The organism is Thermococcus sp. (assembly GCF_027023865.1).
In the GTDB taxonomy this organism is placed as follows: domain Archaea; phylum Methanobacteriota_B; class Thermococci; order Thermococcales; family Thermococcaceae; genus Thermococcus.
Map to the genome: position 1 here is coordinate 46,486 of NZ_JALVUC010000019.1, position 55,330 is coordinate 101,815.

Sequence of the window (55,330 nt, forward strand, 5' to 3'; positions counted from 1 at the left end):
ACTTAAGTAGGGATAGTGTATCATCCGTGTAATATGGAGTGGTGGAACCATTCATCCTTAAAAGGGGAGAAGTTTGGGGGAGAGTCTCAGGGCCGATAAATAGGGAATTCTGGAGTTTGTCATTTACGTAAGCACGGAATGATTTTCACGGGAAGAACGGCCGATGTTAAGAGCCCCATTGATGGTTGGAGATAGCGAGTTACCCTTGCCGACGGCGATCTCGCGAGAAAGGTCGTTTCAAGCGCCCACGACGAGGGCAGATGCGTCAAGGCATTTCTCAGATCCACCGATCTGATGGGAGACATCTTTGATGAATTCCCAAAAGGCTTATAGATTTGGTAGTCGCAGACAGAAGGATAAGAGCGGTAACCTTTAGGGGCAGTACTAAGGTTGGGAGCACATCCTTGCAGTCGGGGGAATAAAGATCCATCACATGGCACTCGGTGGAAAGGATCCCACAGTAGTCCTCGACGACACTCCTTGAGAAAACCGTTGAGAAGCTCTCAAGGATAGAGCCTAAGAACTTACTCGAGGACGAAAGTGCCATCATGGGGATATCACGTCTGGCTCGTCCTCTTTGATGGGAGAACCCTTCCGAAGCTCAGGGCTTTTCAGGAGGACATCTCCGGCCTGCTGGCACTGCTCGTTAAACTACTACAGAAGGGGTGTGGGGGTACATCTGACTTTCGTTAAATATTTTTATTTAACAAAAACACAATTGTTTAATCATAAGGCTTAAATATTTTCTAGGGGGCAGTTACCCCGGTGATGTCGTTGCTGTGGAAGATGGAGAAGCCTGCAAACGAAGCCGACCGCATACCGACGTATGCGCCAGGTACATACGAGAGAGAAGCTCAAGAGGGAACTCAAGAGGATAAGGGAAAATGTGGAAGAGATACCACTCATTATAGGGGGCAAGAAGGTAAAAACGAGCGAAACAGTTGAAGTAAGGTGCCCCCACGACCACGACATCGTGCTTGCAAGAGCCCATCTTGCTGGGGAAGATGAACTGAAAGAGGCTATAGAGGCCGCTCTCTCCGCGTGGGAGGAGTGGTCGGAGCTCGAATGGTACCACAGGGTTGAGATATTCAGAAAGGCCGCCGATCTCCTGGCTGGGAAGCACAGGATTAGGAATGTAGCAGCAATCATGATGAACCTCTCCAAGAACTCCTATGAAGCCGAGATAGACCTCGCAGAGCTCGTAGATTTCTGGCGCTTCAACGCTCACTATCTCAGGTGGCTCTACGAGCAGCAGCCGGACCAGGCTCCTGGGGAGATGAATAGGATTGATTGGAGGCCGCTCGAGGGGTTCGTCGTGGCGATAACTCCCTTCAACTTCTACTCTATAGGAGGCAACTTGCCGACGGCCCCCGCCATGGCAGGGAACGTTGTACTCTGGAAGCCTTCCCGTTCGGTTATCTTCGCCAACTTCGAGATAATGAAAATTCTCATTGAGGCCGGACTTCCGGAGGGTATTGTGAACTTTGTCCCCTTCCCGAGTGAGCTTTCTGACATCGTGTTCTCCCACCCAGACTTTGCAGGTTTGCACTTCACAGGGAGCTACGAAACCTTGCTGAAGCTCTGGAGGAAAATAGCGGACAACCTCCCAGTGTACAGGAACTTCCCGAGGATAGTCGGCGAGATCGGCGGTAAGGACTTTGTCTTCGCCCACAGCTCGGCTAATGCCGAGGCTCTCGTCGCAAACCTCATCCGTGGCGCCTTCGAGGCGCAGGGCCAGAAGTGCTCGGCTGTGTCGAGGGCATACATCCCGGAGAGCCTCTGGGGGCAGATAAAGGAAGGGCTCCTCAGGGAGCTCCCGCGGCTGAAGACCGGCCCAGTTGACGACCTTGAGAGTTTCATGGGGGCTGTGGTTGACGGGAGCGCCTTCAAGAAGGCTGTCTCCTACATCGAGTATGCTCGGTCGCATCCCGAAGAATACGAGATTATATACGGAGGGAAATATGATTCCTCAAGGGGCTGGTTCATAGAGCCAACCGTCGTGCTGACGAAGAACCCAACGGGGAAGCTGATGACGGAGGAAATATTCGCCCCTGTGCTCACGGTTTATGTCTATCCGGACAGGGAGTTCAAGGAAACCTTAAGACTCTGCGCCAAGACCTCCCCCTACGGCCTGACAGGCTCGGTGTTCGCGAGGGATAGGAGTGCCATAGCCCTCGCGGAGAGGATTCTCCGCTACTCCGCTGGGAACTTCTACATCAACGATAAGCCTACCGGTGCCGTGGTGGGAAGACAACCCTTTGGAGGAGGAAGGTGCTCCGGAACGAACGACAAGGCAGGCTTCTGGCTCAACGTCCTCCGCTGGACCAACCCGAGGACGATAAAAGAAACAACCGTCCCGGCAGAGGACTGGAAGAGACCCTTCCAGCCCTGATCCCTTTCGCAAACAAATCGGTTACCTGGTAAACAAAGCTGTTTGCTTAAACGGGATAGTTTACGCAAAGTGTTTTAAACATTTTCCCCATTTTTGTCCGGTGGTTTAATATGAGAAGAAAGGCCTTGCTCTTGCTCGGGCTTTTTGTGCTGGCCGTTCTCGCTGAAGGTTGCATAGGTGAGGGAAAGGAAGGACAGGGATATACTGTAAAGGTCGTAAAGAATGGACAGGTCTTAAAGGAGTACACCCTCAGTGATCTCAAGAAGTTTAAGATGGTTGAGTTCACGGTTGATGGTAAAGTGCAAGAGGGGCCGGCGCTTGAAGATCTGCTGAAAGGGTTCTCCTATCAAAAGGTCACACTCATAGGAGTGAACGGCGAGATGGAATTAACAAAGAACCAAGTAAAAGAGGTAATCCTAGATTTCACGCATCGTGGAACGGTGAAAATGGCAAGCAAAAGCATTCCAAAGTCCGAATGGATAAAGGATATCTATGAAATTAAACTGGGGTGATCATGTGATCTACATTGGGATAGATGACACAGACAACTTAAATTCAAGGGGAACAGGACACAGAGCAAGAAAACTGGCGGGGCTATTAAAAAGATATGGCTATGATGTCTACGGAGTTACGAGACATCAATTCTTGGTAAGCCCGCTGATCCCATACACCTCCCATAACAGCGGGGCCTGCGTTCACGTTAAAGCCGAAAAGAAGGAGATTGGGTATATAACGACCCTCGCACGCGAGTTTATGGTTGAGAACTTCGTAGAGGACTCTGATCCAGGGCTCTGCGTGGCTCATGATAGTGAAATTACGAGTGAAGTCGTCAATTTCGGTTTTAGGGCTAAAGTGGAGGTATTAAGCAAGGAAGAAGCGTATAGCTTAGCCAAGTCATTCAAAATCCATCTAGAAGAGCTCGGTGGTAGTGGTCTGGGTATTATAGGTGCCCTATCCTCTGTGGGTCTCGCGTACTTGGGAAATGATGGAAGGTTCATAGAGCTCGGAAGAACAAGAGACCTGAAGGGCATCGTTTCAGTTAAGGATATTTTAGACTCAGGTGTGTACAGGGTAGTCTCCACTGAAGGTCAGGTTCTCAAGGAGTGCGAGTACGTAGAAACCACGGGGTGGGTCAGGCCTGTAATGGTAGCTGGAAAGCCCTACTTAATCGTGGAAAGAAAGAATGGACGGTGGGAGGTTGTTGGAAAAACTTTCTCTCTTTGAACAAATTTTCTTGGCGTTTATGGCCACTTTTATCATAGTTTCAAAGGAACTTTTTGATCTTCCCATCCACGTTCCTGGACATTCTGGAATCTACTGGATGTTTTTCTTGGTTGTAGGCAAATCGCTGGTCGAAAAGCCCTCTGCCGGAACTTTTATGGGGCTCATCTCAGGCTTCCTGTCTGTTCTCTTCAGCCTCGGTAGGTTTGGCCCATTTAACTTTCTTAAGTATCTTCTGCCGGGTGTAACCTTGGATGTTCTTTTCTTTCTAAAATTAAGGAGAGGATGGGAAGGTGCACTTGCCGGAGCAGTCTCAAACCTATCAAAGTTAGGGGTTAACCTGATAATCGGTTCTACCCTCGGAATCCCGCTAAACTTTCTGATGATCGGTATCACCCCAAGTATTTTAACATACATGATATTCGGCGCTTTAGGAGGTACCCTAGGGGTTGAGGTTGCAAATAAGGTTAGGAAGTACTACCAAAGGATGAGCTGAGGGTACATCCAACTCAAAAACGAACTGTAGATCTTCGTTTGGTAATGAAAGAGCAACCACACCAGACATATCTGGAGTGGAAGTCTCCTATCCCTATTTAATGATGCATCCGTTTTCCGGAATGGGGACAAGTACCTAAAACTTCGGAGATACTATATACTTAAGATGCGTTCACCCGAAAATAAAAGAGCTTGGAGGTGACGGGCATGTTATTAACCCACATCAAAACGAAAGCTCTCAGGTTCGTAGAGGGCCTCAACCTAGTAGATTTCAGCTTTGCCCTGCCTTACACGTGGGTTCTGGTCGAAGGCTCCGAGGGAAAAGCCCTCGGCGTCGCGATGACCCTACCCGAGGAGATTCAGCGCTACACGAACTCGATAAACAAACCCTCGCTCAGGGCCTTCATCGAGAGGGCCGACAGCCTGAACGTCATCGAGCGGACACTCGGATTAGCGGCAATCAACGCGGTGTCGCAGTACCACATAGACCTGAGCACTGCCGAATGGGCCGATGTTCTTGACCTGTTGCCCGAGAACGCCGGGAAAATAGCGCTCATAGGCAACATGCCACCACTGGCAAAGGCACTGCACGAGAAAGGCGCTGAAACCTTTGTCTTTGAGAGGAACGCCAAGCTCTGGAACAGGGACACCTACAGCGATGCACTGGAGTACCACCTCCTACCGGAGATGGACGCGGTGATAGCAAGTGCGAGCTGTCTCGTGAACGGAACGATAGACATGCTCCTCGACAGAGCGAGAAAGGCCAGACTCTTCGTCCTCACGGGGCCAACGGGTCAGCTTCTCCCGGAGTTCCTGAGGGGGACGAAGGTTACTCACCTGGCCGCGATGAAGGTAATTGACACCGAAAAGGCCCTGCTCGGCCTCAAGCTCGGCTCCTTCAGGGGCTTCGAGGAAGGAAACAGGAAGTACGTGGCAAAAGTGAGATAAATACTTTCATTTTCCGAAAACTTTTTTGTTTACGTAAATGTTTAAATTCGAATCCCCAACCTAGCTTTGGGTGGTCTAATAATGAAAAGCACGAAAGCCCTTTTCCTTATGGCAGTCCTCATTGGAGCCGTCATCGGCGCCGGCTGCCTCGGCTCAACCAACGCCTCAACGCCAACGAAGGGAAAATCCTTTGAGGGTCAGACACTCACCGTCTGCTCTGGAGCAGGTATGATAAAGCCAATGAACAAACTGATAAAGATGTTTGAAAACGAGACCGGGGCAAAGGTTGCAGTGCAGTACGGCGGAAGCAGTGACATCTTTGGAGTCCTTCAAACTACCTGCGGCTGTGACGTCTTCATCCCCGGAGCCTGGTACTACATGGAGCAGGCCATGAAAAATGGCTATATCCTCAACGGCACGGTGGCCAACCTCACATACCACATCCCAGTGATAGCGGTTCCAGCGGGCAACCCGAAGGGAATTCATTCCCTCAAGGACCTCACTAAGCCGGGCGTTAGAGTTGTCCTAGGTGATCCAAAGGCCTGTGCCATCGGTAAGGTGACCAAGAAGATACTTGAAAAGAACGGTCTCTGGGATAAGGTGAAGCCGAACGTCGTTACCTTCGCCCCCACTGTAAACCAGCTTTTGATTTACATCACGACAGGGCAAGCGGACGCGGCGATAATCTGGGAGGATATGGTGACTTGGGCGCAGTCGAAGGGCAAAATCGAAGTTGTCCAGATACCACCAAATGAAAACCTCATAAAGACCATTCCGACCGCCGTGACAACCTGCGCCAAGAAGGACGGACATTTAAAGGTCGCGGAGGCCTTCAACGCATTCATAGCCAACCACACCGAAGTATGGGAGAAGTGGGGGTTTAAGCCATGGAAGGGCTGAGATTCAGAAACCTCTCGGTCCTCCTTGCTTTAATCTTCACCCTTTTCCTTTTCACGGCGATAGCGACACTCTTCTTCGTGCCAAGGCCTTCTGAAATACTCAAGGCGCTTAAATCGGAGGAGATGATCTACTCCCTCAAGCTGTCGCTTATAACGGCCTCGCTCTCCACCCTCCTCGTAATTCTCATTGGAATTCCAATAGGTTATGCCCTCTCGCGTTTCAGATTTCCTGGTAAGAGCGCCGTGAAATCAATTCTTGACCTGCCGATGGCCTTCCCAGAGCTCGTTCTTGGTTTAGCTCTGCTCCTTCTATTTGGCAATACAGCCTTTGGTAAGCTCCTGAGTGACTTTGGGATCAAAGTTGTCTTCACAAAACTTGGGATAGTTGTGGCGCAGTTCTTCACGGCCTTTCCCTATGCGGTTAGGGTTATCCACACCACATTTGAAGGGATAAGCCCCCGCTACGAGCTGGTGGCGAGAAGCTTGGGCTACACAGAGTTTGAGACCTTCAGGAAGGTGACGCTCCCCATGGCAAAGGGGGGCCTCCTCGCCTCGACGATAATTACCTTTGCACGCTCCATGGGTGCCTTTGGTGCCGTCCTAATCCTTGCCGGGGGGAGCTACATGAACACGGAAATACTACCTGTAACGCTCTATCTGAACATTTCCTACGGCAACATCGGGATGGCAATAACGAGCGGCATAGTGCTTGTCGTTGTCTCGTTCCTAGCCATATTGCTCTTTGAGAGACTGGAGGATGAAGAGTATGGCGCTGTTAGAGGTTGAGAACCTTAGCATAGACCTAGGTGAGTTTCACCTGAGGGACATAAATCTGATCGTGGAGAAGGGTGACTACCTGACAGTTATCGGGCCGACCGGTGCGGGAAAGTCCATCCTCCTTGAGGCAATAGCCGGCTTTTATCCCCTTAAATCCGGTAGGATAACCTTAAACAGCAGGGACGTGACGAACCTGCCCCCGGAAAAACGCGGCATCTCAATAGTCTACCAAGACTTCGTCCTCTTTCCACATCTGAGCGTTTTTGACAACATCGCCTTCGGCCTCAGGAAGATGAAGAGGGACGAGAATAAGGTAAGGGGGGAGGTTGAGCACATAGCGAGAGAACTCCACATAGATCACCTTCTCCACAGAAAACCGGGAACGCTGAGCGGCGGGGAACAGCAGAGGGTTGCGATAGCAAGGGCACTCGTTGTTAGGCCGAAGGTCCTCCTCATGGACGAGCCGTTCTCAGCCCTGGACGAGAAGACGAGGGAAAGGCTCAGGAAGCTTGTGAAGAGCGTCATAGCCGAGTATGACACAACGGTGATCCACGTCACCCACGACTTCGAGGACGTTTTCGCTTTGGCGACTAGGGTAGTTGTCATGAAGGATGGAAGGCTCGTTCAAGTGGGAACACCGGATGAGGTTTTTTCAAGACCAAAGGTTGATTTTGTGGCAGGCTTCGTCGGAACGAACGTTCTGAAGGGAGAAGTCATCGGAAAGGATGGCTCCCTAACGCTCATTAGCGTCGGAGGGGTTGTTTTGAAGACTGCAGATGAAGCCAAAGGGAAGGCTGTCCTCTCTCTTAGGCCTGAGAGTGTACTTCTAGCAAGGGATACTGGTCTCTGCTCGGCCCAGAACGTCATCAGGGTCAGGGTTGGGAGAATCGAACGGAGGGGTCATGTGCTCTGGGTTCATCTCGATGGAAAGATAAAGCTCAAAGCCGTTATAACCCCCAACGCGGCAGAAATCTTGGGGGTCAAAGAGGGTGAGGAACTCTATGCTATGTTTAAAGCATCGGCTCTGAAGGTGATAGCATGAACCCTGAGAGACTCCTTGAACTCTACTTTGACGAGGACTGCCCATACTTCGATGAAACGACTGAACTACTGAAGATAAGGGGAGCCGGCAATATGAAAATAATCTCAAGAGAGTCTGGCATTGCAGCCTGCACGGAGGAGCTTTCAGATTTTTTATTGAAGGAAGAACTCAAGGTGAGGTTCCTGCCGAGCGGTTCACACTTTAAAGCTGGAGACACTATTTTGGCCGCCGAGGGGGAGTTGAGAACACTTTTTAGGGCCTGGAGGGTTTCCCAAACCCTCCTCTCTATAACCTGTGCCATAGCAACGGAGACGGGGAGGCTTGTTAAACTCGCGAGGAAAGCCAACCCTAACGCTGTCATCGCAACGACCAGAAAACCCCACCCTGGAATGCGCTACTTTGAGCTAAAGGCTGTAAGAGCCGGCGGCGGTGAGGTTCACAGGAACTCCCTCAGCGACTCAATTTTGATAACACAGAACCATCTTCGAGTTGCTGGGGAGCTTAAAAATCTAAGAGCGCTCAAAAAAATTGAACTTGAGCCGAGGAATATCGAAGAAGCCGTAGAATACGCCAAAAAAGCGAACCTCCTTCTCCTTGACCATTTCCCCCTCAGCGAACTTAGAGAACTCGTCCCGAGGCTCAGAGAGCTTAATCCCTCACTTGAGATAGCGGTCGCCGGGAACATAACGGCCGAAAACATAGGGGAATACGCGAAGACTGCGGACGTAATCATCACCAGCGCGCCTTACTATGCAAGACCACTGGATTTAACGACGAGGATAGAAAGAAAAAGTTAAACGAAAACCCCCCACCAGCCTCGCGATTATTCCGGCCCAGAGCATTCCATAGGCGAAGGCGGTGATTTCAATTATTGCTGCCCTCCTCAACCCGAACTCTTTGGCCAGCATCGAAAAGGCTATGATGCACGGAATCTGGAAGGTTGATGCCAGGCCAAAGGTGAAGAGCTGGAAGTTGCTCATAACCGCGGAGAAGTCGGTGGTTCCGAGGGCGTTTGCCAGCATCGCCGGAACCAAGTCCTTCTGGAGGAAGCCGTATATCAGTGGAATTATCGTTTTCGCTGGGATATGGAGCCAGTCAACGGTCAGGAAGCTGAAGGGTTTCACTACTGGGTCCACAAGATTGTAGTAGGCAACCAGGCCGTAGAGCATCCCACCGACGATGAGCAGGGGAATGACTATGTAAACGAAGTCCTCCATCCTGACCCAGGCCTTGACGAGCATGTTCCTCATCATGGGCTTCCTGTAGGGCGGCAGTTCTTCTATAAGGAAGTGCTCCTCCCTGGGAATTACCACGTTGAGGAGCCTTGCCGTGACGACAAAAACGAAGAACGCCGCTATGTAAATCCCTATGGCGTAAACCGCCCCAGCGTAGTGCCCAACGATACCGAAGATTATACCACTCCTTGAGGAACAGGGAACGGTCATGTAGAGTATTGCCACCTTAAGCCTGTCCCTAAAGTTAGGCAACACGCGGGTGGCCCTTATTGCCGGAACACTACAGCCGAACCCGAGCATTATTGGTATCACCGACTTTCCGGGGAGGCCGAGCTTCCCCATGAGCTTATCGAGGACCACCACGAACCTCGATAGAATTCCACTGTCTTCGAGCAGAGCGAGGATGATGTAAAATATCCCAATGTAAGGAACGGCAACGCTGATCCCCGCCGCCAAACCGATTAGGGCATTCTCCACAAGCAACTGGACGAAGTAGCTCTGACCTTGAAGCCACGGCTGGATGCTACTAAGGAAGAAATTGAAGTAGTTCTCAAGAAAGTTCTGAAACCAGCCACCTATGTAGAGCAAAGATGCAAAGATTCCGGCGAAAACGGCCAAGGTAAAGAGCATTCCAGCCAAGGTATTGTTTATTATCAGCTCGTCCAGCCAACTCAGACGGAAGCCTCTAGCGCTTATCCTCTCCACCTGTCTCGCGAGGAAGGAAGCGTAACCGGCCCTGGTTACTATTATATCCCTCTCGATGCTTGGATGCTCCCTCCTGAACTCCGCTCTTATATCCTCAAGCCCCGGGAAGCCGAAGAGTTCAACGGCCACCGGGTCGTTTTCAAGGAGTTTAACCGCTATCCCCTTTTTGGAAAGCCTTCCGTCATAGTGGAGTTCTTTCAGAACCTCGGAAATCGCCATCTCTATATGATCATCATAAGTGAAAGTGTAGGACGGTTTCCTCGCCTCTCTAAGGCATTTCTCCAGCTCCCCAAGCTTTCCCTTCACGGGGTTTATCCTGATCACCGGAACACCTAGGAGCTTCTCAAGGAGTGGCATGTTGATGAAGATGCCCTTCTCCTCAGCCTCCTCCCAGAAGTTCAGGGCCAAAACCATTGGGACGCCCAGTTCAGCCAGCTGGAGCGTCATTATCAGACTTCTCTCAAGGGAAGTGGCATCAACAACCTGAACCACAAAGTCATAATCTTCCTCAAGGATTATCCTATCAGTCACCTTTTCCTCCTCACTCGATGGGGAGAGGCTGTAAGCCCCGGGCGTATCGATGAACAGGAATTCCTCGCCGTTTATCACGGCTTTTCCACTGCTCATGTCAACCGTTGTCCCAGGATAGTTGGATATCATCACCTTTGCCCCTGTGAGGGCATTGAGAAGACTGGACTTTCCAACGTTAGGCTGGCCGACCAGGAGAACCTTCTTCATATGCTTTCATCCCCCTGAGCTTTCCTGCAACCCTGCCGTCTACCATAACAAGCCTTCCGCTGACATCTAGGACGAGCAGGTCCCTTCCTATCTTTATTACCCTAAATCTCGTGCCCGGAATCAGATCCACACCCATAAGCCTCGCTATTGCCTTGGGATTTTCAAGTTCCATGCTCACAAGCACGCCTTCCTCGTTGGGCTTGAAAGTACTTATCGGGATTGAATTTCCAGCCTTCTCGATGTAACCGACCCTGTCGCCCATGTGCTCAAAGGAGTGGGCAACTTTATGGCCAAAGAATTGCTCGACGGTTCTGTGATAGTCGTAGATAACTTCAGCGGCCTTCTCTCCTTCCTCTGTGAGGACTATCCTCTCGCCCTCGCGCCTAGCAAGGTTCTTCCGCTCAAGCTCCCTAACCGCTTCCTCAACCTCTTCCCTTGTAACTTTACTGTCCTCCATCACATCTCCAAAGCTCGGCGGCGAACCCTTCTCCCTAGCCAAGCGGAGGATGTCCTCCATTAGTACCTTCTTCCAGCCCATTCTCCCACCGGAATTAGGTCAGCCTAACCCAATTTAAATCTTTGCCCGCTTCCTGTGAAGAATTGGTCATACCCGTGGCATAAGGTTTAAGGTTTGTATAATAATCCCAAGAATAGGAGTTAGATTAGTCTAACCTAATGGAGGTGGTTTCCATGCTGGTAAAGCTGGGTGGGTGGATTGACAGGATACTCCCACAGGGGTTCCCGACGAACACCTCAACCCTCGTCAGCGGGCCGGGAGGTTCTGGAAAGCCCCTTGTGGGCTACGCCTTCGCATCGGGCTGGCTGAGGAACGGCGGGAACGTCGTCTTCTTTCTGACGAGCACGACTCTGGAGTACCTGAAGAACACGATGAAGCTCTTGGGAACGAACCTCAACGACTACTACGGCAGGGTTTTCTTCGTGGAGCTTGATCCCATGATAGATGCCATCGAACCGGTTGGTGACACCCACATACGGGCTAACTTCATCAAGCCCGATGTGTGGGACGAGGCACTTTCACTGGCGAACATCTATTTAAGCAACTCCCCAAGCGAGCTCGGAACGATGGTGGTTGGTGCAGCTTTGAACCTGCTCTTCTTCTCGCCGACATACGGCAGGGCAATCCACGAGAAAATCAAAGGCGCCCTGAGCGTTGACAAGACGAAGACCTACTTCCTCATTGTTAACACCGACGTTTTCAGGGGGATGGTCGAGGAGCTTGAAAAGTCAGCGGACAGCCTGATGTTCAGCAGGATGGAGAGGCCGATGAGGCTCTTCCTCAGGGTTGAGCGGGTCAAGGGGGCGCCTTTTGAGAGGAAGGAAACCGAGGTTCCGCTCTCAAAGGGGATCCTTGAGGAGATAAGGAAGGAAGCGGAGAGGGGCAAGAAAAACCTGATTCCGGCCATAAAAAGGCTGTGAGGTGAGAACATGAGGTTTAGTTTTGAGGGCTTCGATTTCGAACTCCCTGCCTTTACCCTTCTTTCCGGCCCGATGGCCGCGGCAAAGCCCCTCTTTGCTCAAAAGTTCATTGCGGAGTTCCTCGGGGAGAACCAGGATTACAAAGTCCTCTACTTTGCCACGAGCTCCCCCGTGTGCGGGGTTCTGAGGAACCTCAAGGTCTTTGGGCTGGGCGACGATTTGGCGGGGGGAGTAACCTTTCTCGACTACCAGCCCTCGTGCGAAGGAATAAGAAAGGTTGACACCAGCTACTACATCGGCAACTTCTCTAATCCAGAACAGCTTGAGAAGGCACTGGGTGTGGCAGACGAGAGAACAATAGTCGTGGTTCCGTCGTTCACACTCCTCCTAATTGGAAGAGAGGCAAAAGATGAACTCACGGACGTTCTCATCAAAGGTATAAGGAAGGCCAATCCGATAGCCTTCGTAGCCGTCAACACGGCAATGTTCGGGGAGCAGAACGAAAGGCTCGCGGAGAGCGCGGACAACGTCCTTGAGTTCACAAAGAAGGGCGAAAAGGTTTTCGTTAGGGCGCTTAAGTTTAAAGGGGCGGCCCCAAAGGAGGAAGTCCCCTTCGACTTCCCGCGTGAGATGTTCGATGGGACCAAGAAGGAGGTCGCCGAGAGAACCGCCCAGATAATCCGCGAGAAGAAGGTGGGAGGATGATTCTCATTGATGAGTACTTCAGACAGTACCCCGCGAGGAGGAAGGTGGCTGAGTTCCTGCTAAGGAACGGCGTAAGCGTTAGGAACGGCTCCATGAGTTTCCACGGGGTAGAACTGCCGATAAGTGAGGTCGCAAGGGCCACAGGGGTAAACAGAAAAGCCGTGTACGTAACCATGGAAACCATAGAAACTTCCAACGCCCTCCGGCTGCTCTTCGAGAGAATCGAACCAGAACTAAAGGTTGAGAGCATAGCACCCGCTATGAACTGGGAGGTTCTCCAAGTTGAGGTTGAAAAGAATCCCACAGAGGTGCTTCACCACATTCTACGGATCATACTGGATGAAGGCAACGAGGTCATCTCGGTTGACCTGAGAAACCCGCCGGGGGAGAAAACGCACCTTTCAATCACCCTAGAGAGGCCCCTTAAAGGTGAAACCCTTAGAAGGCTCAAAGATATTCTGGGGATAAGGAGACTCCTCCTAAGAACCCCTGAAAAAGACAAAACCAAACTCGTCTGCACGTTTTGCGAGGTTGTGTATTGCCCAAGGAGGGGTGGTAGTAATGTGGAGGATTAGGAGTTCGATACGCCGGCTCCCGAGGGCCGAAGCCCCGCCCGAGGTTTCGGCGAGGATTTGCCTTGACAAGAACGAGAGCCCCTTCGACCTCCCCCATGGACTGAAAAAGGAGCTTTTTGAAAAACTCTCAAAAATCCCCCTCAATCGCTACCCTCCGGGTTACCCAACGGAACTGGAGGGAAAAATCGCAGGGTACCTAAACCTTTCCCCTGAAAACGTCATCGTCGCCAACGGAAGCGATGAACTGATAGGTCTAATTCTAAAGGTCTTTGAAGGAGACCATATAGTGATAAGCTCCCCAACCTTCGGTATGTACGATTTCTTCGCGGCGCTGGAGGGGATTAAGGTAATCGATGTCCCCCTCGGTGAGGGCTTTGAACTCGGTGATGTTGAGAGGTTCGCCGATGGGGCGAGGGCAATCTTCATCTGCTCCCCCAACAACCCGACCGGAAACACCCACCCAAAAAAGAGAATAATCGAAGTCCTCGAAACCGGTGCGCCAGTGATCCTCGACGAGGCCTATGCCGAATTCGCGAAGGAGAGCAACATCGACCTCGTGAAAGATTATGACAACCTCATAATACTCAGAACGTTCTCCAAGGCCTTCGGCCTAGCGGGAGCTAGGCTCGGCTACGCCGTCGCGAGCGAAGAAACCATGGATTACCTGAGGCGTGTTCTCCCGCCCTTCAGCGTTAACTCCCTCTCCCTCAAGGCGGGGGAGTTCATGTTCGAGCACCTAGATTACGTGGGGCACGTCATTAGGTACATAATCGAGGAGAGGGAGAGGCTCTACCGCGAGTTCAAAGATTACACGTACCCGAGCGAGGCAAACTTCCTCCTCATGAAACTCGATGCCCATGACTTTCTGCTGAAGAGGGGCATAGTGGTGAAGAAGCTGGGCGGAAGGCTCAAGGGTCATATCCGGGTGACCGTTGGGAGGAAAGAGGAAAACGACGAGCTCATAAGTGCTTTAAGGGAGTTCATCAACCTCACAGCGGGGTAGATAGCTCTTCGGTCTCTTCCCCCCCTTTCGTCTCTTCCAATTTTTTAACCAGTTTTTCTGCGATCTCTTCAATGGCCTTCGCCGCTGAAGTATCGCCATAGAGAACTATTGGGATGCCGGCATCGCTGGCTTCTCTAGCCTTGAGGTCGATGGGAATTTCACCGAGGAAGTTAACGCCCTCCTTCTCCGCGAGCTTCCTGCCGCCACCCCTTCCAAAGAGGTCTATCTCGTTCCCACAGTGTGGGCAGATGAGGTAACTCATGTTCTCAACCACAGCAACGTACGGCACCCCCATCTTCTTCATGAAGTTTACCGCTTTTCCTGTGTCCAGAAGGGCAACCTCCTGCGGGGTGGTTACTATCACTGCCGCGTCGAGTTTTATGCTCTGCGTAACCGTCAGTATCTCGTCACCTGTTCCCGGTGGGAAATCCACGATAAAGAAGTCAAGCTCACCCCACTTCGTGTCCCCCAAGAGCTGCTATATTGCCTTTGTCACAAGCGGCCCACGCCAGATGACCGGCTGGTCTTCTCCCACAATAAAGCCGAGGGTCATGACTTTAATCAGGACCGTTTTTCCGTTGAAGTCCGTCTCCGGAGGGAGCATCTCGAACCTGCCGTCTTCCGTTCTCTCGGCTAGAACGTTGACGTTTTCAAGCCCCATCATTTTGGCTATGTCTGGACCATGTATATCAGCGTCGAGGATCCCAACGCGGTAGCCTTTCTTTGCCAGGGCCGTTGCAAGGTTGACGGCAACCGTGCTCTTTCCAACGCCGCCCTTGCCGCTCAGAACCGCTATCTTGTACTTCCACTTAGATCCCTTTTTCCTGATCCTATCCTTCGTAACCTGAATGGCGTTAACAGCTTTTTCACGGTTCAGGGCCATTTTTGCCACCAAAGGACAATTACATGAGCTTACGATAAAGTTTTTGGTATTTTAACCTCAAGTTATACTCAAAATTGTCCAGTAAGCTTTTTAGAGCGTTTGTGCATATGCACAGCTGGTGATGGACATGCCGAGAGGCTGGGGAAGAGGCAGGGTGTGGTTTGGCAAGGGCAGATGGTTCGCCCCATAGCCCGGTGGGGGGCCCTTCAGCCACCTGCCGCCGTGGCAGAGACCGGGCTGGGTCTATAGAAGGGGCTATTGGAGAGCTCGCTTTTATCCATACCCGCGTTATCCCTATTAACCTTTTTTTAGGCGGGAAAATTATTAAGTCACTGAAAACAAAAACCTTCGTGATGACCATGAGGCTAACAATCCTCAACGACAACATCCCTTCAAAGGGTCTCCTCAATGACTGGGGTTGGAGCGTTCTCGTTGAAGAACGACACCGCTTCCTCTTCGACGCCGATACGAGGGGCGATGTTCTGGCCCACAACTCAAAGGCCCTTGGCATTTCGCTCAAAAACCTTGACTTCGCGGTTCTGAGCCACTGGCACGGCGACCACTACGGCGGGTTCCCTTTGATTGGTCGGCTTAACCCGGGGCTGAGGCTCTATGCTCCGTCCGGTGGGAGAATTGAGGGGCTGAGCGTTTTTGAGGTTCGGGAAGCTGGGGAGATATCAGACGGAATCTGGACTTCCGGAGCTCTGGATGGCTTTGAGCAGGCGGTAGGGATAGAGGCTCCCTCAGGATTGGTAATCATCGTCGGCTGCTCCCATCCGGGCGTGGACAGACTTACTGAGGCCATACTCAGAGTTTCGAGCTACAAAAAAGCCCACCTCGTCATCGGCGGCTTTCATTACCCCTCACGGAAAACCCTTGACAGACTTGCCGAAATGGCCGAGTTCATAGCACCCGCCCACTGCTCCGGCGATGAGGCAAAGGCCTACATGAAGAGAAGGTATCCTGAGAAGTTCGTGGAGGTAAGGACCGGAACCGTTCTGGAAGTTGAAGGAGTACCAGCCGGCTAAGAGAATGGCATAGGCGTTTGAAGTGAGGAGTGACAGCCCCCAGTCAAAGAATACCAAGCCAAACTAGGCTGGGTGGCACATGCAGGAGTATATCCCAGGGGTTACCAATCTTTCGGATTTTCTGATGTCCCTCCTTATGTCAAAGTGGCCGTACCTCTTCAGAGTCTTCCCAGCCACCGCGTTGAGGAGCAGACCGTAAGCCATCAGAAAGATACCGAGGGAAACGGTTATCCATCTAACCTTACTGGGGAGAGGGGCTGGCGCATACCCACTAACACTATCGCGTCCACTAGGAAAACCAGAAGGTGAATTTAGGAACGAAGCCGCCCTTCAATGACGTTACACCTCTAAAACTCTAGGGGATCTCCATGTGAAGATTTCACCCGACACCAAGGAACTCAACCAGCAACTTAAAGAACATCACTTTTCGCCCACTTGGGGTTATGAATCTGTGGAGGAGGAGTTCTTCCCTGATACTGTCACTCTTGATTCCCTTTGGAAGCTCGTCAAAGCCTTTAGCCCCCGCCAGAGCCTTCATGACCTTCCATCCGCCCGGAAAAAGCGAGTTGAAGTAGTCCTTTAACCAGTTTTCATCGATTTGCCTTATGAAAAGCTCCCCCTCACGTGAAAGCTTGTAATAGGTGTGGTGCTTGTGAACCTCGAAGGCCTTCTTGAACCGGGCCTTGCTCCTCTTTACTGCACTCCCAGAGTCCCGCTCTACCAGTCCAGCTTCCATGAGGTCTTTTATCGCATCTTCAATCGTGGAAAGCGGCAGCTCGCTCATCTTGGCCATCATCTTGGCGTAGTCGACGCCGGCCTTTTTGAGGTGAGCCAAGACGTAGAGGTGAACCGGGAGGAGTCGCGCGCGCTGCATAGGTTACACCCTTGAGATTGTACTCCGGGTAAGTTTTGTCCACATTAATCCTTCTCGGGGTCCCGCTTTATAAATCCCCTCTCCTCCAACGGGAAAGTTTAAGGTATGTGATGGTAAAAGAACCCCGTATAGATCTTTGGGGATGCCGGAAATGGTGAAGATAGGGATAATTATATGTGACCGCTACCGGACGTGCGCCGGCGGCAAGTGCTTTAGAGCTCTAAGGGAGCGCGAGGGGGCGTTCAGCATATACAAGGGTCAGGACGTCGAAGTCGTGGGCTACACCACCTGTGGCGGCTGTCCCGGCGGCAACATAGAGTACGCCCCGGCGGAGATGAAGAAGAACGGCGCCGAGGTCATTCACCTGGCGACGGGCTTTCTCGTGGGCTACCCGCCCTGCCCGTGGATAGACTACTTCAAGAAGTTCATCGAGGAGAAGTACGGCCTTAAGGTCGTTCTCGGGACCCATCCGATCCCCCAGAAGTATTACGTAACGCACAAAGCCCTCGGGACGTGGGACTCGCCCGAATGGGAGGAGCGCCTGAAGTACGTCCTCTGCGATGAGGAGACCCGTAGGAAGTACGATTGAGCAGGTTGCTCTAAATCTATGGCTTCGGAATGAAGCGGGGCGTTTTCTTTCTGTATTTTATCCATTCCTCTCCGAACCTCTCCTCAAGGGCCTTCTCCTCATCTTCTATAAACCCCACCACCGAGAGCCAGTAGACAAGCGGGAGAAGGAGCATGAAGCCGCCGATGGAGAGCGAGAAGCCGGGGAGGATTAGAAAGCCCCAGATTGAGTATATAGGGTGCCTGACCTTTGAGTAACAGCCCTTCTTTAAAAGCTCGCCCCCCTCATACACCCTGACTATTTGAGAGTAGCAGAGGAGCCAGAGGGCTAAACCAGCAACGAGAAGAGGGACTCCCACGACCGGAAAAGCGAGATTAATCCCGAATTGGACGTTTAAGTAAAAGGCCAGGAGGGCATAAGGACCGGCCACCAAAGCCACCTTTGGCTCTATACCCCAGAACCTCATGCTCACTCCTCGACGATCGGCTTTTCGATGGCTCTCTTCTTCTCCCCGACCTGCTCCCAGAGGTCGTCGAAATTCTCAACGAACCTCTGAAGGGCAAGCTGGAGGTCTCTGGTTCTGGTAAAGAAGGCCACCTTGTTGGTCTTGTCCCTTATTCTGAGGAAGTTCGGCCCCATTCTGAACGCTGCGAGGACGTCGACGTCGAGGAGTTGGCTAACCACCGCCTTAAACTTCCTTGGATCGCCATGCCCCCCGTTCTCTTCCTCTTCGAAGTCCTTAGCCTTGTTGTGCCTCTTTTCGAGGAGTTTAATGCTCCCGTCCTCGCAGATTTCGTAGATCCCAAAGAACTCCGAGTCACCGTAGTGAGCGTCGATGAGGTGTTCCTCATCTTCCATTCCAAATGCGACTCTGAGACATTTCCCCCCGCTCATGAACATCACCACCCGGCCTTTGGAACTTTGGCTTATAAGTATTAGGGCCACCGAAAAATTTAAATACTGTGCATATGCACAAAATAATGGAGGTGATGTGTATGAAGATCGCGATACCTACCAACGGTGGAGGACTTAGCGACACAGTTGCGGCGGTTTTCGCCCGCGCGCCCGCGTTCTACATCGCGGATGTAGACGAGAACGGCAACGTCATCAATGAGAAAGTCATCCAGAACGGAGCTGCCATGGCCGGCGGCGGTGCCGGCCCGATGGCTGTTCAGACGCTCATCAACGAGGGAGTTGATGCAATAGTGGCACCGCAGGTCGGCCCAAACGCCCTTGGGGCAATACAGACTGCCGGGATAAGGCTCTACCAGGTTACACCCGGGACTCCGGTCGAGGAGGCCATAAAGGCAGTCGCCAGCGGAAGCGCCGGGCAGTTCACCATGCCTACCCCTGCGGCCCCGATGCCACCGGCCGCACCGGCCTATCCAGCATATCCGGCCTACGGCTACGGCCCCGGTTGGGGCAGAGGCTGGGGCCGTGGTGGCGGCTGGGGAAGAGGACGCGGCTGGGGCCGCGGAGGCGGCAGAGGCTGGGGAGCCCAGCTCGGCTACTGCCCGTGGACCGGCCAGCCAAGCAGGAGAACGTGGCTCGCCAGGTTCTTCGGCTGGTGGTGATGCCCTTTCCGTTTTCAGCATTTTTATTCGTCAGCAGTGAATTGAGAGCTGAAGTGAGGGGAAGATCATGCCACGCGGATTCGGCAGGGGATACGGTAGGTTCAATGGCTCATATAGGGGGTACAGAGCCTATCCAACAGGGAGGGTTTACAGTCTACTCGACATCTTGCTCCTGATTGGGATACTGTACTTCCTGGTTAAGCTTTTCTTGGTGGCTCTCCCGTACGCCCTCGGCCTGCTGGTGCTCCTCATAGTCAGGGAGTTCATCAGGCCGCGTTTGGGAACCTGGTTTGGGCCATTCTGAGCTTATGCAAACTTTTTTAAGTTCGGCTTTCCTAATTCCAGTGGAGGTGAATGTAATGAGGATAATTATGTCAACAGTAAATGGGGGTCTTGACGACAGGGTGAGCCCCGCTTTTGGGAGGACTCCAACCTTTACAGTAGTCGACGTTGAGAACGGGGAGATAACCAACGTTCGGGTGCTCCCAAACCCAGGATACTCCCAGCCAAGAGGCGCTGGAGTCACCGCAGCCCAGTTTGCCATCGACCAGAGAGCGGATGTTGTCATAGCGGGCCAGTTCGGACCAAACTCCTACGGGGCCCTTCAGGCTTCGGGCATAAGGATGGTCTCGGCACCCGCAAACATAACCGTCCGCGAGGCCGTTGAGGCCTTCCTCCGCGGAGAGCTTTCAGGCCCAGTTACGGGACCTGAAGGCGGTGGAATGGGCGGTTATGGAGCCGGTTATGGCCGTGGTGGTGGCATGGGCAGAGGGATGGGCCGTGGAAGAGGAGCCGGCGGCGGAATGGGAAGAGGCCGCGGAGGTGGCTACGGCCGTGGAAGAGGCGGATGGTGAGCTCCACTCTTGTTCTTCCCACTTTTAATTTGGTTACATCTAAACGGGATTTAACACCCCAACTTTTACCCCATAAGATTCTTGGAATGGAACGCCATTCGTTGAACAACGTGAACAACGCTTTAAACAACGTGTCCAAGGTGTCCAACGTGTACAAAAATAAAATGTTCTAGATAAAATTGGGGGGGACGCCCGTACCGTATCCAAAGATGAACGATGTTATCCAGCACCCACAGAAGAGGTCTAAAGTGAAAAATGGGAGTGAAAAATGACCTCCATGTCAGCAACTGGAAAGTCCACTCCCTAATTTTCCAATAACCCGCGTGAGTTTTTCACGCACCTTGCTCATGTGTTATCCAATGCTTTTGTCCACGTTGAACCTGTACCCAGAAAGTGACGTCCAATATTGTACATTAAGATAGAAGACCTGTAGTAGTATAAAACTTTAAAAGTTGTGATAAACAAAAATGTTAACGGAGATGATACTATGAAAAAAAGAACAAGCAAAGAAAAAGGGGATAGCATGCCAGACAATCATGGCAAACAGGCAGGTATCACCACCCCAAAAGAGGTTATAGACGAGGTCAACAAAAGGAAAGTTAAAGCATGGAGGGAACAGCTACCTCCTAAAGAGATTTTTGAAGAATTCGCCCAGCAAGGAAAATTCACAGAGACCCAAGTAAAAATCCTCAACGCTGTTTATTCAAATTCCAGAGATAGTATGACAAAAATAGCAAAACAGATAGGAGTTGCCAAAAACTCTGTTAAACACGCTGTGGATAAGCTTGTTGGCCTTTACCAGGACTACACAGTTCAAGCACTAGAGTCACATGACTTGAAGTCCTCAAGTACAGATGTCATAATAGAGAAACAACAAAAACTCACTCCAAAAGAGGAGAAACTTTCCGCCAAAACCACGACGTTTAGGGAGGTTGACAAAACCACTGCTCAAACTTTGAAGATTGATTTTCATAATACCGCGGTAAGAAGGGAAGTTTATGCTCGTCTTGGAGAACTGCTGATCTATACTCTCCTACAAGCTGGGATCGCCAATAAAGACAAGATAGTTGAATACAGTCAAAGAATGGTTGATGACTCAGAAGCCCTTTATTCCTACATAAAGGACCAACTCGATGTCCTAATTAAGAGTGCCGGCCCCCATGCTATTGCAACTCTCCAAAGGGAGAATTATGAACTTAAAGCGAAACTAAGAGCCTTAGAAAAGAAATATATCCTATTAGAAGACAGGCTAAGGGAATGTATGGAAACTGGAGAGTATATTATTAAGACGTTACTTAACCGTGATCAGCTGATCAGATTAGCTAGTTGGATAGCGACAAGAGATACAATGAAAAATCATCAGGCAACAATCAACCGCTTGCTCTCTGAAAATGCGTCACATGAGCCTTAGCTCAATAAACGCATCCAGCTCAGACAACTCTAATGGTATGGGTTCCGAGTCTTTTCATTAAGATCCCTTACGTACAGCTTACCCCCTTTGTGGGCAATTGACCACAATACCACAGAGCCGGAGGATAGACCATTCTTTAACAATGCAACCTCTGATATGTAAGCATCATCAGGATTTCCCCTGGATAGGATTAGAACTAGAGTCTTGTCTCCACTACTTAGAATTACCGTATCCAAACAAATAAGTTCCATTGGGAGCTTCTGGACGGCTTGTTTGATAGTATCAACCAACTTCGCTCGCTCAAGGATGGCATCCACATCGACAACATCTAGCATCGTCGTCACCCCGATTATAATCGTTTTTCAGGAGCTCTTTGAAATAGCCGAGAAAATACATAGGAGAAACAGGGAGAGGAAAGAGCTCGGACTGAGCGAGCTGGAATACGCTCTCGTCATGGTGCTTAAGAGACACGTCAAGGTAAATACTCACGAGCTGATAGGGGACGTGAAAGAACTCCTGCGGGAGATCAAAACGCTCAGGTTCCCGCGCTGGCAGGAAAAGTCTGAGGCGGCGAGTGAGCTTTCAAGAAAGGTTATGACATTCCTCGTTCGCAAGTATAAAGGAAGGTATGACAACCTTATGAAGACAAGAGAAGACATCCTTGAGGTGCTCAAGCGGTGGGGCTGAAGTACATAAGCATAGTCCGAAACGTCAAGTACCCGAGGATTGAGATAAAGCCCAGCGGAGAAGTCAAGGTTATCATCCCACCAAGCACGGATCCAGAGGAGTTGGTTCGTTTAAAACGGGAGTGGATAGAGAAAAAGCTCGGGGAAATCAAGGGGCTTAAAAGCCAGTTCAAAGACCTTTCGGACAAATTATTGCTGAACGGAGAGTTCTTCGAGGTTGTAGCCGGCGAAGAGTTCTCGGTGAACTCAAAGTTCAAGGTGGTTGTTTTGCCAGAAAACGACCTCAAAATTTTGAGGGGGTGGCTCAAGGACCAGCTCAGGAAGGAACTCGACTTTAAAGTCAGGCTCTTTGCCTCGATACTCGGCGTTAAATACCGGAAGGTTTACATCAGGTTCCAGAGAACCAAATGGGCGAGCTGTTCAAAAAAGGGAAACCTCAGCTTCAACCTGATGCTGATGGCCCTTCCAGAGGGTCTGAGGGATTACGTTATAATACACGAGCTCACCCACCTGAGGGAGCCCAAACACACCAAACGGTTCTGGGAGACTGTGGGGCTCTATTATCAGGATTACAAAGGGGCAGAGATAGAATTGAGAAAATACTGGCTTCTCCTTGGATGGAATGAAGTCTGGAAAAGCCTCAAAAGTGTGGAATAGGTTTATTAGTCCCCGTTCATTTAATTCCTTGGTGGTGATCATGAGAAAATCCCAGCTTTACTCAGGTTTCCTCGGTCCCCTGGTTGCCTTCGTCGGTATATGGACCGCCGCGTACATCAACCGCTCCTGGTGGAGGATTACGGAAAACGCCATAAGCGACCTGGGAAGGGTCGGTCTGCCAAACAACTGGGTTCTCAACATCTCCCTCATCACAACGGCAGTTCTGATCATTTATTACGCCATTGGCCTCTTCGCACTCCTCAGAAACGGCGTGGAAAAAGCCGGTGTTGTAATCTTTGTCCTTGGCCTCGTTTTCCTGGCGCTGATAGGCCTCTTCCCCGAAGGAACTTCACCCCACTACTACGTCAGCTGGGCATTCTTCATAACAGCGGGCTTTGGGTTCCTTATAGCCGGCGTTGGGGCCTTAAGCTCGGGTAAGCGGGCCTTTGGGTGGTTCAGTGCTGTCCTCTTCGTTACAGGTTGGGTTCTGGCAATCTGGGCGAAGGGCCACTTCAGGGGCGTTGCGGTTGCAGAGCTCATCGGGGCGGTGACAATAACCATCTGGCACTACACCCTGCTCCTCCGGGTGGCCAAGAACATCCAGTAAACGTTTTTACCTCCAAGCACAACTTTTTCAAGGTGATTCTCATGATAGGGATAGACCTCTCCGGAAGGCTGGCCTTTACGACCGCCTCAAGCAAGGGCATAGGCTTCGGCGTCGCGAGGGTTCTGGCAAAAGCTGGAGCCGATGTTATACTCCTTTCGCGGAATGAGGAGAACCTGAGGAAGGCGAGGGAGAGGACAAAGGCCGAGAGCGACGTTGATGTTAACTACATCGTTGCCGACCTGACGAAGCGCGAAGACCTCGAGAGAACGGTTGAGGAGCTGAAGAACATCGGCGAACCGGATATCTTTTTCTTCTCCACCGGCGGGCCAAAGCCCGGTTACTTCATGGAGATGGACATGGAAGACTGGGAGAACGCCGTTAACCTGCTCCTCTATCCGGTCGTTTATCTCACCAAAACCCTCGCTCCAGCCATGGAGAAGAAAGGCTTTGGAAGGATAGTCTACTCCACGAGCGTGGCAATAAGGGAACCGATACCAAACATAGCCCTAAGCAACGTGGTCAGGATTTCAATGGCAGGCCTCGTGAGAACCCTCGCCAAGGAGCTCGGGCCGAAGGGGATAACCGTCAACGGGATAATGCCAGGTATAATAAGGACTGATAGAATGGTACAGCTCGCAAAGGACAGAGCTGAACGGGAAGGGAAGACCGTCGAGGAGGCCCTTGCCGATTACGCGAAGCCGATACCCCTCGGCCGTCTCGGAGAGCCCGAGGAGATAGGCTACCTAGTCGCCTTCCTCGCGAGCGACCTCGGGAGCTACATAAACGGCGCAATGATCCCCGTAGACGGCGGTAGGCTCAACTCGGTGTTCTGAGCCTCTCAGGACCTTTTTTGATTTCCTTTTGGAATCCTTATATCCCGCCGGGACAAACTCCTCCCAGGGGATACCATAGCGATTACGAGGCTCTGGCACGGCAGGGTGCCGAGGGAGAAGGGCAACGTTTATGAGCGTTTTCTGATGGAGAGGGCCGTCCCGGACTATAGTTCAGTTGATGGCCTCCTGAAGCTCTACTTCACGAGGAAAAGGAAACTCACTTCCTCTTAGTGACAATCTGAGACTCATGGGCGTCAATTAAGAAGTTCGCGGGCGATAGCTCCGAGATGGCCAAATACTATCCCGAAGATGACTGGTTCCTCCTCGAGAAGGAGAAGTACGTCCAGCACTACGAGGTCTTCTATGAGAAAGAGGGGTGAAAGGGCATCCCCAGTGTGGCTTTTCATTTATTCTTTCGCCTCCCACAGCGCCAGTCCCTTCCCCTGCGGTTTCCGCTCCAGCAGTTCACCAAGAAGCTCCTGGATGAACACCTCAGCGACGAGTACCTCCCCCTCGACTAGGTGCCCCCCGTGAAGGGAGCCATCTGGCCCGCCGAGGGCGACGTGAATGTGGGCGAAGGGCTCGCCGTTCTTCAAACTTATATTGCCACTCAGGGAGACTAGCTCGTAGAGACCTCTAAGCTCGTTGACCTTATACCCACCAGCGGCCTCATCAAAGTATCCTATCTTTGGACTCCTGAGGCTACCTATGCCGCTGACGGTCCCTATAAGGACATTATGCCTCTTTGCAAAGCCGTTCACGAACTCAAGAAGTTCTTCTCCTTCTGGAACACGGAACAGAAAACTTCTCCCCTTTGAGAACCTCATATGAACCACCTAAAACTTAATAAGCGGCTCAGGATTTAACCGTTTGGGTGAGAGGAATGGACATCGGGGAAGCGATCATGAGGGTGTTCCCGGATATACCCGAGCTGGAGAACGTTGACTTTTCAACGTATTCCACGCCCTACGCGGCCATGTTAACTGCCTTTGAAGAGAACGGGAAGAGCGGCCTCAGGGAGTTCGAGGAGTTCATCATTGCAAACGGAGGAACAAAGAAAGACGTTGGGAAGTTCCTCATCTCGGTCTTCCAGTACCTGCTCATACGCTACCGCCGCTTCAACGACGAGAACGTTGAATTTCCTGCCTTCAAGCTGTTCCTGACGCTGAAGGGATGGCTTAACGAGAACGGCTTCAGGAACGACTACCGCAGGATCCTTCACTCCTTCGTGGGTTACATCGTGAACATCGCGGAGAAGATAGTCGAGAGGAACGACTGCGAAATGAGTGTGGTGTACATGAAAACAGCCTACTCCCTGACCCTCGAGGCTGAAGAGACGTTCAAGGAAGAGTACTTTGGAGAACTCAAGGAAAAAACCGGGAAAATGCTGAAATCGCTCTACGAAAAGTGTAGCGCTAAGGGAGAAATATCGGAAAAGAAGGAGAAAGGTTGCTGATATTACTCTCATCTCTCAAGCGTTACCTCGGCGTAGCTCCGCGGATCCTCCCAAATCTTGACCCTTATCTTCCTCACGTTATCCCCTGCCTTCTCCGCTATTCTCTCGGCGAACCACTCTGCTATGTACTCCGCTGTGACGTTGGGCTTATCCAAGACCACTACTTCACTGGCAGGTAGCTCTAAGTGTTTCCCATTCTTCTCAATGATAATAACCCCTTCCCCCCTCTCTACAGCCCAGTCCTCGCTGACCAAAATCCTGTGGTCAAGGAGCTTCACAAGGTTGCTGAGGTGATTGAAGTCGAATATCATGCCGTTCTCGTTAAGTTCACCCCACACCTCAATGTCCACGTTGTAAGTGTGGCCGTGTATGCGGAGACACTTGCTCTCGTAAGGGAGGGTCAAAAAGTGTGAGCTGTCGAAGTCCTTATGCCATCCTATCTTCCTCTCGGAGAGTCTAAACATCATCTTTTTCACCAAACTAACTTGGGTGAGATTAGTTATAATGGTTATTGGGCGGATTTGTGAATGCAAACGATAGAGAGGAAAACCTATAAAGTGAATCACCGTAGAACACCTGATAGCCATGCCGATGGGAAGGGGACAAGGTTGGGGCCGCGGAAGGGGCAGAAAAAGGAAGATGCGGATGATAGGGCGAATCCCTGAGGTTAGGCATTTCTATCCTGCACTGTTGCCCCTCGGGCAGCCGAAGCCTCCTATATTCATAACATACGAGGAGTTTGAGGCCCTTAGACTCGTCGATTACGAGGGTTTGACCCAGGAAGAGGCCGGAAAGAGGATGGGGGTCTCAAGGGGCACCGTGTGGAGGGCACTTAGTTCCGCTAGGAAGAAGGTGGCTCAGATGATCGTTGAGGGCAGGGAGCTGATAATCCTCCCGCAGGGCAACGAGGTCCCCAGGGAGATTATGAACGAAGGGGGATGAATGCCGTACTTACTGTTTTATACTTTAACATAGTTTCTTTAATGAATTAACGCTGTTAGAGCCCCTGACCATTTCTTAAGCTTCTCTAATTCCGTGCCGGGTTTTATCTCTCAAATTTTTGGGTGAGTTATAACTATGTTAGATTATTATTAAAATAATGAAAATATAAAATTAAAATAATAACTTTAATAAAAAGTTAAAATTTTAATATTCTAATTTATTATATAAATGTAGAGGTAATTCTAAAGTAAAAACATCTAGTTAAATAAGTAAAAAATCCAAAAAATCTACCACTACAAAAAATAAATTCCATCAAAAAGATATACATACCAGCATCCGGGCCGGCACTTGAAGCATGCTATTTCAGGGATGCCCCTAGAGAATGGATAATCATCTCACAGCTGGGGGTCATACAGACCAAAAATGGATTACGATTAAAGGTGTTATCAGGGTCAGGCGTGAGAGGCTACCGGCGCTGTATGCCAAAGCCCTGGGGAAGCCCGGAAATCCAGAGAAACCTTTATTACTGAACCCTCCATGGAGAGAGCATCACTATGCAGGGCGTTCCTCCTGCAAATCCCAGTGCGTAACAAGCACTGACAGGTGACACTCTATGATACCACCACTCACACAAAAGCATGACGAGTACGAGACGAGACTGCTTACGGCCGTATACTGACTACATTTCTACATATAGTTTCTCCATATTCGTTACATATACATTTTAGTGGGCATCTAATTTAAATGAGCAACTTTATACATGGAAATTAGATATAAGATACATTATATCTAATTTATGTGAACATAAAAGAGCATCGAATGAATCGGGCGAGAAAGGTATGATACAGATATAAATCACAAGAGTCAAAACCCACAGAAAATCGGCCTGCCAGTATTCTTCAAGGGGATCATACGAGGAATGAGCCAGCCATCCAACGGTCATTACTTAAGACATGCCATGAAGCCAATAAAATTTTAGCTGGCACCAGGTCTCAGAAGACCTATCAGAGAGGGTTAATTAATTTGTGAAGATAACATAAACCCGATCATACAAGCCACGTGCTATATAGAGGGTATCACACTAGTCCAGCCAAAAAGGCAGAAGATCCAGAGGATACTACCTTACCGCAAGATTAAGGGGTACGTGATTGTGCGATATCAGCACCGCATATAGCCTTGCCATGATAGAACTCGTCGAACATTCCGCGGTATGCGCAACCTATTATAACTATCTTTAATTGTAACCCAGTTTTGTGATAAAGATGCCTGCTCTCACAATTCAAAAGCCCGGTCTTGGAAAAGTTCACGTGTTTCTTGTTTCGAACCCATTAACGAACAATCCCTTTTAAATAAATGTGTATTGTACTAATATTACTATTTTACATAGTTGAAAATTAGAAGAAATTAATATTATTATTAGTGATTTTAAAACATTTTAATTTATATAATATATTAATATTTAGAAAGTATATTAATACTAATTAATTAAATATATAAAAACTAATTTCTAATAGTAAATTTATAAAAATCTTAGAAAGTCAAAATTCACCGGAAATTTTGAGAGTTAGTCCGCACATGAAAATGGAGCACGCAAAAGAGAAGGAAAAAGCCAGAAAAAGGTATTAACGCCCTTAACTGTCTCTTTCGCGTTCTTTATCCTCTACAAAGGCAATTACGTTATCCACTATCTGCGGCGCCAGTCCAATGTAGTTCTCTGGCTTTAGGGACGCTATATCTTCATCGTTGAAGAATTCTCTAACTTCCTCGCTCTCCCTCACGACTTCGAGGAGATCCCTTCCCTCGCGGAAGGCCCTCATAGCAAGCTGTCTGATGAGTTCGTGCGCCTCCTGTCTCCCCATGCCCTTCTCAGCGAGCTTGAGCATCAGAGGCTCGGCCATTATCAAGTTGTTGGTCATGTAGAGGTTGCGCTCTATGTTTTCCGGGAAGAACTCAAGACCGCTTAAAACCTTTATGGTGACGCGAAGCATCTCGTCGAGGAGAACAAAGCTCTCTGGGAGGATGACACGCTCAACTGAGGAATTTGTTAGGTCTCTCTCATGCCAGAGCGGGTTGTTCAGCAAAGCCGGAATCACGTTGGAGTAGAGAACCCTCGCTAAACCACTCACCTTCTCACTCTTTATGGGGTTCCTTTTATGGGGCATCGTTGAGGAGCCGACCTGCTTTTCCCCGAAGGGCTCGCTGATCTCAAGTATTTCGGTCCTCTGGAGGTTCCTGATTTCGAGGGCAATCTTGTCGAGGGTGGAAGCGACGAGCGCCAGAAACGCCATCAGCTCGGCGTAAACGTCCCTCGGGATTATCTGGTTGCTTATCCTCACCGGCTTGAGTCCAAGATCCTCCATAACGAGTCTTTGTATCTCAAGGCCCTTCCCCCCAAAGCTTGCCATGCTGCCAACGGCGCCGCTCATCTGGCCGACGAGGACCCTTTCCTTCAGCTCGTTGAGCCTGTCGATGTGCCTTTGAACCTCGTCGAGCCATATCGCGAACTTCATCCCGTAAGTTGTGGGAATGGCGTGCTGGCCGTGGGTTCTGCCTATGCAGACGGTATATTTGTGCTCCTCTGCAAGTTTCTTCAGAACGGAGCGGAGTTCTTTGAGGTAATCACCGATTAATTCAAGGCTCTCCTTTATGAGGAGCGCGTTAGCAGTGTCAATTATGTCGTTCGAGGTGGCACCAAGGTGGACGTACTTCCCGTGCTCACCGCAGACCTCGCTTAAAGCCTTGACGACGGCCATTATATCATGGTGGATCTCGGCTTCTATATTCTTGACGCGCTCAAGTTTAACCCATTTTGTGTTAGCTCTTTCCGAGATAACGCGCGCGCTCTCTCCAGGGATGTTGCCAACCTTCGCATGTGCCCTCACCAGCGCGGCCTCAACGTCAAGGAGTTTCTGGAGTTTGTTCTCCTCGTCCCATATTCGGCGCATCCCTTCGCTCCCATAGCGGTAATCAATTGGATGAACGGCCATTTTATCACCATATATATGGCAATTTCCAATCATTAAAAGCTTTTGCTTAACATATAAATGTAGGGACACTTTTGGGCATTCTATTCCTCCATCGACGCTATAGGGGTGCCCAATAACGCCGCCGGACGACCGAAAAGTATTTAACCACTACCCGGCGATAGGCTAACGACAAAACTTCCGGAGGTGCCAGAAATGGCTGAAGAGCACGTCGTCTACATTGGAAAGAAGCCGGTTATGAACTACGTCCTCGCTGTGATAACCCAGTTCAACGAGGGTGCTAAGGAGGTCAGCGTTAAGGCTCGCGGTAGGGCTATCAGCAGGGCCGTTGATGTCGCTGAGATCGTCAGGAACAGGTTCCTCCCAGAGGTCAGGGTCAAGGAGATCAGGATCGGCACCGAGGAGCTTCCGACTGCCGACGGTAGAACCGCTAACACCTCAACCATTGAGATCGTCATGGAGAAGCCGTGAGTTGATTGAATCCCTTTCCTTTTACTCTCATGGTTTGCTTCAAGCTCTTTTGAAGCCGTAGAAAGCTTTAATACTGTGGTCTTCTACACCCTTTAGGTGGAGCGATTGGATTTTGAGACGATTGACATCCACGATGAAAAAGCTAAGGAACTCGCGCAGATTCTAACAAACGACAAGGCCATCGCTATTCTCCACCTCCTCGAGGACAGGGAGCTTTCAATAAGTGAAATCTCTAAGGAGCTGGACCTTCCAATCTCGACAGTCTCATACCATGTCGACAGGATGAGGAGGGTGGGACTTGTCGAGGTGGTCGGGAAGAAGTACGGCAAGAGACTCCAGGAGGTAAAGCTCTACCGGGCCTCCAACAGGCCAATCCTTCTGGTCCCAAGGAGGAGCGTTTCAAAGGTGGAGAAAAGACCCATCGTCAGCATTAAGCGCCTTCACGTTATAAGCCTCGGGCTGGCGGGACTGGTCGCGGCAGGAGTGTATTCAATAGCGGCCCATATTCTCAGTCCAGCAAAGACAGCCGGCCCCAACGAGACGATACAGGCCGTATCAAAGAGGCTGTTCGCTTCATCGGCCAACACCACAACGTCACAGACGGGCACAACCGCCGGGGCGGCGAACGGGTGGTTAATGAGTCACACCACAGGATTATCCCTCGGACTGGCCGGCTTGGCGTTCGTGATAACGTTTCTACTGGTGGTTTACCTCCTCAAGAGACGGGATGAAGAAAGGTTTTTAAGTTTCTAGGCCAACTCCCGCAGGAGAGGTGGTAGAATGACGTCCAGGATAGCTGTGGGTCAAGTGGTCAAAAGGAAAGCAGTAATCGTCAAACCACATGATACGATACACAAGATCGCCAAAGTACTCTCCCGGAACAAGGCGGGGAGCGCTGTTGTGGTTAGCGGCGACGAAATAGTTGGGATAATCACCGACCGCGACATCCTCGACAAGGTTGTAGCGAAGGGACGCGACCCCAAGGCGGTCAAAGTTGAGGAGGTTATGACTAAGAACCCCGTAACCATCGAGGACGACTACGACGTGCAGGATGCCATAGACAGGATGATGGACAAGGGCATCAGAAGGCTTCTCGTCACCAGACTCGGCAGACCGATAGGATTCGTTACGGCGGCGGATCTTCTGAGCGCACTGACAACACAGAACCAGGAGGAGCAGGAGGAAGAGTATCCTGAGGAAACACCGGTTTACGGAATCTGCGAGCTGTGCGGACAGTACGGGCCCCTCTACAAGGTCTACATCGGCGGGGAGGAAAAGTGGGTGTGCGAGAGCTGTAAGGACAGCCTCAACCTTTAGCCCCTCAGTTCTTTCATAACCTCATCCAGGATTATCCCGAACTCAGCGTTTCTGTTCTCGACACTTAACGTATGGAGTTGTCCAAGTGGTCTGAATCTGTCCACAAAGTGCCTGTGAACGACCGCTAGAAGGGGCCTCTCCGACTTCAGGACTTCCCCGACGGCCCTGGCGAACTCGTCGCTCTTGTACTCCATCGGGCCTATCTCATCGATGACTATTAGATCAGCCTCGACCAAGGCACGCTTTATCGCCGGAACGGCAGCGCGCTCGATCTCGTCGACGTGGACGACGTACTTCCCGAATGGAACTCCAGGCAGGTGTGACGTTCCCCTAATGCTCGCGAGGATTCCCTCCTCCTCTGTGTCGAGGGAGGTGATTTTGAACCCAACGCGCCTCCCATTCCTCCGCACTTCTTGTGTTATCATCCCGCCGACGATATAGCCCCAGCGGTCGGCTTCCTTCGCAATCCTCCCCACAAGGGTGGTCTTTCCAACACCGGCGGGGCCGGTCACGAATATTCTCAGCGCCATTTCACTCACCGAAGGAGCTTTAAGCTCTCCCCTTAAACCCTTTGGGGTGATAGTGGTGGAGATGAAGTATAAACCAGAGGAACTCACGAGGCTTCCAAGGAGCGTTGAGTACGAGACGGGAAAGGTCATTATGATAGACCAGAGGCTCCTTCCAGGGGAGTTTAAGACGATAGAGCTGAGAACCGTCAATGAGGTCGCCGAGGCGATAGTCACGATGAAGGTTCGCGGTGCTCCTGCCATTGGAGCTGCAGCTGCCTTTGGCCTAGCCCTCTACGCGGACACGACAAAAGCCAAAACCAAGGACGAATTCATGGAGGGATTTTATTCAGCTTACGAGGGACTTAAGAACACTAGGCCAACCGCCGTGAACCTCTTCTGGGCGCTCAACAGGATTAAGAGCCTAGTGGAAGAAAATGCTGAAAGCCCGCTAGAAGAGATCAAGGAATTCATCGTGAACGAAGCCCGGAAAATAGCGGACGAGGACGTTGAGGCAAATCTGAGGATGGGTCACTACGGTGCTGAGGTTCTGCCCGAGGGAAACATCTTAACCCACTGCAACGCCGGGAGCCTTGCCACGGTTCAGCTTGGCACGGTTGGCGCTGTGCTCAGAGTCATGCACCACGATGGAAACCTCAAGCTCCTCTGGGTGGACGAGACAAGACCGGTTCTCCAGGGTGCCAGGCTTTCAGCTTGGGAGTACCACTACGACGGCATTTCCCTTAAGCTTATAACAGACAACATGGCCGGCTTTGTTATGCAACAGGGGAGGGTGGATGCTATAATAGTCGGGGCCGACAGGATTGTCGCCAACGGCGACTTCGCCAACAAGATAGGAACCTACAGTTTGGCAGTCCTCGCGAGGGAGCACGGAATTCCCTTCTTCACAGTAGCTCCGTTATCAACGATAGACCTCTCCCTCAGAAGTGGGAGGGAGATACCAATAGAGGAGCGCAGGCCGGAGGAAGTCCTCACTTGCGGCGGCTGTAAGATTGCTCCGGATGTAGACGTCTACAACCCAGCGTTCGACGTTACACCGCACAAGTATCTAACTGGGATAATCACGGATCAGGGTGTTGTGTGGCCGCCGTTCGAGAGGAACTTGAAGAAGCTGTTTATGGGGTAGCTTTAGAACTGTTCCTCTGTTCCTACCATTATTGTCGCCCACAGCCCTTAAAGCAGCTTCTCCATGATGATGGCCCTCTCTGAGTAACCCTTTTCGGAGTACCACTTCCTCGCGGGGTTGTTAACGTCAACCCTTAGGGAGATTTTCATGGTACCCATCTTCCTTGCCCACTCCTCCGCCCGCTCAATGAGGGCACTTCCTATCCCAATCCCCGGAAAGAGCGTTTCGATGTCATATATGTAAGCAGAAGGGACGAAGTCCACCGTGTCGATCTTCAGGCAGACCCACACGTGGCCGAGATAGCGTCCGTATTTGTCCACTGCCACGAAGAACTTGTGCTTCCCGGTGGCCAGGAGTCCCCTGATTACTCTACCGTAGTTCTCCTCATATTCTTCATGGCTCAACTGGAAGCGCGAGAATGAGCGGCTTATCCCCATGTCGCTCTTAAATATCTCGTCAAGGTAGCTTTCGCCGTCAACGACGGTAAATTCTTCCGCGGTCTGCCTGATTGGAGGTAGCTCAGAGTGCCTTTTCTGTTTCTGAAACACCGTTCATCGCCTCCTCGCGGGAGATTCTAACCCAGTGGTCACCTTTCAGGTAGGAATAGCCCTTCGTGTATGGTTCCAGCAATCTGTATATCCCCCTGCGGAACTCTTCGGGGATTGCATCGAATCCGGAGTTCCTGCCGTCGAAGTGGAGCATCTCGACGTGCCAGCGGGGCTTCCCGTCGAGCGGGAAGTCAGGGAGGTGACGCTTTATAAGATAGAGGGAGTGCTCAAGCTCATCCTTATCCAGGCGGATTCTCCCTTCGCTTATGCGCTTGGCGAGGCCTTCAACGTGCTCGGGCTTGTACCGGATGAGCGTTGGGTCTATGCCGTTCGCGAGGAGAAACGTTAAGATGCCGTTGCACTTGAAGCACTTCCCGCAGGGGACGTAGTCCTCCCCCTCCCTGTGAACCGAGTGACAGCTCCTCTGGAGTTTGAAGAGCTCGGGATAGCGGTTATAGAGAACGCGCTCCACGATGAGACCGGTTATTGGTCTAACTGCCGACCACTGTCTTATCTTGAGACCCCTACCCTCGAACCAGCGCGTCATGTACCGCTCAAAGTCCCAGCTCTGGTCGTAGGTTGCGTAATAGTGGCGGATTCCGTTGTATTCATAGCTCAGCCCCCTCGGGTCGTCGTATTCGTTGCCGAAGAGGATGTTTCCAATCCCGTACTTGTAAATGAGTGGAAGGAATGCAAAGGAGTAGCCCGCGAAGAAGAACAGCCTTATCGGGTAGACCTCAGCCTTGGGTTTACCGACGTTCTGAAGGATCCTCATGTTCTTCTCTATGACGGTGTAGAGCCTGTCGGCGTTGCTCCAGACACTCCTCGTCCTTGGCTCGTTCCTCTCGAACCAGCGGTAGGAGGGGATTGCCACCCTCCAGTGGCCACCGGATTCGTTGTAAAAGAAGGGATAAACCTCACAACCGAGTTCTTTCATCATGCCGTAGGTGAGGAGGCTCTCCTTACCGCCAGAGAGCATCACGGCACATTTCTTGTAGTCCGGCTCGAAGTCGATCGGTTCCTCCTCAACGCCTTCCGGGAAGAGCTTCGCCATAGGCTCGGCCATCTCCGGCGTTACCTCCTTTGGAATGTACTCCTCCCTGACGAAGCCCGTCCTTTGGACTATCCTGTTGACGAAGATGTCACGGGTCGTGACTTCCATCATATCCTGGAAGAACTTCAGGTCTCTCGGGTCGAGGGAGAAGTCAAAGCGTATCTCTGGCGTGAAGAGGCCGTAGTTTATGGCAGGGATTATGCTAACCAGCTTGGCGAAGGCTTTGACCTTCGGGATTCTCTCATGGTAGCGGTGGATGAGGTCGTAACCCAACTCTTCACCGTCAATGCCTAGGACGTAGCGCGCCGAAACGCGCCTGCTCTCAATCCTCGGCTTTTCTACGAGGATGAAGTCAAAGCACTTCAGCTCCGGCAGGCTCACTCGCCCTCACCTCTCCAAGTTCCTTCGCTTTGCTCGCTATCAGTCTGGATATATCCTCGACGCCCTGGTAGAACGGGACGCGCGTCAGGATTCCAGTCTCGCTCTCTATCCTCTCGGCCCATTCGAGGGCCTCCTCCTTCGTGAGGTTCTGGGTGTTTATCGTAATCGCCACGGGGGGCTTCCGGGAGAGGAGCTCTATCACTTTAATGTAGTTCTCAAGCGGTGGTATCCTATACTGGGGGAAGTCGTCGAAGACCACTCTTCCCGGTGCATGTTGAAGGACGATGAAGTCGGGCCTGCCGGCACTGATGAGCTCAAAGCCGCCTGGAAACGCCGGATGAAGGAGCGAGCCCTCGCCGTGGGTGACTATTACGTCGGGTCTCTCCTCTTCCCAGGCGCGGTAGAAGACGTCCTCAATGGCCCCCGCAACGAAGTCGTTGATGATGGAGTCCGTGACTATGCAGTACTTGAAGCCCTGCATCCAGCCGGTCTGACCCATGGCTATGAACTCGCTCTTCAGGCCGAGGTTCCTGAAGGCCTCGTGGAGCATAATAGCGGTCGTTCTCTTCCCTATCGCCGCGTCCGTTCCGAGGACGGTAACCTTAGCCGCTTTAACGTCCTCTATCTTCCCGGTGAAGGGAATCCTGAGGTTGTAGAATATCTTCCTGACGTCGATTATCTCGACCCCGCTCTGTCTCGCGAGGCGCTTAAGGTAGGGGTCGTCGCTGAGGAAGTGGTGGAGACCGTTGACGACTCCAAGCCCGGACTTGATGGCCTTCACCACTATTTTCTTGTAACTCGAGGGAAGAACACCGCCCGGTGTGGCGACGCCTATGATGAGCCACTTCGCATCGGGGTTCTCCAGGAGGGCCTCCTCGAGGGTCCCGTATACGGGAATGCCCCTCCTTATCCCGTCGAGCACTTCCCCCGCGTCCCGTCCAGCCAAGGTGGAGTCTATCAGGCCTGCTATCTTATACCTTCCCGAGTACCGCACGAGTCCGTGCGCTGTTTTTCCATCCGTCGTAAGATAACGCCCCTCCGTAAGCACCAAAGCCTTTTCCACCGTGGACACCTCCGGTTAGTACCAACACGAAGTTTCCCCTCCAGATCCCAAACTTCCGAACGAACTTGATCAGGCCTGCAACAGTTAGGGCCGAGGCAGACAAAACCGAAAGGTCTGTCGTAGCGCGGAGCAGCTCGGCGCATCTCATGGCAGTATCGTCGGCGAAGCCGAAGACGTAGCCGTCGGACTCTTTTAGGGCTTTCATCGCCTCGTTGAGGTCGAAGCAGGTTTCAGAAACGAGCGGTTCGTTGACCGGTGTCTCCGCTATCTCCCTCCTCGAATCGCCGTAGAACTCCCAGAGGAGCTGGTTGCCTAGGGACGTTGTGACACCCACCATCCTTGGCTTAGCCTTCCCGCGGAAGCCGTGCCAGATTCCCGCTAGGGTGGTGCCGTTCCCGACGGGGACGAACACCGCATCAGGCTTCACTTCACGGAGGATATCTTCTGCTATCGATGAATAGCCTGCATAATCGATCTCGGGATGACTTCCTGGGTTTGCGTCGTAGATGCCATTTGCCATCGCAAAGCGCCTGCTCTCCCTTACGGCGTCCTCATACGTCCCCGGCCAGGGGATCACCTCCGCACCGAGGGCCTTCATCTCGCCGGCCCGTTCAAGGGTGTAGCCGGCCGGCACAAAAACGAAAGCCTTCAGGCCGTAGAGCCGTGCGTAGTAAGCGATGGAAACACCGTAGTTCCCGCAGGTGCCCACGGTAACGGCAGAATAGCCCTCCCTGATGGCTTTTTCCACGTGAGCTCTGGCGATTCTGTCCTTGTGGGTTCCCGTCGGGTTTCTGCCCTCGTAGTCTATGTAGATCTGCTCAACCCCCAGGGCCTCCTCCAGGAGAGGGGCCCTTATGAGGGGGCCGCCATCATCATCGGAGTTCTTTTCGGCCTCCATTTTCGGCCACCAGACCCGTTGTTTTCGTCCAAACTCAGTTATACAGTACTTTTCTTTCGTGCCATCCAATTTACTCCCTTCATTTTTGGAGGGAAGTCAACTGGAGTTTCTCAGGGGTATATAAATCTTTCTCCCAGGTGGGGCTGTTATCCACGCCTAACATTTATCTCTGCCCCTAAAATCATTAGGAAACCGAGTTATTGCCGTGAATTTGAGCAGAAAAGTTTTTAAACCCATTATACGCTCAATGAACGCCCCTCAAGAGAGGGGAGGTGGTCGGTATGTACTACCCGCCAAAGAAGAAGGTCCAGCCAAAGAAGGTTGAGGAAGAAAAGGAAGAGGAGTTCGAGCCCCTCGACACCGTTGAAGAGGCCTACGAGGACTGGGACGAGGAAGAGGACTGGGACGAAGAGGAAGAAGACTGGGAAGACGAGGACTGGGATGACGAAGACTGAGCGTCCTCCCTCTTTTTTAACCACAACTTTTTAAACATGTTTTCTTCCCCGCAATGGGGTGAAGACTCTTGAGGGGCTGCCCGCAGAAGAGAAAAAGGACAACCCTTAAAACCCTGGAGAAAGGGCGGCAGATGAAGCACAGGCCCTACCCGGGAAGGTGGTTCTATTCCTTCGTCCCGTTTAAGATTTCAACCGGCGGGGCCGCTCCGTTAATCCCACTCCTCACGATGAACGTAGGCGGTGGTCCGGCCGAGGTTGGTGTTGTGAACGCAATAGGAAGCACCGCCTCGATGCTCGGTGGCCTCTTCTGGGGCAGGCTAAGTGATAGATTGAATAGGAGAAAGGTCTTTCTCCTCACAGGATTTCTTGGCACGGCGTTAACATCCATCTTATTCGCCCTTGCAAAGACCGTTCCCCAGGTGATGCTTGTAAATGCACTTTACACGTTCTTCATAGCAGCCACCATACCCGTCCCAATTCTCATAATAACCAAGGCGTTTCGTCTTGAGGACTGGGACTACGCCATTGGAAGGTTCAACGAGATAGGCGGCTGGGCATGGGTTACGGGAATGGTTCTCGGGCTAATGATGGCCCAGTTCCTAAACTTGAGGGATATATTCGTGGTTCTGGGGATCGTCGGCTTGTTCTCCCTCCCATGGGGGGTAAAGACGATAAAAGAAGTCCCCCTGCACATTGACAGGCGGGTTCTTGGGATGTACACCGGATACGTCATTGAAAAGTTCAGGTATCTACCCAACATGATAACCCACCTGCCGAGGTTTTCCTCGGAGGGCTTTGGGAGGCTCTATCTTTCGACGATCCTTTTCTGGATTGGGGCCATGTTCTACTTCACCCAGTTTCCAGTTCTGTTGAAAAGCAGGGGGTTGGGTGCGACTGAGCTTTACGTCATGAGTATTGCAAACTCTGCGGTTTCAGCTTATATGTACACCCGCGTGGGATTAAAGCTGAGAAAGACGGGCGGTTACGGTGCGCTTAAGAGGGGTCTGATCTTAAGGGGAGCATCCTTTCTCCTGCTGGCGGTGTCAACAATCCTAGAAGAAGATCCTTTTCTTGTTCTGGCCTTTGTCTCATACTTCATAGCCGGATACACGTGGTCTTACATAAGCGTCTCAACGTCCTCAATAATATCCCATCGAGCACCGCCGGAAAAGCGTGGATCCTTGATAGGCACTTACAATCTCATCAGCTCTCTGGGTGCCATAATTGGCAATTTAATAAGCGGATTGATAGTTGAGGGGCTGGGGTTTACCTTAGACTTTGCACTCGCCTCACTGATGGTATTTCTGGCCCTGGCCCCCATCTTCCGCGAACGTTAAAAGTCCTTGTGTCCAGCTATATCCGGTGGTACCCATGTTCTGGCTGAAGACGAAGATTATCGAAGGAGAGGGGAGTTTGGAGACCCTTTCCACAGAGGCCAAAGGCCATGAGCGGGTTCTCATACTCGCTTCAGGGTCAATGAAAAGGCATGGGTTTCTTAGCGAGGCGAGGGACTACGCGCAAGACGCAGGAGCAGAGGTGCTCTCTGTAGCGGGCCTTCCCGCGGAGCCTAGCGTCGAGACCATCGAGGAGTTACTGCCCAAGTTGAGGGAAGAATTCCAACCTGATCTACTCGTTGCCCTTGGGGGAGGGAGTGTCATAGACACAGCCAAGGCTCTCAAGGTCTTCTATGACGCTCCGGAGCTTAAATTCGAGGAGATAGCTTTCATTGACCGCTTTTCAAAGCCCAAACCTGTTCCCAAACTCAAAACCAGGCTCATCGCAATACCCTCGACGAGCGGTGCCGGAAGTGAGGTTTCAGCGGCGAGCGTGCTTAAGAGAAACGGAGTAAAATACAACATAGTAAGTCCGGAGATAGCGCCCGATGCGGCAATCCTTGACCCCCGCCTTCCAAGGACCATGCTCACCGAGGTAGCCCGGAACTCCGGTTTGGATGCCCTCGTCCACGGAATAGAGGCCTACACGACCAACGTCGCCGGCTCCTTCAGCGACGCAATGGCTATCCGGGCGATAAAGACCGTCTACAGGTGGCTCCCGCTCTCAATTAAGGGCGATGAAGAGGCGAGGGCAAAAGTTCATTACGCGGCCACGATGGCGGGAGTAGCGTTCCTGAACGCGCGCCTTGGGCTGGCCCATGCCATGAGCCACAAAGCGGCGTGGATGGGACCGCACGGGCTTTTAAACGCCATCCTGATCCCCTACGTGATGGAGTTCAACGCGGATAGGAGTGGCTACGCGAGGAAGCGTTATGATGAGATAGCGAGGGAACTCGGCCTGAAAGGCTGGAAAGAACTCATCAAAGCCGTGAGAGAGCTGAACGAAAGAACCGGAGTGCCTCCATTAAAAGAACTCATCGACGAGGAGACATTTATAAAAAGGCTGGATGAAATGGCGGAGAAGGCCTACCACGACGGGCTGGTTGCTTTCAACCCCGTGGAACCAAAGCCAAGTGAGATAAGAGAGCTTTACCTGAGGGCGTTTTACGGGGAGTAATTGAGAAAACGGGAATAAAAGGCCAAAAAGAAAAACTAGGCGATCAATTGGCCATCTCTTCCTCCCCTTTGTTCTCCACGTCCTTTATCTTTCCGCCCTTCATGACCTCGACGATGGCAAGGGTTAGGATAGCCAGGAGGAGGAAGATTATAGCGGATGCTCCGAAGAGCACCTCGTAGGCCTTGGAGGTTGGTATCTTTATCTGTACAAAACTCGGGGTTCCTGGGGGGTGGAAGAGGATATAATAAGTGCTCATCACCGTTCCAGCTACCGCCGGCCCCCACGTGGAACCGAAGTTCCTGAAGAGGCTGTTGGCACCGGTTGCAACTCCCATCACCCTCGGCGATACTGAAAAGACCAGCACATTGATGAGGGAGATGTTCATCAGCGTTATCCCTGTCCCGACGATGGTTATGAGGGTCACAAACTCCCAGAGGGGGAGCTGGGTGGCGTATTTGGAGAGGAGGACAAGGCCCGCGCTGGCCGTGAGGGTACCCGTCATCGCAAGGGGCTTTGCCCCCACCTTGGGCATTACCTTACCCGCGAGGGGCGCGACGACGAGCATCACGGCGGCCATTGGGGTCATCAAAATGCCGCTCTGAAGGATGGTCTTGCCGAAGCCGAAGGGAGGCTTCATCTGGAGAATGTAAGTGTCTGCTTGGCTCATCATCGAGATGCCGAAGGCCGCGAACATTATTCCAATGTTGACTATGACCGGGTTCCTAGCGGAGATTATATCGAGGGGTATGAGGGGATTCTCAGCCTTCCTCTCCCAAGGGACGAGGAGGATCGCTCCAACTACCGCAACCCCAAAGAGGACCAACGTCTGCCGGGCGGTCCAGCCGATGTTCGGTGCCCGGGTAACTCCAACGAGGGCGGGAACGACCGCCACCGTCAGGAGCAACGCACCTATCCAATCAACCTTTCCAGGGTTGATGTAGCGGCTCTCGCGGAGAACCTTCCATGCTAAGAAGAACATCAGTATTGCAAAGGGGGCGGCGGAGTGATAAGTCCATCTCCATCCGTAGTTCTGGGTAACCCATGCTCCCAATGGGAGCGCTATGACCATACCCACCGCAAACATGGCACTTATCATTCCCTGAACCTGGGGCACCATCTCAGGCGGAAACTCCTCGCGGACTAGGGCAAAGGCCAGGGGAAAGATCGCCATTCCCACACCCTGGACTGCTCTCGTCACGAGAAGCCATTGAAAGCTCGGAGCAAAGCCATTTAGACTAACACCCGTTGTGTAAAACGCCAGTGCAATGAGGAACATCTTCTTCTTGCCGTACATGTCACCGAGCTTTCCGAAGAGAGCGACGCTAACAGTTCCGACGAGGAGGTAGATGGTTAGAATCCAGCTCACGTCATTGGGATTTATCATGAACTCCTTCTGGATGGTAGGCAAAGCGGGGGTGAGCATGGCCTCGGTATACATGACGAGGAGTGGAAGGATGACAACGACCAGCATGGCCTTCTTCGCATATTTGAGGTCATAGGTCTCGCCGTTCTTCGCGACGTTCATCTTTATCACCGACATATCGGACGATATATTAATTTATAAGCTTAGCGGTTAGGGTTATAAGAGATGAACATCAAACGTCCTATTGAGGAGAAAGAATGGAGAAGATTGTTAAAGGAGTTTACAGGCACGGAGATTATACTGCTGGACGATGTTGAACCCTGGGTAGGGGACAAACTGGTAATCAAGATAGCCGGGAGAGAAGAGTTAATAAAAAACTCGCCGGGAGACTGGGAGAGGCTAAAGCAGACGACGTGGAAAGGTTTCTCGGGGAGATGCTTGATGAGGATTCTCCTTGACACGAACGTTCTCTACAGCTATCTCTTTGAGACACCACTCACTGAAAAAGCGACAGCGATTCTCCTGAGGGCAGAGGAGCTTTATGTAAGCACCATGGTCCTCAACGAGCTATATTACTCCTCCATGAGGAGAAAGGCCGGGAGAATTTGGCATCACATCTTACCGAAAGCTCAAGGAATTCCTTTCAAAGAGCAGATATGGGCCGTTCTATGGAGACTTCAAGGCGATAGATGAAACTCTAGAACTTTTATGGATTAAGGTTCTTCCAGATTCGCAGGACTGGGGGCTTGTAAAGAGACTGATGTCCAAGTACGGCCTCCTTCCGAACGATGCAACTATACTAGGCACTTGCATAGGACACGGCTTCGATGGCCTTGCCACCTTTGATGAGGACTACCGGAAGGTTCAAGAAGTAAAACTACTTCCCTAAACCATGCATCCCCTCCTCAAAAAGGCAATCAAGGAGCGCTTCGGGAAGCTCAACAGGCTCCAGCAGGATGCGTTCAAAGAGGTTAATGGGAAAAAGAGTGTTTTAATCATCGCTCCAACCGGTTCCGGAAAAACGGAGGCCGCTGTTCTTCCAGTCTTCGACGAAATCCTTGAGAAGGACCTTAGACCCATAGCAGCACTATACATCGCCCCGCTCAAGGCTTTGAACAGGGATCTACTGGAGAGGCTCGAGTGGTGGGGACAGAAGCTTGGGATACGCGTCGAGGTGAGGCACGGCGATACATCTGCCTACAGGAAGGCCAGACAGACAAAGAACCCACCTCAAATGCTCATCATCACCCCCGAAACCCTTGGCGTTATCCTAACGGTTAAATCGTTTAGAAAGCATCTTGGAAACGTTAAGTTTGTGATAATAGACGAGATAGCCGAGCTGGTGGACAACAAGCGCGGGGCACAGCTCCTTCTAAACCTCGAGCGACTCGCAGAGATAACGGACTTCAGGAGAATTGGGATGACCGCCGCGGTCGGCAACGAGGAGGAGATAAGAAAGTGGCTGAAGGCCGACACCACGGTAAAACCCCCGTGGAAAAAGAACTACCGCTTCCACGTCCTCTACCCCATACCAAATGGGGGAGATGAACAACTTGCAGAGGAGCTGAGCCTCTCGCCGGATATAGCGACCAGGCTAAGGCTCCTCTGGGAAATCGTTGAAAAGCACGGAAAGGCACTCATATTTACCAACACGCGCCAGTTCGCAGAGATCTTGGCCCACCGCCTCAAGGCTTGGGGGAAGCCAGTGGAGGTTCACCACGGTTCACTCGCCAAGGAGGCGCGCGTTAAAGCGGAAAATGCACTGAAGGAAGGTAAAATCCGGGCTTTAATCTGTACTTCATCGATGGAGCTGGGGATAGACATAGGTGATGTTGACGTTGTGATTCAATACATGAGTCCCCGCCAGGTCAACAGGCTAGTCCAGCGCGCGGGAAGGGCAAAACACAGGATTGGGGAGGTCAGCGAAGCCTACGTCATCACATCCAACGTCGAAGACTACCTCCAGAGTCTGATAATAGCGAAGTATGCACTGGAAGGCCGTTTTGAAGCGGTTGAGCCGATGGGCGGCCTCGACGTCCTCGCTCACTTCATCGTTGGGGTGCTCATCGAGTACAAGCGTCTGTCGCGAGAGAAACCCTACGAGATAGCGAGGAGGGCCTACGTTTACAGAGAGCTAAGCTGGGAAGACTACCTCGACGTCCTTGGTGTTCTTGAGGATGCAAGGCTGGTGGGCTACGACAAGGAGAAAAACCTCCTCTATCTCCGCAGAGGAGCGTTCCAGTACTACTACGAGAACCTCTCAACGATACCGGATGAGGTTTCCTGGAGGGTTTTGGATGCCGGGAGCGGGCACATAATCGGAAGGCTTGATGAGAGATTTGTGGTGGATTTGGAGGAGGGCATGGACTTCGTTATGAACGGACGGAGCTGGATAGTGCTAAAGATAGACGATGAGAGCCGGTTGATTAAAGTCCGCGAGAGCAGAAGCCTAGAGAGTGCGATACCGAGCTGGGAGGGTGAGATGATTCCAGTTCCCTTCGGCGTTGCCCTCGCCGTCGGCAGGCTGAAAAGGGAGCTGGCCTTTGACTTCGAGAAGGCGAAGGAGCTTTTAAAAGGCGTCGATTTCAGGGAGGAGGAAATGAGAAGGGCATTCGAGGAGATAAGAAGCGAGCCATTCTCGACAGACATGGACATCATTGTGGAGAGCACGCCTAAAGCGCTTGTAATCCACGCGGACTTTGGCAACAGAGCGAATGAGGCCCTTGGGAGGCTCGTACACTCCTTCCTGATCCTCCGCTACGGCAGGGTCTTCTCCGTCAGGGCACAGGCCCATGCGGTTGTGTTTAAAACACCCTTCCAACTGAACCCAGAGGAGGCCAAGGGCTACCTCTACGGGGATCCAGAGAGGCTGGAGTTCATAGTTTCAAGGGCCCTCCGGGATTCCCACGCCTACCGCTGGAGGATGTTGAACGTGGCGAAGCGCTTCGGTGCTCTGAGAAGGGACGCGAGGATCAGGAGGATAGAGAGGCTCTTTGAGGGAACGGTAATCGAGAGGGAGACTCTGAACGAGCTGTACCACGACAAGGTTGACGTGAGGAAAGGAAAACTTGTCCTCGAAATGCTCAAGGGGAGTACTATGAGGGTGAAAACGGCCCTCAGAAGGGAGCCATCGACGCTGGCAAGGCTCAACATGACCGTAGGCGGGGAGTTCCTGCTGAGTGGAACCCTTGAGAGGGATGAGATCCTTGAGCTGTTCAGGAACAGACTACTCGACCATGAGGTAGTTCTGGTCTGCACAAACTGCGGCTGGAACTCGAAGACGAAGGTTTCACGACTGAGGAGCATCAAAAACAGAGAATGCCCGCGCTGTGGCTCGAGGATGTTAGCGGTTGCCCACCCAATCGATGCCGAGGAATTTTTGCCTGTCTTGGATAAGGTTCGCCACGGAAAGCCTCTCGAAAGGAAGGAGGAGAGAGTTTACAGGAAACTTCTGAAAGCAGCTGACCTGGTGGACGCCTACGGCTTCGAGGCGGTTTTGGCACTGGCCAGCTACGGAACCGGCCCGGACACCGCGGCGAGAATTCTGGCACAGTACAAGGGGGATGCACTTCTGGTAGCCCTCATGGAGCGTGAGAGACAGTTCATCAGGACGAGGAAGTTCTGGGTGGATCAAAAGGAGAAGGGCAAAGAAGGAGAAAACGTGGGTGAATCGTAGGCTGCCTTTCTAACTCCCCCCTTAACCGGTGGGAGCTACTAATAAGAATTACCCTCACTCACCACCATAAACTTCGTTGAGGACCTTGAGGAACTCGCTCGCCGTAACAACGTCCCTGACGTCTATGTGCTCGTTCTTCGTGTGTGAGATGTCGAGGTTGCCGGGGCCAAAGACTATGGTTTTCGTCCCGTTGTACATGAAGTTTATCGCGTCGGTCCAGCTCCTCATGCCACCGAACTCGTCTATATCAGTTTTCTCCATCGCCTTTTTAGCGAGCTGAACTATCTCCTCGCCCTCATCAAGCTCGTAGCCGTCCCATATCTCGGCATACTCGTATTTTAGTGTGTATTCATCTAGAATCGGGTTGAGAAGGTCGAGTATGTCCTCGGCTTCCTGGTTCGGGAGAAGGCGAGCCTCAAGGCGGCCTTTACAGAACGTAGGAATCAAGTAGATGGGATTCTCGCAGATTAGCTCCTGTATGCCAATGTGCGGGTCGAAGTACTTGCCCTTAGCTTTGAACGGCTCGAGCTTCTTCATCTCCTCGAGCATCTTGTAGGTTTCCTCTATGGCGTTGACACCGCCCTCGGGGCACGCTCCATGGGCCTCCTTCCCATCAACCTCGAAATAAGCTTCAATGTTGCCAGCGTGGGCTACGTGGACTTCCAAGTCTGTAGGTTCGAGCACGACGGCCATCTTGGGCTTGTAGCGCTCCATAAAGAGGGCAGAGCCTCTTCCTCCGAGTTCCTCGTCGCTGACGAAGACCACTCCAACGTTGAGGTCTTTGCCTTCTTTCTTCAGGCTCTCAAGCATGAGGAGTATCGCGGCTGCTCCACCCTTTATATCGCTCGAGCCTGTTCCGTAGATTATGTTTCCCCTGACGAAGGGCTCCTCCCTCATTGGAATCGTATCAACGTGAACTTCATAGAAAAGGTCCGCGTCGGGGTTCACAACTAAGTCTATTATCTCGCCGTCGCTCTCGATGCGAACGTCGTAATCAAGCCTGTGAAGGAACTCCATGATGTGGAGCATTATCCTGTCCTCTCTGCCTGACGGAGAAGGGATTTTTAAAAGCCGAAGGAGTATCTCCTTCGCGCGTTCGGTCTTCATTTGGGTCACCTAATTGGTCTTCGCGGTTGAGTTTATAAACATCGCCGCGTAATCCGATGGGGCGATGAAGAGATTCATCCCTTCCGACGGGGTGATGGGGGAGTGGCCCCCTCAAGCCCCTAGAGGTGAGAGCATGAAAATAAGCTCCATAGAGGGGTTCCCGAGGGAGTTGGTGCCCGTTGAGCTCCCGCCCCACACTGTGATGCTCCGTGGAATAGCGTGGGACTCGAACATCTACCTCGTGCGGGACGGTGACGAGGCCCTGATAATAGACACCGGGACGGGGGTCAACTGGCACGTCTACACCAAAATCTGGGAGAGGGAAGGTCATCTCAACGGAGTGAAGAAAGCCTTCATTTTCAACACTCACGAGCACTTCGACCACGTCGGGGGAAACAGACCACTGAAGGGATGGCTAGAAAGGAAGGGTATTGAAGCCCTCTTCGCCGCCCACGAAACAACCGCGAAAACCCTTGAGAAGGGCGACGATTACGTCATCCTCGCCTACTCCTATGGGAGGAGATTCGAACCGCAGAAAGTTGAGTTAAAGCTCAAGGAGGGAGACAAGCTCAGAATTGGCTCTTTAGAGCTTGAGCTGATCCACACACCTGGCCACACCACCGGAAGCTCATGCCTCTACCTCGACGACGGAGAAACGAGGATTATGTTCACAGGGGACACGGTTTTCAAGGGCACGGTGGGGAGAACGGACCTTCCCACCGGGAACGGCCGGGAATTGAGGGAGAGCATTGAGAAGCTCTCGGATTTCGAGGTGGACTTCGGTCTCCCCGGACACGGTAGGTACATAGACAACTGGAAGGGGAACCTCACGAAGATACTGGGGTGGCTTCCATGAGGAAGGGATCCGTCAAGGAGGTGCTGGCGAGGATCAAGTACGACCCGCGCGAGGATGAAAGTGATTATTATATTATCATTGAGCACCGCGGGGCCTATGGAGACGTGAAGAGGATTCCAGTTGATGCGATAGAACTCGGTCATGGATACTTCTTCGTCGGCGACGCCCAGATACCATACCACCGCATCCTGAGGGTCGTTAGGAATGATGGTAGAGTAATCTGGGAGACGAGGAAGCTATAAGCTCAATCTATTACTTCAAGCTCCGATTCGAGTATCGCCCACTCCCTCTCGGGCAGGGCATTCTCCTTGGCGTGGACGAGGAGGTAGGAGCCTGACACAATTAGCAACGTCCCTGAGAATAGAAACCATGTCAAAAGCCCTAACAAACCCCCCGCTCACGACTATCGTCTCGAAGTTCTCGATGAGGAGGACAGCATTCTCACTCTCAAGGAGGTCCACCAAGTCGGTTTTCGAGCTGATGAGGGAGCCTGGAGTTACCACCCCTTTAACGGGCGCGGAGCTTACCCAGACCGCGTTGATATCATCACGCTTGAACCAATCGAATAGCCTCTTCGAAGGATCCCTACTGAAAACGTAGGGCTTAAGACCTTTTCCCATCAGGTCGAGGAGCATGTAGCGGGCCTTTATTCTGTCCGGGAAAAGGTAGCCACCGGGCGAGACATCCTCCGGGAGCATTTTTCTGGCATTGAAGCCGGCAAGCAGGTCGTAGGCCTTCTTAAGGCGTTCGTAGTGGTTCTTCTCCATGTCCGCGAGCTGGGCGAACAGAACCCTGGAATCCTCGCGTGTTGCCTTCTGAGAGAGGAGTTCGTAGGTCTGCTGGGCGAACAGCTCGCTCTGCATGCAATACCCGAGTGCCCCAAGGTAATCATCCACCGTCTCAAACTCCGGGTAGAAGGGCGCAACCTCAATGGGGGGAGCGTCAACCTTAACAGGTTCCTCATCAGAATACAGCTTTTTGAATAGGGAATAAAGTCTGTCGTGGTGTTCCTGGCTCTCGTCGGCCATCTGGATGAAGAGGATCTTTATACTCTCCCTGCCGGCGTGTTCCGCCAGTTTGCGGTAGTACTCAACCTCGTCTCGCTCGTTGAAGATGGCGTAGCTCAGTATCTCCTTAACCGGTCGGTCTCTAAGGGTCTCTATAACCCTCTCCATGTATCTCTTGAGTTCAGGCGACAGGTGCGGCATACTCAATCACAATTACAGATACCGCCCTCAGCAGAAAAGCTTTTCTACCCGGTTCAGAAGTCCCAACCATGATAGACGCCCACTGTCACGTCGAGATGTTCAAGGGAAACGCTGGAGAAGTCGTCGAGGAGAGCAGAAAACACCTGAAGGCAGTGGTCGATTCCATCACGGAATACAGGAAGTTCCACGTCTGGAAGAGCTGGGAGCTGCTCAGGCCCCACTTTGGCTTCGTTCACCCAACACTGGGCTACGCGCCGAACGAGGCCAGAAGGGGCAACTGGGAGAAGGTCGAGAGGGTGGGAGCCTTCATCCGCGAGCACGCCGGTGAGATAGTGGCCCTGGGTGAAATAGGGCTGGACTTCTACTACGCGAAGACCGAGGAGGAGAGGAGGAACCAGAGAGGGATTTTCCACCACTTCCTAAGCCTGGCCGCCGAGCTGGACCTTCCCGTTGTCCTCCACGCGCGAGACGCCGAGAGGGAGGTCTTTGAGGAGACTCAGAGAGCCGGTGTAAGGGCCTACTTCCACTCCTATGCGGGGAGCGTTGAGCTGGCTAAAGAAGTAGCCGAGAACGGTCACATAATCGGCATCAACACGGGGATAGACTTCATCCCAGCAGTCAGAGAGGCGGCCGAGGTTTTACCGCTTGAGAACATCGTCGTCGAGACTGATTCACCATACATGAGCCCCTACAAGGGAAAGAAGAACTACCCGTGGAACGTGGATTACGCAGTTAGAAGGATAGCGGAGCTTAGGGAGATGGAGTTTGAGGAAGTTGAGAGGGTCACCGAGAGAAACGCGGTGGGGTTTTTTGGACTCAAGCTCTGAGGAAAGAAGGGGGTGTGATAAAATGACCGTTGAGGTTCCAGAGGTTGAAGAGGTCAGGAAACTGCTTGAAGAGCTTGACGAGAAAGCACTCCTGGCGAGGCTTGACTCGTTCGTAACACTGAACGATGGACTTGAGACAAAGAGAGGTGAGGACTACATAAAGCTCTCAATTCTGAGTTTTCTCGAGGGCCTGCTCACAAGCCTCAGAATGAAGTACCCCAAAAAGGAGGAGAGAGTGGGAAAACTTTACGAGGAGATAAAGGCAAAGAGGATGGAACTGGATGAGCTATTCAGAAAACCCGCTATGCAGAATCTTAAATAAAGGGGAGGCAGAGATCGCTTAGCGGAAAAGGGAGAGTGAAGTCTGGGGACAGTCCAACCTCTCAACAAAGGGTTTAATATCCAAAACCGGTGTCCCATCCAGGGCGTCTATGTCCTCGACTTTCAGTTTCCCATCTGTTATCTCCAGTATTCTAACGGTGTAGACTGCTATCGGGTTAGGTCTAACCGGGGAGCGGGTTGAAAAAACTCCTCTAAGTGGGTTTTTAGGGTCACCGCGAGGGTGAACCTTTAGGATTCTCCTTTTCTCTGGTGTATCAGAGAGATGAAACCAAAGGAGGAGTTTTACAAAATTACCCTCCTTCAGTCCATCGAGCCCCTCAATGAACTCGGGCAACAGTTCAACCAACGTTCCGTTCTCTTTTTTGACGTAACCTATTGGAAAGATGTCCATCCTAGCACCCCCTTTTATAGAACCTCTCAAAAAGCTCGACCTCCTGCACGTAGCTCCTGCGGAGGTTCAGTGCCGTATATGCCCTCTCAAGCTCCCGCCCGAGGTAGAAGGCGTGCCTTGGGCTTATCTCGAAGTGTTCCAGGAGGGTATCGATTATCGCGCTGGGCTCCTCTCCGGTTATCGTGAGCACTACCTTTGTCCCGCGGTGGGCGTTCATCCAGATTTTACCGCTCTCGACCCAGACCCGGAAGTAAAGGGGTTCGAGCTTAACGGGTCTTTCTTTGGCTTCTATTATCTCCCCGGCAGGCTCAAACTTCCACTCCGCAGGCTTCTTTTCCTTGAGCACCAGTAGGTCGAAGCCGAGGTCTTTGGGAAGGTCGAAGAGGTTCATATCTATAGCGCGCCTCAGCTCCCTAACAGACCCCCTCGCCTTGGCGCTAACCTCCGTTGTGAGGAGGAGGTTTATCGAGAGTTCCTTTGCGATTCCAGCGAGCAGAGCGTTTATGCCAATGCTATCCGCGTCGTAAAGCTCCACCACGTTTCCAACGCCCGCAAGTAGAACGTCATCGGGGTTCCTCTCGCGATAGAACTGGAAAGCCGTGATGGAGCGTGCTAGGTGGGGTACGTGCTCAAGGATGAGGTCAGGGATTACCGTTTTGTAACCCAAATCAAAGGCCCTCTCCTTCAGCCTTTCGAGGAAACCGACGCGCTCGCCCGGTTTCGTTGGGAAGAAGCCCTCCCTCTGGTTCGTCGGAATTAGAACGACCGGCTTTTCGGTTACAAGCCCCTCAATGTTGCCCTCATCGACGCTGAGGAAGAGGTCAACGTAGTCAAGGGCCCTTTCAATCTCGGCTGTGTTGAGCGAGTCAAAGCTTATCGGGACTTGGAAGCCGTTCTCTTTGAGTCGCTCGCGGATTTCCGGGATTTCCTCGATGAAGTCGGGGTTGGTCTCCCCGGCAACCATGCCGATGTCGATTATATCGACACCCTCACGGAGGTAGTAGTGGGCCTTCTCGACGGTCTTTTCAACGCCGAGCTTAGGAGCGTCCACAACCTCCCCCAGAATCCTCGCAGGGAAGTCCCTTCCAGCAGGGAGGTTTCCGATGAGGACGTTCCAGGGCTTTTTGAGGGCATTCTCGATGTAGCGCTCGTTCCTCGTTTTGTTTCGAATGTCTTCCACCCTCTTAAGCGCATCAACGGAGAAGAGGTCGTCGGCGGGAAGTTCTTTGCTCAGCTTGAAGCCCTCACTTAAGGCTTTGAGTGTCTGGGGCAGATCAATCGCGTTCCTCGGTCCCTTGAAGGTAGGGATACCAAGTTCGTCCTCTATGACCTGGGCCGAACCACGGACGAGGCCCGGAATGAGTATTAGGTCGTAGTCCTCACTCCGGACTCCGGCCTTTCTCAGGTAGTGCACTATAAGCTCAGGTGTGAGGAAGGCCGCGACACTGATCGGTGTAACGAAGACCTCGCATCCCTTCCCGTACTTCCTCACGAGAGGCTCGGCGAGCCTGCCGGTGACGAGGAGGATCCTTCGGGCGTTCTCCATGGAAAGGGATTGATGGGATAGCTTTTAGGGGTTACGGTTTCAGGCGAAAGGTTTTTGTTCCAACAGGGGAAATCAACTAAAGGTGGTAATATGGAGCGTGATAACCCCGTTGGAATCGTGTTCGGTGAATCGACCACCGACCACTTCACGTTCATAGTGAACCCGAAGAACGGGCTTCCCCGCTTTGGGGAGTTTCTCATAGCAAGAAACAGGGATGGGGATGAGGTTTTAGCCATTCTGAAGTCGATAAGAAACGTCAACTGGCTTATGGACGCAGGAAGGGGGAGCTACGATTACGTTGAGAAGACGGTCAACGTTTTCTCGAAGGGCGTCTTAGACAAGAGTGAGGAGATACTCGCGACGGCGAAGGTTTTAGGTGTTCTCAGAAGAATAAGCGGGGAATTTCTCACCAAACCTGCCCCCAACCGCGTCCCTATAAAGCCGGGTGAGAAGGTTTATCTCGCGAGGGATGAAGACCTGGAGAGAATTTTCTCGCAGGGGCACCTACGGCTCGGGAGGCTGATAGCGAGGGAGAACGTTGAGGTCAACCTCGACGCAAACAGGTTGGTTTCGAGGCACTTCGCGGTTCTGGCCGTCACCGGCGCCGGAAAGTCCAACACCATATCGGTTCTCACGAAGGAACTTGTGAGCAACGTCAACGCGACGGTTGTCCTCCTCGACCCCCACGGCGAGTACAGGCATTTGAGCTGGCCCGGCGCTCGCGTGAACCCGATAAAGGCCACTATAGACCCCGGGAGGATAAGGCTCAGCGAGTTCGCCACGCTCCTTGGGATAGCCGAAAACGCCAGCCTTCAGAGACGCTTCCTTGGGCTGGTTTACAGAACCGTCAGGGAAGAGATGCGCAGGAAGGGGCGCATTGTAGGAGGAATGGACTTCATCCACGAGATGGAGGACAAGATAGAGGAGTGGATACGCGTTTACGAGAACACCGACGACAAGGTCATCTACTACTACGACGAGAGGGGCATCGAGACGCCGAGGAAGATACAGGCGAAGGACCTCGACTCCCTGATAAGACTAAAAGATTATTTAAGCGAGCTTCGTGCCAACTTCGGCGAGTTCATAAGCCCGATCAACGTCCTGAGTGAGATAAGACCCGGAATGGTGAACGTCATAGATCTGAGTGGCATGGAAGAGGATCAGATGATAACCCTCGCGAGCTTTGTTCTCAGGGGAATCCTCAAGAACCGCATCGACTACATAAAGGCCGCCAGAACCAACGACAGGACCACGATGAGGGAGATAGCCGAGGAGTATCCGGCTGTGAAAAAGCCCCTGCTGGTTATAGCTGAGGAGGCACACATATTCGCACCAAGGGGTGAAAAGAACCCGGCAACGCTCTGGCTCGGCAAGATTGCCCGCGAGGGCAGGAAGTTCGGAGTCGGCCTTGGCATAGTCTCACAGAGGCCGAAGAAGCTGGACGACGACATCCTGAGCCAGACCAACACGAAGATCATCCTCAAGCTCGTCGAGCCGAACGACCAGCGCTACGTTCAGCAGGCAAGCGAGCAGATAAGCGAAGATCTGCTGAGCGATATTGCTTCCCTAGGTGTTGGTGAAGCGGTGATAGTCGGCTACGCAATAACGATCCCGGCGATGGTAAAAATATACAGCTTCGAGAAGGACATGAAGGGCCACTACGGCGGTGGGGACATCGATATAGTCGCTGAGTGGCTCGAGGGGAAGGACGAGGAAGAGAACACGACGGAAGAGGAGGCTATAAAGGCTCTCCCGCTGTGAGGTGTCACTATGAAGTTCGCGCACATCGCCGACGTTCACCTTGGGAGGGAGCAGTTCAACCAGCCCTTCCGCTATGACGACTACCTCAAGGCCTTCCGCGAGGCCGTCGAGAAGTCTGTAAAGGCCAACGTTGATTTTATACTCATCGCCGGAGACCTCTTCCACGTGAGCAGACCGTCGCCGAGGACGATACGCGATGCCGTCGAGATCCTTGAACTGCCGAGGAAAAAGGACATCCCGGTTTTCGCGATAGAGGGCAACCACGACAAGACCATAAGGGAGACGTCAGTCTTCGACCTTCTCGAGCACCTTGGGCTGGTATACACCGTTGGCCTCAAGAGGGAGCCAAGGAAGGGTGAGTTCCAAGAAAGTAAAAGGCTTTCCGAAAACCGTTATCTCGTATGGGGAAAGATCGGCGACCTTGAAATCCACGGACTGAGGCACCACACGCGCTGGCAGCTCATAAGAAAAGAGGGCTCTATTAATGTTCTCAAAACCCTGTTCAAGGGAAAGAAGGGGATTCTAATGCTCCACCAGGCAGTTGACTACCTGGCCAAGGACACGCCCTATCAAGATGCGTTCGACCTCAGACTGAGCGAACTCCCGGACGGATTCTCCTACTACGCCCTCGGGCACATCCACGTCAGGAGGATTGCGGAACCTTCTCAAACTGGATTAAGCGGTCCCCTGGTTTATCCCGGCTCCTTAGAGAGGACCGAGGTTAGGGAGGCAAGCCACCTAATCCGCTATTCCACGAGGGACAGGAAGCCAAAGGTAATGGAGAACCGCGAGCCTAAAGGATTCTACATCGTTGAGGACTTCCAGCCGGAGTTCGTGGAGGTCGGGACGAGGCCATTCTACTCGGTCAGGGTTGAAGGGAACAGCAAAGCCGAGCTGAGGAGGAAGGTCGAGGAGGTTTCATCGCTCATCCCAAAGGACGCCATTGCAGTAATAACGCTAGAGGGGACAATTAAGGGGGGTGTCGCCTTAGCTGAGTTCAACGACCTGCTCAGGGATTCCGGGATAAAATACTACACGTTCAGAAGCAGGGTCGTTGGGGAGGCAGTTCTATCAAAGGAGAGATTAAGCGAGGAGGAGCTGTTCACGGAGTGGGAGAAGGAACTGCTGATGCACCTTCGCGTCCCTCCGAAGGAGTTCTCAGAGGGGATTTCGGAGTTCATCCCTTGGCTAATGGAGAGGTATGGGAAGGGGATACCAGCGAAGGCCGTGATTTCGAAGAAGACCCCAACGACATTGGAGGCAAAGAAAGAAAAAATAGCGAAAGCTGGGGAAAAAACCTCCAAGAAGGAGACTAAAGCCCCTGAGAAACCACCTAAAGGTAAGGAACCAGCAAAAAGGGAGAAGCTCGGGAAGGAAGAGAACGACAAAAAGAAACCCACCCTAAAACCCAAAAATCCAGCAAGCCTCGACGCATGGCTGAGGAGGGATACGCCGTGAGGGTAAGGAGGATTAAAATCAAGAACTTTAAAGCACACGAGAAGAGCGAGGTTGAGTTCAGCGACGGTATAAACCTAGTGATAGGTCAGAACGGTGCAGGGAAGAGCTCAATCCTCGAGGCTATCTTCACGGCCCTTTACATGGGGCATCCCAGCTTTCCAAGGGGTTACCTCCAAACCAACACCCGCGTTAACGCCAAGGGAGGCATAGCCCTCACTTTGGAGTTCGAGCACAACGGGAAGACCTACAAAATAGCCCGGGACACTAAAAAGAGTGAACTCCTTGAAGACGGCTCACTGATAGCGGAGAAAAGCTCGGATATAGCCCGCTGGGTGGAACGTAACGTCTACCCGATGCAGGTTTTTACCAACGCCCTCTACATAAGACAGGGCGAGATTGAGGGTTTAATCACGAACCGCGAGGTGATGGAGAGGGTTCTAAGGAAGGTTTTGGGCATAGAGGACTACGAAAACGCCGAGAGGAACGCGGCTGACCTAATAAGGGAATTGAGGAGAAAAAGGGAGTACTTAAAGAAGCTCATCGAGAGGAAGGCTGAGGTTGAAGAGGGCCTCCATGATGCCGAGAAGCGCTTCTCCGAGACGCTGAAGCGGATAAGAGAGCTGAGAGAGAGGATGAGAAAGCTCGAAGTGGAATTCAAGGAAGCGGAAAAAGAGTACTCCTGCCTCAAAGCTCTGAAGGAGAAACTCGAAGAATTGGGGAAGAAGAAGGCCATTCTCGAGCAGATGATAAAAGCCGAAGAGGATAGAATAGCGGACTACGAGGATCATATTTCCGAGGTCAAGAAGGAGATAGAGGAGCTTGAGGAGAAGTTCTCCCGTCTAAAGGAGCTCCAACCTCTGGAGAAGGAGTACCTCAAGCTGAAGTCCCTCCTTTCTCTCAAGGATGAGCTCGCGA

General features: G+C 52.0%; 62 protein-coding genes and 1 pseudogene (1 of these 63 cut by a window edge). 43 read left to right on the top strand and 20 right to left on the bottom strand.

The features are described from left to right. Positions 1–826: 826 nt before the first annotated feature. From pruA to MV421_RS05910, 9 genes are all read left to right on the top strand, one after another. Positions 827–2,392, top strand: a complete 1,566-nt coding sequence (pruA, locus tag MV421_RS05870; protein ID WP_297518003.1) for an L-glutamate gamma-semialdehyde dehydrogenase — start codon at positions 827–829, stop codon at positions 2,390–2,392. Positions 2,393–2,502: 110 nt separating this feature from the next. Then, positions 2,503–2,904, top strand: a complete 402-nt coding sequence (locus MV421_RS05875) for a hypothetical protein (protein WP_297417518.1) — start codon at positions 2,503–2,505, stop codon at positions 2,902–2,904. Positions 2,905–2,908: 4 nt separating this feature from the next. Then, positions 2,909–3,616: a hypothetical protein gene (locus MV421_RS05880; RefSeq protein WP_297417516.1), complete on the top strand. Its 708-nt coding sequence runs from the start codon at positions 2,909–2,911 to the stop codon at positions 3,614–3,616. Further along, positions 3,576–4,109, top strand: a complete 534-nt coding sequence (locus tag MV421_RS05885; RefSeq protein ID WP_297417513.1) for an ECF transporter S component — start codon at positions 3,576–3,578, stop codon at positions 4,107–4,109. Before MV421_RS05880 ends, MV421_RS05885 begins: the two co-directional genes overlap by 41 nt. 206 nt (positions 4,110–4,315) lie before the next feature. Next, positions 4,316–5,056 (top strand): DUF364 domain-containing protein, encoded by a 741-nt coding sequence (locus MV421_RS05890; protein WP_297417510.1) that lies wholly within the window; start codon positions 4,316–4,318, stop codon positions 5,054–5,056. Positions 5,057–5,137: 81 nt separating this feature from the next. Continuing rightward, positions 5,138–5,956, top strand: a complete 819-nt coding sequence (gene modA / locus MV421_RS05895; RefSeq protein ID WP_297417506.1) for a molybdate ABC transporter substrate-binding protein — start codon at positions 5,138–5,140, stop codon at positions 5,954–5,956. Then, positions 5,944–6,741, top strand: a complete 798-nt coding sequence (locus MV421_RS05900; protein ID WP_297417503.1) for an ABC transporter permease — start codon at positions 5,944–5,946, stop codon at positions 6,739–6,741. The genes modA and MV421_RS05900 overlap by 13 nt, the downstream gene beginning before the upstream one ends. After that, entirely contained in the window at positions 6,722–7,774 is a 1,053-nt protein-coding gene (locus MV421_RS05905; RefSeq protein ID WP_297417500.1) for an ATP-binding cassette domain-containing protein, read from the top strand. Before MV421_RS05900 ends, MV421_RS05905 begins: the two co-directional genes overlap by 20 nt. Continuing rightward, positions 7,771–8,571, top strand: a complete 801-nt coding sequence (locus MV421_RS05910; RefSeq protein WP_297417495.1) for a hypothetical protein — start codon at positions 7,771–7,773, stop codon at positions 8,569–8,571. Before MV421_RS05905 ends, MV421_RS05910 begins: the two co-directional genes overlap by 4 nt. Here MV421_RS05910 and feoB read toward each other — a convergent pair. Both feoB and MV421_RS05920 read right to left on the bottom strand, forming a co-directional pair. After that, on the bottom strand, positions 8,542–10,452 hold the full coding sequence (gene feoB / locus MV421_RS05915) for a ferrous iron transport protein B (RefSeq protein WP_297417492.1): 1,911 nt from the start codon (positions 10,450–10,452) through the stop codon (positions 8,542–8,544). The two genes, MV421_RS05910 and feoB, sit on opposite strands and share 30 nt — an antisense overlap. Continuing rightward, positions 10,421–10,990 carry a FeoA domain-containing protein gene (locus tag MV421_RS05920; protein WP_297417487.1) on the bottom strand — a complete coding sequence of 190 codons (570 nt, stop codon included), beginning with the start codon at positions 10,988–10,990 and terminating at the stop codon, positions 10,421–10,423. Before MV421_RS05920 ends, feoB begins: the two co-directional genes overlap by 32 nt. Before the next feature lie 152 nt (positions 10,991–11,142). Here MV421_RS05920 and MV421_RS05925 point away from each other — a divergent pair, with 152 nt between their 5' ends. Genes MV421_RS05925 through hisC form a run of 4 tightly spaced genes read left to right on the top strand, consistent with a single transcriptional unit; the run spans position 11,143 to position 14,172 of the window. Further along, positions 11,143–11,889, top strand: a complete 747-nt coding sequence (locus tag MV421_RS05925) for an ATPase domain-containing protein (RefSeq protein WP_297417484.1) — start codon at positions 11,143–11,145, stop codon at positions 11,887–11,889. 9 nt (positions 11,890–11,898) lie between these two features. After that, positions 11,899–12,594: a hypothetical protein gene (locus MV421_RS05930; RefSeq protein WP_297417481.1), complete on the top strand. Its 696-nt coding sequence runs from the start codon at positions 11,899–11,901 to the stop codon at positions 12,592–12,594. Next, entirely contained in the window at positions 12,591–13,169 is a 579-nt protein-coding gene (locus MV421_RS05935; RefSeq protein ID WP_297417479.1) for a regulator of amino acid metabolism, contains ACT domain protein, read from the top strand. The genes MV421_RS05930 and MV421_RS05935 overlap by 4 nt, the downstream gene beginning before the upstream one ends. Continuing rightward, positions 13,156–14,172: a histidinol-phosphate transaminase gene (gene hisC, locus MV421_RS05940; protein ID WP_297417476.1), complete on the top strand. Its 1,017-nt coding sequence runs from the start codon at positions 13,156–13,158 to the stop codon at positions 14,170–14,172. Before MV421_RS05935 ends, hisC begins: the two co-directional genes overlap by 14 nt. Here hisC and MV421_RS05945 read toward each other — a convergent pair. Beyond that, positions 14,159–15,055: pseudogene (locus tag MV421_RS05945) on the bottom strand (Mrp/NBP35 family ATP-binding protein). The gene hisC and the pseudogene MV421_RS05945 overlap by 14 nt on opposite strands. A gap of 359 nt (positions 15,056–15,414) precedes the next feature. On the opposite strand from MV421_RS05945, the gene MV421_RS05950 reads away from it, so the two are divergent. Beyond that, a complete protein-coding gene (locus MV421_RS05950; protein ID WP_297417675.1) occupies positions 15,415–16,083 on the top strand; it encodes an MBL fold metallo-hydrolase in 669 nt (222 codons plus the stop codon). Between the two features lie 63 nt (positions 16,084–16,146). Here the strand turns inward: MV421_RS05950 and MV421_RS05955 are convergent, their stop codons facing one another. Beyond that, complete coding sequence (locus MV421_RS05955; RefSeq protein ID WP_297417473.1) at positions 16,147–16,287, bottom strand: hypothetical protein; 141 nt, start codon at positions 16,285–16,287, stop codon at positions 16,147–16,149. Between the two features lie 175 nt (positions 16,288–16,462). Further along, the gene (locus MV421_RS05960) at positions 16,463–16,957 is read right to left on the bottom strand and encodes a DUF2250 domain-containing protein (RefSeq protein WP_297417470.1); all 495 of its coding nucleotides are present in this window, start codon (positions 16,955–16,957) and stop codon (positions 16,463–16,465) included. Between the two features lie 142 nt (positions 16,958–17,099). On the opposite strand from MV421_RS05960, the gene MV421_RS05965 reads away from it, so the two are divergent. Beyond that, positions 17,100–17,546 carry a CGGC domain-containing protein gene (locus tag MV421_RS05965; protein ID WP_297417466.1) on the top strand — a complete coding sequence of 149 codons (447 nt, stop codon included), beginning with the start codon at positions 17,100–17,102 and terminating at the stop codon, positions 17,544–17,546. A gap of 16 nt (positions 17,547–17,562) precedes the next feature. Here MV421_RS05965 and MV421_RS05970 read toward each other — a convergent pair whose 3' ends face one another. Both MV421_RS05970 and MV421_RS05975 read right to left on the bottom strand, forming a co-directional pair. Further along, a complete protein-coding gene (locus MV421_RS05970; protein WP_297417463.1) occupies positions 17,563–17,991 on the bottom strand; it encodes an isoprenylcysteine carboxylmethyltransferase family protein in 429 nt (142 codons plus the stop codon). Positions 17,992–17,993: 2 nt separating this feature from the next. Next, positions 17,994–18,419: a NifB/NifX family molybdenum-iron cluster-binding protein gene (locus MV421_RS05975; RefSeq protein ID WP_297417672.1), complete on the bottom strand. Its 426-nt coding sequence runs from the start codon at positions 18,417–18,419 to the stop codon at positions 17,994–17,996. Between the two features lie 101 nt (positions 18,420–18,520). Between MV421_RS05975 and MV421_RS05980 the strand changes: the two genes are divergently transcribed. From MV421_RS05980 to MV421_RS06020, 9 genes are all read left to right on the top strand, one after another. Next, on the top strand, positions 18,521–19,099 hold the full coding sequence (locus tag MV421_RS05980; protein ID WP_297417460.1) for a NifB/NifX family molybdenum-iron cluster-binding protein: 579 nt from the start codon (positions 18,521–18,523) through the stop codon (positions 19,097–19,099). Between the two features lie 67 nt (positions 19,100–19,166). After that, complete coding sequence (locus MV421_RS05985; protein ID WP_297417457.1) at positions 19,167–19,403, top strand: hypothetical protein; 237 nt, start codon at positions 19,167–19,169, stop codon at positions 19,401–19,403. A 55-nt stretch (positions 19,404–19,458) separates the two neighbouring features. Then, on the top strand, positions 19,459–19,953 hold the full coding sequence (locus tag MV421_RS05990) for a NifB/NifX family molybdenum-iron cluster-binding protein (protein ID WP_297417669.1): 495 nt from the start codon (positions 19,459–19,461) through the stop codon (positions 19,951–19,953). A gap of 454 nt (positions 19,954–20,407) precedes the next feature. Then, the gene (locus MV421_RS05995; protein WP_297417454.1) at positions 20,408–21,364 is read left to right on the top strand and encodes a winged helix-turn-helix domain-containing protein; all 957 of its coding nucleotides are present in this window, start codon (positions 20,408–20,410) and stop codon (positions 21,362–21,364) included. A 273-nt stretch (positions 21,365–21,637) separates the two neighbouring features. Further along, positions 21,638–22,051 (top strand): type I restriction enzyme endonuclease domain-containing protein, encoded by a 414-nt coding sequence (locus MV421_RS06000; RefSeq protein ID WP_297417451.1) that lies wholly within the window; start codon positions 21,638–21,640, stop codon positions 22,049–22,051. After that, entirely contained in the window at positions 22,042–22,707 is a 666-nt protein-coding gene (locus MV421_RS06005; RefSeq protein ID WP_297417449.1) for a M48 family metallopeptidase, read from the top strand. The genes MV421_RS06000 and MV421_RS06005 overlap by 10 nt, the downstream gene beginning before the upstream one ends. 40 nt (positions 22,708–22,747) lie before the next feature. Continuing rightward, positions 22,748–23,314, top strand: a complete 567-nt coding sequence (locus MV421_RS06010; protein WP_297518152.1) for a DUF998 domain-containing protein — start codon at positions 22,748–22,750, stop codon at positions 23,312–23,314. Between the two features lie 41 nt (positions 23,315–23,355). Continuing rightward, positions 23,356–24,147: an SDR family oxidoreductase gene (locus MV421_RS06015; protein WP_297503131.1), complete on the top strand. Its 792-nt coding sequence runs from the start codon at positions 23,356–23,358 to the stop codon at positions 24,145–24,147. 105 nt (positions 24,148–24,252) lie between these two features. Continuing rightward, positions 24,253–24,378 (top strand): hypothetical protein, encoded by a 126-nt coding sequence (locus MV421_RS06020; RefSeq protein ID WP_297417447.1) that lies wholly within the window; start codon positions 24,253–24,255, stop codon positions 24,376–24,378. A gap of 176 nt (positions 24,379–24,554) precedes the next feature. On the opposite strand, the gene MV421_RS06025 is transcribed toward MV421_RS06020, so the two are convergent. Next, entirely contained in the window at positions 24,555–24,974 is a 420-nt protein-coding gene (locus MV421_RS06025; RefSeq protein ID WP_297417444.1) for a PPC domain-containing DNA-binding protein, read from the bottom strand. A gap of 56 nt (positions 24,975–25,030) precedes the next feature. Here MV421_RS06025 and MV421_RS06030 point away from each other — a divergent pair, with 56 nt between their 5' ends. After that, the gene (locus tag MV421_RS06030; RefSeq protein ID WP_297417662.1) at positions 25,031–25,603 is read left to right on the top strand and encodes a hypothetical protein; all 573 of its coding nucleotides are present in this window, start codon (positions 25,031–25,033) and stop codon (positions 25,601–25,603) included. 8 nt (positions 25,604–25,611) lie between these two features. Here MV421_RS06030 and MV421_RS06035 read toward each other — a convergent pair whose 3' ends face one another. Continuing rightward, the gene (locus MV421_RS06035) at positions 25,612–26,070 is read right to left on the bottom strand and encodes a 6-carboxytetrahydropterin synthase (protein ID WP_297417659.1); all 459 of its coding nucleotides are present in this window, start codon (positions 26,068–26,070) and stop codon (positions 25,612–25,614) included. Positions 26,071–26,188: 118 nt separating this feature from the next. Here MV421_RS06035 and MV421_RS06040 point away from each other — a divergent pair, with 118 nt between their 5' ends. Continuing rightward, entirely contained in the window at positions 26,189–26,545 is a 357-nt protein-coding gene (locus tag MV421_RS06040; protein WP_297417441.1) for a DUF134 domain-containing protein, read from the top strand. Between the two features lie 1,631 nt (positions 26,546–28,176). Here MV421_RS06040 and purB read toward each other — a convergent pair. Further along, positions 28,177–29,532 (bottom strand): adenylosuccinate lyase, encoded by a 1,356-nt coding sequence (purB, locus tag MV421_RS06045; protein ID WP_297503113.1) that lies wholly within the window; start codon positions 29,530–29,532, stop codon positions 28,177–28,179. A gap of 192 nt (positions 29,533–29,724) precedes the next feature. On the opposite strand from purB, the gene albA reads away from it, so the two are divergent. The 3 genes from albA (at position 29,725) to MV421_RS06060 (ending at position 31,317) form a co-directional block, all read left to right on the top strand. Further along, complete coding sequence (gene albA / locus MV421_RS06050; RefSeq protein WP_014011661.1) at positions 29,725–30,000, top strand: DNA-binding protein Alba; 276 nt, start codon at positions 29,725–29,727, stop codon at positions 29,998–30,000. Between the two features lie 96 nt (positions 30,001–30,096). Continuing rightward, complete coding sequence (locus MV421_RS06055; RefSeq protein WP_367184456.1) at positions 30,097–30,753, top strand: ArsR/SmtB family transcription factor; 657 nt, start codon at positions 30,097–30,099, stop codon at positions 30,751–30,753. Between the two features lie 27 nt (positions 30,754–30,780). Continuing rightward, complete coding sequence (locus tag MV421_RS06060) at positions 30,781–31,317, top strand: cyclic nucleotide-binding/CBS domain-containing protein (protein WP_297518008.1); 537 nt, start codon at positions 30,781–30,783, stop codon at positions 31,315–31,317. Here the strand turns inward: MV421_RS06060 and MV421_RS06065 are convergent. Further along, entirely contained in the window at positions 31,314–31,847 is a 534-nt protein-coding gene (locus MV421_RS06065; RefSeq protein WP_297417653.1) for an NTPase, read from the bottom strand. The genes MV421_RS06060 and MV421_RS06065 overlap by 4 nt on opposite strands. 55 nt (positions 31,848–31,902) lie before the next feature. Here MV421_RS06065 and mtnA point away from each other — a divergent pair, with 55 nt between their 5' ends. Further along, entirely contained in the window at positions 31,903–32,970 is a 1,068-nt protein-coding gene (mtnA, locus tag MV421_RS06070) for an S-methyl-5-thioribose-1-phosphate isomerase (protein ID WP_297417427.1), read from the top strand. 47 nt (positions 32,971–33,017) lie between these two features. Here the strand turns inward: mtnA and MV421_RS06075 are convergent, their stop codons facing one another. From MV421_RS06075 to MV421_RS06090, 4 genes are read right to left on the bottom strand one after another with little or no spacing between them, the layout of a single operon-like run. Further along, on the bottom strand, positions 33,018–33,518 hold the full coding sequence (locus MV421_RS06075) for an N-acetyltransferase (RefSeq protein WP_297417424.1): 501 nt from the start codon (positions 33,516–33,518) through the stop codon (positions 33,018–33,020). Next, positions 33,490–34,953: a hypothetical protein gene (locus MV421_RS06080; protein WP_297417421.1), complete on the bottom strand. Its 1,464-nt coding sequence runs from the start codon at positions 34,951–34,953 to the stop codon at positions 33,490–33,492. The genes MV421_RS06075 and MV421_RS06080 overlap by 29 nt, the downstream gene beginning before the upstream one ends. Beyond that, a complete protein-coding gene (locus MV421_RS06085; protein WP_297417418.1) occupies positions 34,925–36,016 on the bottom strand; it encodes a DUF1611 domain-containing protein in 1,092 nt (363 codons plus the stop codon). Before MV421_RS06085 ends, MV421_RS06080 begins: the two co-directional genes overlap by 29 nt. Continuing rightward, the gene (locus MV421_RS06090; RefSeq protein ID WP_297417414.1) at positions 35,925–36,914 is read right to left on the bottom strand and encodes a pyridoxal-phosphate dependent enzyme; all 990 of its coding nucleotides are present in this window, start codon (positions 36,912–36,914) and stop codon (positions 35,925–35,927) included. The genes MV421_RS06085 and MV421_RS06090 overlap by 92 nt, the downstream gene beginning before the upstream one ends. A gap of 281 nt (positions 36,915–37,195) precedes the next feature. On the opposite strand from MV421_RS06090, the gene MV421_RS06095 reads away from it, so the two are divergent. The 3 genes from MV421_RS06095 to MV421_RS06105 all read left to right on the top strand — a co-directional run bounded on the left by MV421_RS06095 (position 37,196) and on the right by MV421_RS06105 (position 39,880). Then, the gene (locus MV421_RS06095; RefSeq protein ID WP_297417411.1) at positions 37,196–37,369 is read left to right on the top strand and encodes a hypothetical protein; all 174 of its coding nucleotides are present in this window, start codon (positions 37,196–37,198) and stop codon (positions 37,367–37,369) included. Positions 37,370–37,500: 131 nt separating this feature from the next. Further along, positions 37,501–38,706 carry an MFS transporter gene (locus MV421_RS06100; protein ID WP_297417408.1) on the top strand — a complete coding sequence of 402 codons (1,206 nt, stop codon included), beginning with the start codon at positions 37,501–37,503 and terminating at the stop codon, positions 38,704–38,706. Positions 38,707–38,740: 34 nt separating this feature from the next. Continuing rightward, positions 38,741–39,880, top strand: coding sequence for an iron-containing alcohol dehydrogenase (locus MV421_RS06105; protein ID WP_297417649.1), 1,140 nt, complete (start codon positions 38,741–38,743; stop codon positions 39,878–39,880). Between the two features lie 43 nt (positions 39,881–39,923). Here MV421_RS06105 and MV421_RS06110 read toward each other — a convergent pair whose 3' ends face one another. Beyond that, complete coding sequence (locus MV421_RS06110) at positions 39,924–41,405, bottom strand: MFS transporter (RefSeq protein WP_297417646.1); 1,482 nt, start codon at positions 41,403–41,405, stop codon at positions 39,924–39,926. A 63-nt stretch (positions 41,406–41,468) separates the two neighbouring features. On the opposite strand from MV421_RS06110, the gene MV421_RS06115 reads away from it, so the two are divergent. The 3 genes from MV421_RS06115 to MV421_RS06125 are packed head-to-tail and all read left to right on the top strand — an operon-like array spanning position 41,469 to position 44,919. Then, positions 41,469–41,936, top strand: coding sequence for a PIN domain-containing protein (locus MV421_RS06115; protein ID WP_297417405.1), 468 nt, complete (start codon positions 41,469–41,471; stop codon positions 41,934–41,936). Continuing rightward, positions 41,929–42,132, top strand: coding sequence for a PIN domain-containing protein (locus MV421_RS06120; protein WP_367184461.1), 204 nt, complete (start codon positions 41,929–41,931; stop codon positions 42,130–42,132). Before MV421_RS06115 ends, MV421_RS06120 begins: the two co-directional genes overlap by 8 nt. Positions 42,133–42,135: 3 nt before the next feature. Continuing rightward, positions 42,136–44,919 (top strand): DEAD/DEAH box helicase, encoded by a 2,784-nt coding sequence (locus tag MV421_RS06125; RefSeq protein ID WP_297518011.1) that lies wholly within the window; start codon positions 42,136–42,138, stop codon positions 44,917–44,919. Between the two features lie 54 nt (positions 44,920–44,973). On the opposite strand, the gene MV421_RS06130 is transcribed toward MV421_RS06125, so the two are convergent. Next, positions 44,974–46,026 (bottom strand): M20/M25/M40 family metallo-hydrolase, encoded by a 1,053-nt coding sequence (locus MV421_RS06130; RefSeq protein WP_297417640.1) that lies wholly within the window; start codon positions 46,024–46,026, stop codon positions 44,974–44,976. Positions 46,027–46,159: 133 nt separating this feature from the next. On the opposite strand from MV421_RS06130, the gene MV421_RS06135 reads away from it, so the two are divergent. Both MV421_RS06135 and MV421_RS06140 read left to right on the top strand, forming a co-directional pair. Next, positions 46,160–46,882 carry an MBL fold metallo-hydrolase gene (locus tag MV421_RS06135; RefSeq protein ID WP_297417358.1) on the top strand — a complete coding sequence of 241 codons (723 nt, stop codon included), beginning with the start codon at positions 46,160–46,162 and terminating at the stop codon, positions 46,880–46,882. Next, complete coding sequence (locus MV421_RS06140; RefSeq protein WP_297417355.1) at positions 46,879–47,124, top strand: DUF504 domain-containing protein; 246 nt, start codon at positions 46,879–46,881, stop codon at positions 47,122–47,124. The genes MV421_RS06135 and MV421_RS06140 overlap by 4 nt, the downstream gene beginning before the upstream one ends. 15 nt (positions 47,125–47,139) lie before the next feature. Here MV421_RS06140 and MV421_RS06145 read toward each other — a convergent pair whose 3' ends face one another. Beyond that, complete coding sequence (locus MV421_RS06145; RefSeq protein WP_297503135.1) at positions 47,140–48,090, bottom strand: ferritin family protein; 951 nt, start codon at positions 48,088–48,090, stop codon at positions 47,140–47,142. Positions 48,091–48,158: 68 nt separating this feature from the next. On the opposite strand from MV421_RS06145, the gene MV421_RS06150 reads away from it, so the two are divergent. Both MV421_RS06150 and MV421_RS06155 read left to right on the top strand, forming a co-directional pair. Continuing rightward, entirely contained in the window at positions 48,159–48,917 is a 759-nt protein-coding gene (locus MV421_RS06150; protein ID WP_297417353.1) for a YchF/TatD family DNA exonuclease, read from the top strand. A gap of 22 nt (positions 48,918–48,939) precedes the next feature. Then, complete coding sequence (locus MV421_RS06155; RefSeq protein ID WP_297417350.1) at positions 48,940–49,239, top strand: DUF3216 domain-containing protein; 300 nt, start codon at positions 48,940–48,942, stop codon at positions 49,237–49,239. 18 nt (positions 49,240–49,257) lie between these two features. On the opposite strand, the gene tsaA is transcribed toward MV421_RS06155, so the two are convergent. Both tsaA and MV421_RS06165 read right to left on the bottom strand, forming a co-directional pair. Further along, positions 49,258–49,650 (bottom strand): tRNA (N6-threonylcarbamoyladenosine(37)-N6)-methyltransferase TrmO, encoded by a 393-nt coding sequence (gene tsaA, locus MV421_RS06160; protein ID WP_297417347.1) that lies wholly within the window; start codon positions 49,648–49,650, stop codon positions 49,258–49,260. Between the two features lies 1 nt (position 49,651). Further along, a complete protein-coding gene (locus tag MV421_RS06165) occupies positions 49,652–51,196 on the bottom strand; it encodes a dihydropteroate synthase-like protein (protein ID WP_297417344.1) in 1,545 nt (514 codons plus the stop codon). A gap of 90 nt (positions 51,197–51,286) precedes the next feature. Here MV421_RS06165 and MV421_RS06170 point away from each other — a divergent pair, with 90 nt between their 5' ends. The 3 genes in view from MV421_RS06170 to rad50 are tightly spaced (at most 9 nt apart) and all read left to right on the top strand, a layout consistent with a single transcriptional unit that may run on beyond the window. Beyond that, the gene (locus MV421_RS06170) at positions 51,287–52,957 is read left to right on the top strand and encodes an ATP-binding protein (protein WP_297417341.1); all 1,671 of its coding nucleotides are present in this window, start codon (positions 51,287–51,289) and stop codon (positions 52,955–52,957) included. Positions 52,958–52,966: 9 nt separating this feature from the next. Continuing rightward, complete coding sequence (locus MV421_RS06175) at positions 52,967–54,415, top strand: metallophosphoesterase (RefSeq protein ID WP_297417338.1); 1,449 nt, start codon at positions 52,967–52,969, stop codon at positions 54,413–54,415. Further along, on the top strand, positions 54,391–55,330 hold the beginning of the coding sequence (rad50, locus tag MV421_RS06180) for a DNA double-strand break repair ATPase Rad50 (RefSeq protein ID WP_297503116.1). The gene runs 1,745 nt beyond the window's last position; only the first 940 of its 2,685 coding nucleotides appear in the window; the start codon lies at positions 54,391–54,393; the stop codon falls past the right edge of the window. Before MV421_RS06175 ends, rad50 begins: the two co-directional genes overlap by 25 nt.

Bases quoted from the DNA above. Each gene is read 5' to 3' on its own strand.
- MV421_RS05875 (WP_297417518.1), top strand. From the start codon at position 2,503: ATGAGAAGAAAGGCCTTGCTCTTGCTCGGGCTTTTTGTGCTGGCCGTT.
- MV421_RS06130 (WP_297417640.1), bottom strand. From the start codon at position 46,026: ATGAAGACCGAACGCGCGAAGGAGATACTCCTTCGGCTTTTAAAAATC.
- MV421_RS06015 (WP_297503131.1), top strand. From the start codon at position 23,356: ATGATAGGGATAGACCTCTCCGGAAGGCTGGCCTTTACGACCGCCTCA.
- MV421_RS05980 (WP_297417460.1), top strand. From the start codon at position 18,521: ATGAAGATCGCGATACCTACCAACGGTGGAGGACTTAGCGACACAGTT.
- MV421_RS06105 (WP_297417649.1), top strand. From the start codon at position 38,741: ATGTTCTGGCTGAAGACGAAGATTATCGAAGGAGAGGGGAGTTTGGAG.
- MV421_RS05885 (WP_297417513.1), top strand. From the start codon at position 3,576: ATGGACGGTGGGAGGTTGTTGGAAAAACTTTCTCTCTTTGAACAAATT.
- hisC (WP_297417476.1), top strand. From the start codon at position 13,156: ATGTGGAGGATTAGGAGTTCGATACGCCGGCTCCCGAGGGCCGAAGCC.
- MV421_RS05905 (WP_297417500.1), top strand. From the start codon at position 6,722: ATGGCGCTGTTAGAGGTTGAGAACCTTAGCATAGACCTAGGTGAGTTT.
- MV421_RS06035 (WP_297417659.1), bottom strand. From the start codon at position 26,070: ATGATGTTTAGACTCTCCGAGAGGAAGATAGGATGGCATAAGGACTTC.
- MV421_RS06100 (WP_297417408.1), top strand. From the start codon at position 37,501: ATGAAGCACAGGCCCTACCCGGGAAGGTGGTTCTATTCCTTCGTCCCG.
- purB (WP_297503113.1), bottom strand. From the start codon at position 29,532: ATGGCCGTTCATCCAATTGATTACCGCTATGGGAGCGAAGGGATGCGC.
- MV421_RS05935 (WP_297417479.1), top strand. From the start codon at position 12,591: ATGATTCTCATTGATGAGTACTTCAGACAGTACCCCGCGAGGAGGAAG.
- MV421_RS06150 (WP_297417353.1), top strand. From the start codon at position 48,159: ATGATAGACGCCCACTGTCACGTCGAGATGTTCAAGGGAAACGCTGGA.
- MV421_RS06010 (WP_297518152.1), top strand. From the start codon at position 22,748: ATGAGAAAATCCCAGCTTTACTCAGGTTTCCTCGGTCCCCTGGTTGCC.
- MV421_RS06030 (WP_297417662.1), top strand. From the start codon at position 25,031: ATGGACATCGGGGAAGCGATCATGAGGGTGTTCCCGGATATACCCGAG.
- MV421_RS05970 (WP_297417463.1), bottom strand. From the start codon at position 17,991: ATGAGGTTCTGGGGTATAGAGCCAAAGGTGGCTTTGGTGGCCGGTCCT.
- MV421_RS05950 (WP_297417675.1), top strand. From the start codon at position 15,415: ATGAGGCTAACAATCCTCAACGACAACATCCCTTCAAAGGGTCTCCTC.
- MV421_RS05955 (WP_297417473.1), bottom strand. From the start codon at position 16,287: ATGGCTTACGGTCTGCTCCTCAACGCGGTGGCTGGGAAGACTCTGAAG.
- MV421_RS05930 (WP_297417481.1), top strand. From the start codon at position 11,899: ATGAGGTTTAGTTTTGAGGGCTTCGATTTCGAACTCCCTGCCTTTACC.
- MV421_RS05960 (WP_297417470.1), bottom strand. From the start codon at position 16,957: ATGCAGCGCGCGCGACTCCTCCCGGTTCACCTCTACGTCTTGGCTCAC.
- MV421_RS06140 (WP_297417355.1), top strand. From the start codon at position 46,879: ATGAGGAAGGGATCCGTCAAGGAGGTGCTGGCGAGGATCAAGTACGAC.
- MV421_RS06175 (WP_297417338.1), top strand. From the start codon at position 52,967: ATGAAGTTCGCGCACATCGCCGACGTTCACCTTGGGAGGGAGCAGTTC.
- MV421_RS05985 (WP_297417457.1), top strand. From the start codon at position 19,167: ATGCCACGCGGATTCGGCAGGGGATACGGTAGGTTCAATGGCTCATAT.
- MV421_RS06040 (WP_297417441.1), top strand. From the start codon at position 26,189: ATGCCGATGGGAAGGGGACAAGGTTGGGGCCGCGGAAGGGGCAGAAAA.
- MV421_RS06155 (WP_297417350.1), top strand. From the start codon at position 48,940: ATGACCGTTGAGGTTCCAGAGGTTGAAGAGGTCAGGAAACTGCTTGAA.
- MV421_RS06115 (WP_297417405.1), top strand. From the start codon at position 41,469: ATGAACATCAAACGTCCTATTGAGGAGAAAGAATGGAGAAGATTGTTA.
- MV421_RS06095 (WP_297417411.1), top strand. From the start codon at position 37,196: ATGTACTACCCGCCAAAGAAGAAGGTCCAGCCAAAGAAGGTTGAGGAA.
- MV421_RS06145 (WP_297503135.1), bottom strand. From the start codon at position 48,090: ATGCCGCACCTGTCGCCTGAACTCAAGAGATACATGGAGAGGGTTATA.
- MV421_RS06090 (WP_297417414.1), bottom strand. From the start codon at position 36,914: ATGGAGGCCGAAAAGAACTCCGATGATGATGGCGGCCCCCTCATAAGG.
- MV421_RS05990 (WP_297417669.1), top strand. From the start codon at position 19,459: ATGAGGATAATTATGTCAACAGTAAATGGGGGTCTTGACGACAGGGTG.
- MV421_RS06125 (WP_297518011.1), top strand. From the start codon at position 42,136: ATGCATCCCCTCCTCAAAAAGGCAATCAAGGAGCGCTTCGGGAAGCTC.
- MV421_RS05900 (WP_297417503.1), top strand. From the start codon at position 5,944: ATGGAAGGGCTGAGATTCAGAAACCTCTCGGTCCTCCTTGCTTTAATC.
- MV421_RS06110 (WP_297417646.1), bottom strand. From the start codon at position 41,405: ATGAACGTCGCGAAGAACGGCGAGACCTATGACCTCAAATATGCGAAG.
- MV421_RS06135 (WP_297417358.1), top strand. From the start codon at position 46,160: ATGAAAATAAGCTCCATAGAGGGGTTCCCGAGGGAGTTGGTGCCCGTT.
- MV421_RS06025 (WP_297417444.1), bottom strand. From the start codon at position 24,974: ATGAGGTTCTCAAAGGGGAGAAGTTTTCTGTTCCGTGTTCCAGAAGGA.
- MV421_RS05910 (WP_297417495.1), top strand. From the start codon at position 7,771: ATGAACCCTGAGAGACTCCTTGAACTCTACTTTGACGAGGACTGCCCA.
- MV421_RS05925 (WP_297417484.1), top strand. From the start codon at position 11,143: ATGCTGGTAAAGCTGGGTGGGTGGATTGACAGGATACTCCCACAGGGG.
- MV421_RS05920 (WP_297417487.1), bottom strand. From the start codon at position 10,990: ATGGGCTGGAAGAAGGTACTAATGGAGGACATCCTCCGCTTGGCTAGG.
- MV421_RS05890 (WP_297417510.1), top strand. From the start codon at position 4,316: ATGTTATTAACCCACATCAAAACGAAAGCTCTCAGGTTCGTAGAGGGC.
- MV421_RS06165 (WP_297417344.1), bottom strand. From the start codon at position 51,196: ATGGAGAACGCCCGAAGGATCCTCCTCGTCACCGGCAGGCTCGCCGAG.
- MV421_RS06065 (WP_297417653.1), bottom strand. From the start codon at position 31,847: ATGGCGCTGAGAATATTCGTGACCGGCCCCGCCGGTGTTGGAAAGACC.
- pruA (WP_297518003.1), top strand. From the start codon at position 827: ATGCGCCAGGTACATACGAGAGAGAAGCTCAAGAGGGAACTCAAGAGG.
- MV421_RS05975 (WP_297417672.1), bottom strand. From the start codon at position 18,419: ATGAGCGGGGGGAAATGTCTCAGAGTCGCATTTGGAATGGAAGATGAG.
- MV421_RS06170 (WP_297417341.1), top strand. From the start codon at position 51,287: ATGGAGCGTGATAACCCCGTTGGAATCGTGTTCGGTGAATCGACCACC.
- albA (WP_014011661.1), top strand. From the start codon at position 29,725: ATGGCTGAAGAGCACGTCGTCTACATTGGAAAGAAGCCGGTTATGAAC.
- MV421_RS06060 (WP_297518008.1), top strand. From the start codon at position 30,781: ATGACGTCCAGGATAGCTGTGGGTCAAGTGGTCAAAAGGAAAGCAGTA.
- tsaA (WP_297417347.1), bottom strand. From the start codon at position 49,650: ATGGACATCTTTCCAATAGGTTACGTCAAAAAAGAGAACGGAACGTTG.
- modA (WP_297417506.1), top strand. From the start codon at position 5,138: ATGAAAAGCACGAAAGCCCTTTTCCTTATGGCAGTCCTCATTGGAGCC.
- MV421_RS05965 (WP_297417466.1), top strand. From the start codon at position 17,100: ATGCCGGAAATGGTGAAGATAGGGATAATTATATGTGACCGCTACCGG.
- feoB (WP_297417492.1), bottom strand. From the start codon at position 10,452: ATGAAGAAGGTTCTCCTGGTCGGCCAGCCTAACGTTGGAAAGTCCAGT.